Annotated in this window: 53 protein-coding genes (2 of these 53 cut by a window edge); 46 read left to right on the top strand and 7 right to left on the bottom strand. The window is 40.2% G+C overall.

What is annotated here, in order from left to right:
• From DVR12_RS17300 to DVR12_RS17315, 4 genes are all read left to right on the top strand, one after another.
• A protein-coding gene (locus DVR12_RS17300; RefSeq protein WP_233522417.1) for a M56 family metallopeptidase crosses the window boundary here: on the top strand, nt 1-1,322 show its 3' portion. The gene continues 262 nt to the left of window position 1, outside the view; the window shows 1,322 of its 1,584 coding nt (coding positions 263-1,584); the start codon falls outside the window, past its left edge; it ends in the stop codon at nt 1,320-1,322.
• Nucleotides 1,323-1,435: 113 nt separating this feature from the next.
• Nucleotides 1,436-1,891: a redoxin domain-containing protein gene (locus DVR12_RS17305; RefSeq protein WP_116977044.1), complete on the top strand. Its 456-nt coding sequence runs from the start codon at nt 1,436-1,438 to the stop codon at nt 1,889-1,891.
• 1 nt (nt 1,892) lies between these two features.
• Complete coding sequence (locus DVR12_RS17310) at nt 1,893-2,402, top strand: DsbA family protein (protein ID WP_116977045.1); 510 nt, start codon at nt 1,893-1,895, stop codon at nt 2,400-2,402.
• 122 nt (nt 2,403-2,524) lie between these two features.
• Entirely contained in the window at nt 2,525-3,874 is a 1,350-nt protein-coding gene (locus DVR12_RS17315; RefSeq protein WP_116977046.1) for a GH1 family beta-glucosidase, read from the top strand.
• Between the two features lie 32 nt (nt 3,875-3,906).
• Here the strand turns inward: DVR12_RS17315 and DVR12_RS17320 are convergent, their stop codons facing one another.
• Nucleotides 3,907-4,677 (bottom strand): hypothetical protein, encoded by a 771-nt coding sequence (locus tag DVR12_RS17320; RefSeq protein WP_116977047.1) that lies wholly within the window; start codon nt 4,675-4,677, stop codon nt 3,907-3,909.
• Nucleotides 4,678-4,936: 259 nt separating this feature from the next.
• Here DVR12_RS17320 and DVR12_RS17325 point away from each other — a divergent pair, with 259 nt between their 5' ends.
• Complete coding sequence (locus tag DVR12_RS17325; RefSeq protein WP_116977048.1) at nt 4,937-5,611, top strand: hypothetical protein; 675 nt, start codon at nt 4,937-4,939, stop codon at nt 5,609-5,611.
• 44 nt (nt 5,612-5,655) lie between these two features.
• Here DVR12_RS17325 and DVR12_RS17330 read toward each other — a convergent pair whose 3' ends face one another.
• Both DVR12_RS17330 and DVR12_RS17335 read right to left on the bottom strand, forming a co-directional pair.
• Entirely contained in the window at nt 5,656-6,885 is a 1,230-nt protein-coding gene (locus DVR12_RS17330) for a porin family protein (protein WP_116977049.1), read from the bottom strand.
• Between the two features lie 9 nt (nt 6,886-6,894).
• Nucleotides 6,895-8,211, bottom strand: a complete 1,317-nt coding sequence (locus DVR12_RS17335; RefSeq protein ID WP_116977050.1) for a DUF4270 family protein — start codon at nt 8,209-8,211, stop codon at nt 6,895-6,897.
• A gap of 247 nt (nt 8,212-8,458) precedes the next feature.
• Here DVR12_RS17335 and DVR12_RS17340 point away from each other — a divergent pair, with 247 nt between their 5' ends.
• The 4 genes from DVR12_RS17340 (at nt 8,459) to DVR12_RS17355 (ending at nt 11,944) form a co-directional block, all read left to right on the top strand.
• Nucleotides 8,459-9,457 (top strand): Kelch repeat-containing protein, encoded by a 999-nt coding sequence (locus DVR12_RS17340; protein WP_158563293.1) that lies wholly within the window; start codon nt 8,459-8,461, stop codon nt 9,455-9,457.
• Nucleotides 9,450-9,785 (top strand): DUF4907 domain-containing protein, encoded by a 336-nt coding sequence (locus DVR12_RS17345; RefSeq protein ID WP_158563294.1) that lies wholly within the window; start codon nt 9,450-9,452, stop codon nt 9,783-9,785. Before DVR12_RS17340 ends, DVR12_RS17345 begins: the two co-directional genes overlap by 8 nt.
• 384 nt (nt 9,786-10,169) lie before the next feature.
• Nucleotides 10,170-11,222 (top strand): sensor histidine kinase, encoded by a 1,053-nt coding sequence (locus DVR12_RS17350; protein ID WP_158563295.1) that lies wholly within the window; start codon nt 10,170-10,172, stop codon nt 11,220-11,222.
• On the top strand, nt 11,219-11,944 hold the full coding sequence (locus DVR12_RS17355) for a LytR/AlgR family response regulator transcription factor (protein ID WP_116977054.1): 726 nt from the start codon (nt 11,219-11,221) through the stop codon (nt 11,942-11,944). The genes DVR12_RS17350 and DVR12_RS17355 overlap by 4 nt, the downstream gene beginning before the upstream one ends.
• A 551-nt stretch (nt 11,945-12,495) precedes the next feature.
• Here DVR12_RS17355 and DVR12_RS17360 read toward each other — a convergent pair.
• Entirely contained in the window at nt 12,496-13,293 is a 798-nt protein-coding gene (locus DVR12_RS17360) for a class I SAM-dependent methyltransferase (protein ID WP_158563296.1), read from the bottom strand.
• Between the two features lie 252 nt (nt 13,294-13,545).
• Here DVR12_RS17360 and DVR12_RS17365 point away from each other — a divergent pair, with 252 nt between their 5' ends.
• Entirely contained in the window at nt 13,546-14,670 is a 1,125-nt protein-coding gene (locus DVR12_RS17365) for a cysteine desulfurase family protein (protein WP_116977157.1), read from the top strand.
• Between the two features lie 208 nt (nt 14,671-14,878).
• Here the strand turns inward: DVR12_RS17365 and glmM are convergent, their stop codons facing one another.
• Nucleotides 14,879-16,261, bottom strand: a complete 1,383-nt coding sequence (gene glmM / locus DVR12_RS17370; protein WP_116977056.1) for a phosphoglucosamine mutase — start codon at nt 16,259-16,261, stop codon at nt 14,879-14,881.
• A gap of 162 nt (nt 16,262-16,423) precedes the next feature.
• Here glmM and DVR12_RS17375 point away from each other — a divergent pair, with 162 nt between their 5' ends.
• The 30 genes from DVR12_RS17375 to DVR12_RS17520 all read left to right on the top strand — a co-directional run bounded on the left by DVR12_RS17375 (nt 16,424) and on the right by DVR12_RS17520 (nt 47,715).
• On the top strand, nt 16,424-18,445 hold the full coding sequence (locus tag DVR12_RS17375; RefSeq protein ID WP_116977057.1) for an LTA synthase family protein: 2,022 nt from the start codon (nt 16,424-16,426) through the stop codon (nt 18,443-18,445).
• Nucleotides 18,446-18,463: 18 nt separating this feature from the next.
• Nucleotides 18,464-19,207 carry a class I SAM-dependent methyltransferase gene (locus DVR12_RS17380; protein WP_116977058.1) on the top strand — a complete coding sequence of 248 codons (744 nt, stop codon included), beginning with the start codon at nt 18,464-18,466 and terminating at the stop codon, nt 19,205-19,207.
• Nucleotides 19,208-19,209: 2 nt separating this feature from the next.
• Nucleotides 19,210-19,788, top strand: coding sequence for a phosphatase PAP2 family protein (locus DVR12_RS17385; RefSeq protein WP_116977059.1), 579 nt, complete (start codon nt 19,210-19,212; stop codon nt 19,786-19,788).
• Nucleotides 19,785-20,516 (top strand): ZIP family metal transporter, encoded by a 732-nt coding sequence (locus tag DVR12_RS17390; RefSeq protein ID WP_116977060.1) that lies wholly within the window; start codon nt 19,785-19,787, stop codon nt 20,514-20,516. The genes DVR12_RS17385 and DVR12_RS17390 overlap by 4 nt, the downstream gene beginning before the upstream one ends.
• Nucleotides 20,517-20,539: 23 nt before the next feature.
• The gene (locus tag DVR12_RS17395) at nt 20,540-21,832 is read left to right on the top strand and encodes a hemolysin family protein (protein WP_116977061.1); all 1,293 of its coding nucleotides are present in this window, start codon (nt 20,540-20,542) and stop codon (nt 21,830-21,832) included.
• A 148-nt stretch (nt 21,833-21,980) separates the two neighbouring features.
• Complete coding sequence (locus DVR12_RS17400; protein WP_116977062.1) at nt 21,981-23,516, top strand: HAL/PAL/TAL family ammonia-lyase; 1,536 nt, start codon at nt 21,981-21,983, stop codon at nt 23,514-23,516.
• A gap of 76 nt (nt 23,517-23,592) precedes the next feature.
• Complete coding sequence (gene fabG / locus DVR12_RS17405; RefSeq protein WP_116977063.1) at nt 23,593-24,321, top strand: 3-oxoacyl-ACP reductase FabG; 729 nt, start codon at nt 23,593-23,595, stop codon at nt 24,319-24,321.
• Between the two features lie 64 nt (nt 24,322-24,385).
• Nucleotides 24,386-25,612 (top strand): beta-ketoacyl-[acyl-carrier-protein] synthase family protein, encoded by a 1,227-nt coding sequence (locus DVR12_RS17410; RefSeq protein WP_116977064.1) that lies wholly within the window; start codon nt 24,386-24,388, stop codon nt 25,610-25,612.
• Between the two features lie 103 nt (nt 25,613-25,715).
• The gene (locus DVR12_RS17415) at nt 25,716-25,973 is read left to right on the top strand and encodes a phosphopantetheine-binding protein (protein WP_116977065.1); all 258 of its coding nucleotides are present in this window, start codon (nt 25,716-25,718) and stop codon (nt 25,971-25,973) included.
• Nucleotides 25,973-26,848: an LpxL/LpxP family acyltransferase gene (locus DVR12_RS17420; protein ID WP_116977066.1), complete on the top strand. Its 876-nt coding sequence runs from the start codon at nt 25,973-25,975 to the stop codon at nt 26,846-26,848. Before DVR12_RS17415 ends, DVR12_RS17420 begins: the two co-directional genes overlap by 1 nt.
• A gap of 75 nt (nt 26,849-26,923) precedes the next feature.
• The gene (locus tag DVR12_RS17425) at nt 26,924-27,349 is read left to right on the top strand and encodes a 3-hydroxyacyl-ACP dehydratase (RefSeq protein ID WP_116977067.1); all 426 of its coding nucleotides are present in this window, start codon (nt 26,924-26,926) and stop codon (nt 27,347-27,349) included.
• A gap of 6 nt (nt 27,350-27,355) precedes the next feature.
• Entirely contained in the window at nt 27,356-28,105 is a 750-nt protein-coding gene (locus DVR12_RS17430; protein WP_116977068.1) for a hypothetical protein, read from the top strand.
• 7 nt (nt 28,106-28,112) lie between these two features.
• Nucleotides 28,113-28,532: an acyl-CoA thioesterase gene (locus DVR12_RS17435; RefSeq protein ID WP_116977069.1), complete on the top strand. Its 420-nt coding sequence runs from the start codon at nt 28,113-28,115 to the stop codon at nt 28,530-28,532.
• Nucleotides 28,533-28,542: 10 nt separating this feature from the next.
• The gene (locus DVR12_RS17440; protein WP_116977070.1) at nt 28,543-29,679 is read left to right on the top strand and encodes a beta-ketoacyl-[acyl-carrier-protein] synthase family protein; all 1,137 of its coding nucleotides are present in this window, start codon (nt 28,543-28,545) and stop codon (nt 29,677-29,679) included.
• A gap of 36 nt (nt 29,680-29,715) precedes the next feature.
• Nucleotides 29,716-30,777, top strand: coding sequence for a methyltransferase (locus DVR12_RS17445; RefSeq protein ID WP_233522418.1), 1,062 nt, complete (start codon nt 29,716-29,718; stop codon nt 30,775-30,777).
• A gap of 197 nt (nt 30,778-30,974) precedes the next feature.
• On the top strand, nt 30,975-32,231 hold the full coding sequence (locus tag DVR12_RS17450; protein WP_116977072.1) for an NAD(P)/FAD-dependent oxidoreductase: 1,257 nt from the start codon (nt 30,975-30,977) through the stop codon (nt 32,229-32,231).
• Nucleotides 32,224-32,847 (top strand): hypothetical protein, encoded by a 624-nt coding sequence (locus tag DVR12_RS17455; protein ID WP_116977073.1) that lies wholly within the window; start codon nt 32,224-32,226, stop codon nt 32,845-32,847. Before DVR12_RS17450 ends, DVR12_RS17455 begins: the two co-directional genes overlap by 8 nt.
• 22 nt (nt 32,848-32,869) lie before the next feature.
• A complete protein-coding gene (locus DVR12_RS17460) occupies nt 32,870-33,136 on the top strand; it encodes a phosphopantetheine-binding protein (RefSeq protein WP_116977074.1) in 267 nt (88 codons plus the stop codon).
• The gene (locus DVR12_RS17465) at nt 33,133-34,326 is read left to right on the top strand and encodes a beta-ketoacyl-[acyl-carrier-protein] synthase family protein (protein ID WP_116977075.1); all 1,194 of its coding nucleotides are present in this window, start codon (nt 33,133-33,135) and stop codon (nt 34,324-34,326) included. The genes DVR12_RS17460 and DVR12_RS17465 overlap by 4 nt, the downstream gene beginning before the upstream one ends.
• A 17-nt stretch (nt 34,327-34,343) precedes the next feature.
• On the top strand, nt 34,344-35,411 hold the full coding sequence (locus DVR12_RS17470) for a beta-ketoacyl synthase N-terminal-like domain-containing protein (protein WP_116977076.1): 1,068 nt from the start codon (nt 34,344-34,346) through the stop codon (nt 35,409-35,411).
• A complete protein-coding gene (locus tag DVR12_RS17475; protein WP_116977077.1) occupies nt 35,401-36,180 on the top strand; it encodes a polysaccharide deacetylase family protein in 780 nt (259 codons plus the stop codon). Before DVR12_RS17470 ends, DVR12_RS17475 begins: the two co-directional genes overlap by 11 nt.
• A complete protein-coding gene (locus tag DVR12_RS17480; protein ID WP_116977078.1) occupies nt 36,173-36,802 on the top strand; it encodes an outer membrane lipoprotein carrier protein LolA in 630 nt (209 codons plus the stop codon). Before DVR12_RS17475 ends, DVR12_RS17480 begins: the two co-directional genes overlap by 8 nt.
• On the top strand, nt 36,765-37,403 hold the full coding sequence (locus DVR12_RS17485) for a hypothetical protein (protein WP_158563297.1): 639 nt from the start codon (nt 36,765-36,767) through the stop codon (nt 37,401-37,403). Before DVR12_RS17480 ends, DVR12_RS17485 begins: the two co-directional genes overlap by 38 nt.
• Before the next feature lie 2 nt (nt 37,404-37,405).
• A complete protein-coding gene (locus tag DVR12_RS17490; RefSeq protein WP_116977080.1) occupies nt 37,406-37,768 on the top strand; it encodes a hotdog family protein in 363 nt (120 codons plus the stop codon).
• The gene (locus tag DVR12_RS17495; protein WP_116977081.1) at nt 37,769-38,956 is read left to right on the top strand and encodes a DUF2062 domain-containing protein; all 1,188 of its coding nucleotides are present in this window, start codon (nt 37,769-37,771) and stop codon (nt 38,954-38,956) included. It begins immediately after the preceding gene.
• A 7-nt stretch (nt 38,957-38,963) separates the two neighbouring features.
• Complete coding sequence (locus tag DVR12_RS17500; RefSeq protein WP_116977082.1) at nt 38,964-42,839, top strand: trifunctional MMPL family transporter/lysophospholipid acyltransferase/class I SAM-dependent methyltransferase; 3,876 nt, start codon at nt 38,964-38,966, stop codon at nt 42,837-42,839.
• Nucleotides 42,826-44,346 (top strand): phytoene desaturase family protein, encoded by a 1,521-nt coding sequence (locus DVR12_RS17505; protein ID WP_116977083.1) that lies wholly within the window; start codon nt 42,826-42,828, stop codon nt 44,344-44,346. The genes DVR12_RS17500 and DVR12_RS17505 overlap by 14 nt, the downstream gene beginning before the upstream one ends.
• Complete coding sequence (locus tag DVR12_RS17510) at nt 44,343-46,028, top strand: C45 family autoproteolytic acyltransferase/hydolase (RefSeq protein WP_233522419.1); 1,686 nt, start codon at nt 44,343-44,345, stop codon at nt 46,026-46,028. Before DVR12_RS17505 ends, DVR12_RS17510 begins: the two co-directional genes overlap by 4 nt.
• Nucleotides 46,028-46,405, top strand: a complete 378-nt coding sequence (locus tag DVR12_RS17515) for a holo-ACP synthase (protein ID WP_116977084.1) — start codon at nt 46,028-46,030, stop codon at nt 46,403-46,405. The genes DVR12_RS17510 and DVR12_RS17515 overlap by 1 nt, the downstream gene beginning before the upstream one ends.
• Nucleotides 46,406-46,422: 17 nt before the next feature.
• Entirely contained in the window at nt 46,423-47,715 is a 1,293-nt protein-coding gene (locus DVR12_RS17520; RefSeq protein WP_116977085.1) for a phenylacetate--CoA ligase family protein, read from the top strand.
• On the opposite strand, the gene DVR12_RS17525 is transcribed toward DVR12_RS17520, so the two are convergent.
• Entirely contained in the window at nt 47,712-48,200 is a 489-nt protein-coding gene (locus tag DVR12_RS17525; protein ID WP_116977159.1) for a DUF6702 family protein, read from the bottom strand. The genes DVR12_RS17520 and DVR12_RS17525 overlap by 4 nt on opposite strands.
• 68 nt (nt 48,201-48,268) lie before the next feature.
• Between DVR12_RS17525 and DVR12_RS17530 the strand changes: the two genes are divergently transcribed.
• The 3 genes from DVR12_RS17530 to DVR12_RS17540 all read left to right on the top strand — a co-directional run bounded on the left by DVR12_RS17530 (nt 48,269) and on the right by DVR12_RS17540 (nt 52,103).
• Nucleotides 48,269-48,850 carry a HupE/UreJ family protein gene (locus DVR12_RS17530; protein ID WP_116977086.1) on the top strand — a complete coding sequence of 194 codons (582 nt, stop codon included), beginning with the start codon at nt 48,269-48,271 and terminating at the stop codon, nt 48,848-48,850.
• A gap of 48 nt (nt 48,851-48,898) precedes the next feature.
• Nucleotides 48,899-51,220 (top strand): M1 family metallopeptidase, encoded by a 2,322-nt coding sequence (locus tag DVR12_RS17535; RefSeq protein WP_116977160.1) that lies wholly within the window; start codon nt 48,899-48,901, stop codon nt 51,218-51,220.
• A 70-nt stretch (nt 51,221-51,290) separates the two neighbouring features.
• A complete protein-coding gene (locus DVR12_RS17540) occupies nt 51,291-52,103 on the top strand; it encodes an alpha/beta hydrolase (protein WP_116977087.1) in 813 nt (270 codons plus the stop codon).
• Between the two features lie 61 nt (nt 52,104-52,164).
• Here the strand turns inward: DVR12_RS17540 and DVR12_RS17545 are convergent, their stop codons facing one another.
• The gene (locus DVR12_RS17545; RefSeq protein WP_116977088.1) at nt 52,165-52,494 is read right to left on the bottom strand and encodes a hypothetical protein; all 330 of its coding nucleotides are present in this window, start codon (nt 52,492-52,494) and stop codon (nt 52,165-52,167) included.
• A gap of 325 nt (nt 52,495-52,819) precedes the next feature.
• On the opposite strand from DVR12_RS17545, the gene DVR12_RS17550 reads away from it, so the two are divergent.
• The 3 genes in view from DVR12_RS17550 to DVR12_RS17560 are tightly spaced (at most 43 nt apart) and all read left to right on the top strand, a layout consistent with a single transcriptional unit that may run on beyond the window.
• Nucleotides 52,820-55,045, top strand: coding sequence for a hypothetical protein (locus DVR12_RS17550; protein WP_147323476.1), 2,226 nt, complete (start codon nt 52,820-52,822; stop codon nt 55,043-55,045).
• 3 nt (nt 55,046-55,048) lie between these two features.
• Nucleotides 55,049-56,152: a hypothetical protein gene (locus DVR12_RS17555; protein WP_116977090.1), complete on the top strand. Its 1,104-nt coding sequence runs from the start codon at nt 55,049-55,051 to the stop codon at nt 56,150-56,152.
• A gap of 43 nt (nt 56,153-56,195) precedes the next feature.
• Nucleotides 56,196-57,671, top strand: partial view of a DUF5977 domain-containing protein gene (locus DVR12_RS17560; protein ID WP_116977091.1) — the 5' end (the start) only. Its footprint extends 5,010 nt past the window's final position; 1,476 of the gene's 6,486 nt are visible here — the first part of the coding sequence; it begins with the start codon at nt 56,196-56,198; its stop codon lies beyond the right edge, outside the window.

The raw sequence follows: 57,671 nt of genomic DNA on the forward strand, positions 1-57,671 counted from the left end.
CCTGGATGCTGCTGGTGTATATATTTTGGATAGGGGTAGTGGTAATGGGCTTTAAAATGGCAATACAACTTTATTCGCTAAGGCGCATTCACAGACAATCAAAAACAGGAAAACTTGGGGAAACAACCGTTCAGATTTTAAAAGAAGCTATCAACCCATTTTCTTTCTTCCATCATATTTATATCAATCCAACTCTTCATCAACCTGAAGAATTACAATCCATCATCTTTCATGAATCAGTACACGTGAAGCAATGGCATACACTTGATGTATTAATAGGAGAAATCAATAATGTTTTCTACTGGTTTAATCCTGGTGCCTGGTTAATGAAATCTGCTATACGCGAAAACCTGGAGTTTATTACCGACAGGTATTTACTCCAACAAGGTGTAGATAAAGTGTCTTACCAATATAACTTAATAAAAGTAAGTGGGATCCCAACTGCGACGGCCATCGCAAACAATTTTAATTTCTCACACCTAAAAAACAGGATTTTTATGATGAACAGTAAGCGATCTTCACGTTATCACCTGGTGAGGTACCTCGTGTTAGGTTCTTTAGCTGGCGGATTGGTTCTATTACTAAATTATAGCAGGGCATCTTCAATTACCTCCTACAATTTTGTTCCGGAACCAATAAAGAATTCAATCACCTTATTCACTCCGGCAAAAGATACCGCAACACCTGCGCCAACGATTAAAGTAACAACAACACCTCAGGCTAATAAAGCGAATGATATTGTAATTAAGTCTGTAACGATATCAGAAGTAATGCCTCCATTGTATCTGCTTGATGGGAAACGCATCTCTAAAGAAGAATTGGATAACGTAGACCCAAACAGAATTAAGTCGGTAAATGTGATAAAAGCGGAGGACCAAATGAAGCCTTACATTAAACAATTCGGAGATGAAGCAAAAGGTGGGATAATTGATGTTGTGATATTAAAAGATGGAGAAGCAAGACCGGAGTTACCTAAAGGTACTATTGCCGTAACAATGAGAGGAGTGGCCAACGATCAGACAAAGGTCGTAGTTGGTGGGGGCAGCCCTGAAACCTCTCTAAGAAATCTGGTTGGCAAGAGATTACTTTTAATAGATGGTCAGCTTGCTACTAAAGAGGCAATAGATTATTTCGATTCACATCCCGAAAAAATAGAATCAGTTAACGTAGTGAAATCTGAAAATGCTGTAGCTATTTATGGTTCGGCTGCTAAAGAAGGTATTGTGTTTTTAGCAACCAAGGCAGCGAATAATACGATAACTGTTGAAGGTCGTGCACAAATGGAGACAAAAGATACATTACGAATCAAAGTTAAAGGATAAACGCGAGCAATATAACCATACAAAAAGCCACGGTCCCGCCACCGTGGTATTTTTGTTTCTATGAAACTTTATTACACCTCTGCTGTTATATAAGTCCATCAACCTTTCCACTTATGTTACAAAAAGGAGATAAAGCACCTGATTTTACTTTAAGCGCAACACCCGAACGCAGTGTTACACTTAGTAATCTGAGAGGCAAAAATGTGATACTCGCATTTTATCCGGCAGACTGGAGCCCAGTTTGCAGCGATCAAATGACTCTTTACAACGAGATGTTAAAATATTTCGAAAAATATAATGCCGAGTTGCTTGGTATCTCTGTAGATGGTGCCTGGTGTCATAAGGCTTTTGCCAAAGTCAGGCAGCTTAATTTCGATCTGCTTTCAGACTTTGAACCCAAAGGAGAGGTTTCCAGGCTGTATGGGGTATACGATAATGGAATTAGCCAGCGTGCCCTGTTTGTTATAGACGCCAATGGGATCATTCAGTGGAGTTACTTATCACCTATTGGCGAAAATCCGGGTGCCGATGGTATTATTAAAGCATTGGAAGACATAAAATCTAACTGATATGGCTACTCTTACTCCTGCTGTGAGTTCACAGGATCATACCTTAGGCCCCAAAGATGCTGCTATTGAGATAGTTGAATATGGAGATTTTCAATGCCCCTTTTGCAGGGAAGCCTACTATATCATTAAGCAATGGCTAGATGAATATGAAAATCGTTTCAGGTTTGTATTTCGGCATTTTCCTTTAACCGAGGCTCATGAATATGCACTGGATGCCGCCTTAAGCGCGGAAGCAGCAGGCAGACAAAATCGTTTCTGGGATATGCACGATGCTATTTATGATGATCAGCCGGCCTTAAATGATGGGCTACTGGTAAGATTGGCCAAAACCCTGGATCTGGATTTGCATAAATTCAGTGAAGATGTGGAAGATAAAAGCTTACTTATCCGGGTAAATGACGATTTTGAAAGTGGTGTCCGAAGTGGGGTAAACGGCACTCCCACCTTTTTTGTTAACGGGAAGCGCTATAATGGCGATTATAAAGATATACCATCCATGTTTCCCAGATAATCATCAAATTCTCATATCTCCAATATATAATGCTTTTTTAACAATCCACTTAAGGCATTTCACAAAAAACTGTCGTAAACTGCAATCGTTTTGCGGAATTTTCCAATAAATGGGGCTTGCAAATGATTACACGCAAAGATTTTGGTGATGATTTCCTTTGGGGAGTTACCATTTCTGCTTTTCAAAATGAGGGGGCCTTCGATGCTGAAGGTAAAGGACTTTCTATCTGGGATACTTTTTCTGGCCGAAAAGGAAAGATTAAAGATAGCAGCCATGCTCAGATTGCTACAGACTTCTACAACAGATATACACAGGATATATTATTAGCTAAATTATTAGGGTTCACTGTTTTTAGGTTTTCACTTGCCTGGTCTCGTATTTTACCTAATGGTACGGGTACCGTAAATCAGGCAGGTATTGACTTCTATAATAATGTAATAGATGCCTGCCTTGAAGTTGGCTTAGAACCTTATGTTACACTCTATCATTGGGATTTACCCGATGCTCTTGAAAAAAAGGGGGGATGGAGTCACAGGGGTGTCGTATTTGCCTTTGAAGAATACGCAAGAGTATGCGCCAGGGAATTTGGGAGTAAAGTAAAGCACTGGATTGTTTTAAATGAACCCTTCGGATTCACAGCTCTGGGATATATGCTTGGAGTACATGCACCGGGCAAATTTGGACTATCCTGGTTTTTACCGGCAGTACATCATGCCTTGTTGGCCCAGGCTGCTGCTGCCAGAGTATTAAGGGAAGACGTAAAAGGAGCCGTAATTGGAACTGCTTTATCCTGTTCCCAGATTATCCCGAATAGCAATAGCGAAGCTGATCTGAAGGCCGCCCGGCGCGCAGATGCGTTGTTTAACCGTTTATTTCTCGAACCAACGTTGGGAATGGGTTATCCGACAGCGGATTTTCCTTTGTTGAAACGCATTGAAAGAAGATATGCCTTGTGGCGCGATTGGGATAACCTCGCATTTGATTTCGATTTTATTGGGGTACAAAATTATTTCCCACTTGTTGTTAAGTACAATTACTTCATGCCTGTTGTACGAATAGCAGAGGTTAAGGCAAAACACCGCCAGGTGCCGGTAACGGGGCTTGGATGGGAAATTAATGGCCATGGCTTATATGAAATATTAAAACAGTTTGCAGCGTATCCATCCATTAAACGATTGATTGTTACCGAAGGAGGGGCTGCATTTACTGATACACTTTCAGAGGGGCAGGTATTGGATCATGAAAGAATTTCCTATTATCAGGAATACCTCCAGGGTGTATTAAAAGCAAGACAGGAAGGAATTCCGGTAGATGGCTATTTCGCCTGGACGCTCACCGATAACTTTGAATGGGCAGAAGGATATCGCGCCCGTTTTGGATTAGTGTATGTAGATTTTCAAACCCAGCAGAGAATTATCAAGTCTTCCGGTTATTGGTTCCGAGAGTTTCTGGGAGAAGAAAAGAACGGTTGACCATTGTAGCTAATCAACCGTTCTGAATTATCTTATTGTTTAAAGTAATCATCGGCAGTCCGCACTTTCTCTACCCAACAGCCAGAAGATGGCATTAGTACATATTCACTTAGCCCTACTTTCTTTTTACCAGGTGCCCAGTCATAGGTATATCCCAACCTTGTCCATGGATAATGATAATCAAAGGAGGTTGAAAGATACCGATAGTAAGCATAAATGATATAGTTATTAAACCAGGAGGAATAATCCTGAGGTGCATTAACAATTAGCGGAGCGCCTGTTGTGGTGGTTGTAATATCCGGATTGCCGGCAGGACGATATAATCTTACAGCTTTTACCCACATCTCAGCAATATGTGTATTACTCTTACTGTAATGAGGCGGTAGCCCCAGCATTTCACTGATACGATTAATGGTATCTGTATCTGAATGGAGGTCCGACATTATTCTTCTCTTCATTTGCTCTGGTATGAAAAGCCATGATTCTCCCCATGTATTGGTGATAGAATCACCTTCCGGATAACTGGATGGGTATTTCATGAAGGTGGCCATTAATACATAGGTTTGTCCGTTGATTATCTTCCACTTCAATAGTTGATTGCTTGAAATTATTGGTTGTAATGTATCAATAATTTCGCTGCTGTCTGAAACCATTGCATCATCAATTGCAGCTAAGTATCGTTGATACAGATCCACAACAGGTGTGGGGGTAACATGGTCGTCATGATCTTTACTACAGCTGGTAATAATAAGTGAAATAGCTATAAATACTGTAAGTAGGGGTTGTAAATGTTTTTTGCTCATAGTGGTTTTCAAATTAGTTTTTGTGAAAAATCACCACAAAGTATTTTTAATAAAGGAGTAGAGTATTGACCTTTATGTTCACTTTTTTATAAATTCATTCATTTTATTCATTTGATAATAGGAATCCTAATTAATGATGATAAAAACAGCTTTTAATGGCCATGATGGCGAAAGCATATCAGTATAAAATTTTTTGTTTAATTGATAAAAACTATTGTAAATTGACTGATTATAGTTAACCAATTTAATGTACTGTAGTATGAAAAAACTGTTTTTATCCCTTTTCCTAAGTTTATCATTATTTGTAGTAAAAGCCCAAATAGTGGGCAATATTGATACAATTAAGCTCATAAAAACCTATGACAACAGAATTACAACAGCTTTGGCTATGTCAAATTACCGGTCCGGTTTTGTTTTTCAAACAAATGGCTCAATGAACATGGGATTAGTTGGGGCACGTGCTTCTGGCTTCAGATTCCGTTGGCTGGCACGTGAAGGCCCTATTGATTATACAGCCACTGTAGATTCTATCCAGGTAATGGCATTAGATTATGACGGAAACCTGCATGTTAAAAAATCAATAACTATAGGCATAGGACAAGATACCGGCAGAATGGGTTCAAATAAGTATGCTTTGATGGTGGGAGGAGCTATGAGCGCCAGACAAGTAAAGGTAACCCAGAAAGCTCCCTGGCCCGATTATGTATTTCATAGCAGTTATGTCTTGCCACCCTTACAGGAGCTGGAGCAGTTTATTATAGAAAACAAACATCTTCCGGAAATACCTTCTGAGAAAGAGGTTAAAGCCGAAGGCCAGGATCTTGGAGAAATGAACAGGCTATTACTGAAAAAAGTGGAAGAGCTAACACTTTATATTATTCAGCTAAACAAGCGAGTCGACGAACAAGAAAAAATTATAAATGCACGTAAATAAAAAGATGGGCTGACCTTTTGGTCAGCCCATCTTTTAAACCATAATTATTGTGCGAGTCGCTTAAAGAACCAGATATCTCTTAAACTAAAGTGAAATACTGCATTAACATAAGTTTCTCTTATTAATGCACCACCGTTGGAGCCACGTTGTCCGCCTTCCAGCCCCAGGTAGTAACGCAACTGACCATTTCTGCTAGGCAAGGATACGCCTAAAGTGCCCGAAATATCTACCAGTTGGGTACTTCCAATTACCAAAGGAGATTTATTATAACTGAATCCAGCCTGTAACACCATCCCTTCGTATGCAAGATTATAGTATTTCTTTTTGATAGCGTATTCTATACCGGTAGCATATCTTTCACCGTCCTGATAACTATAAGTTGCTCCTTTCTCATTCAATGAATTCCATTGCTGACGACGATAATCTGCTACCCAGGTAAATGTTCCGTTGGAAAGTGAAATACCTGTACCGATTTCTGTTGGAAGAGTAAAGGACGACGGATCTTGATCCTTGTTGTATAAAATTGTGCCATCCTGGGTGGTAATATTCAGTTTTTCCTGGATTTTAAGATTGGTTTTGAATCTGTAAGTAGCTCCGATACCCAGCTGCCAATTATCACTTAGTTTGCCTTCATATTGCGCACCTGCAGTAAAGTTAGGATTAAATGCATACTTATTATATTGTGTTTGTACCGAATCGGAACCAATGTATTTAGTCACATTTAACGGACCGAATAAGAAGGCAGTAGACACCCCAACAGAAAAATTCTTATTGATCTGAAACCCGTTTGAAATATAGGCTCTGTTCAATCCGCCGGTACCAGTAGTGGTGGCAGTTACCGGAGCGCCGGTGCCAGACATAAATTGCTGGTTGGTTATTTTGTAGTCTATACTACTGAATGGCGTAACCCCTGCGCTTACTCCCCAGAATTTGGCAGCTTTAAACCCAACTGCAAGGCGTTTGAAATTCACATCTCCTGCGTTTTCTGAAATATTTGTTCCCAGGTAGGATATTTGTTGTGCTCTTATAGAAATGTCGAACATAAAGTTCTGCGGTGGTAGGGCACTATAGGAGGCAGGGTTCAGTTCATTCAGGTAACCACTGTGTCTGCGGCCAATACCGGCGCTTCCCATACCAAAGTTCCGGCTGTAATCCCTCGTTTCTAAATCACCAATCCCATAAGCTGAATAAATGGAATTTAGTCCATGTTGTGCCTTTGCTGTTAGGCTGCTTAAGCCAAGCAACAACAGACCACTATATATTTTAATGCGCATGAGATGATATTATTTGTACAGCAAGTAGTAGAGCTGAATTTTAAGTTTGTTGTTTGGATTACGTTGATCTCCAATTACCAATCTGTCTAATGTTGTTTGTACGTCTTTAGAGCTAGGTGTCAGCATCAGTCCTCTTGAATAGTAATCGGTAACCGTTTGTTGTTTGGTAACGTAGCTGGTGATCTCGAAGGTATAGCCTGTATTTTTATTGTATAGATTATCCATGGTTAACTGACCATAGCTAAGTGTATCCGTAACGTTATTCAGGTTATCGGCCTGGCACAGGGCTAATCTTGGTGGCAGCCTGTCGCTGGCATAGCTGCCGGCGATAGGTTGAATGTATAGGTATACTTTCATGATTTTGAAGAACTGCCCCATAAAACTTAATGTTTTTATATAGGGAATATCCAAACGTATGGCCGATCCGGTTAGTGGTTGTGCATAAGCCTGATTGTTGGTAGATTCTGAAGGCAACCTGGTGGTATTACCTTCCAGCGCGGCGAGTGGAGTACCGGTTTGGTCGGCAGTTACCTGGTTGAATTGCAGGTTACTGTTCTGCATTTTGAAATCAACATACTTCACTGTGGTAATAGCCTCGTTAACATGGTAGTACAATCTTACAAACAAGCTGCTGTCGGCGGCAATGAATCCCATTACCGAGGTACTTTTAACGGTATTGCGTACGTTCAGTCCTTTGAAGAATTCGAGGAAAGCACTCGGATCAGTGATATCTGGACTTTTATCTCTCAGCATATTAAAAAATTGCTGACCCAGCTGATCAGACAGAGGCACTGATAAGGTTTTATCGGTATGCGGCCAGATGATACCATTAAAACTACCAATAGGAGAAGTTTCCGTAGAAAAGCTACTGCTATTGTATAGGTAATAGAAGTTTTTGGCAGTCTGAATAGTGCTGGTAACCCTGTAAATATTGAATGATTGTTCCTGCATCGAATCGCCGGCTATATAACCGTTAGGGCGTAGGAATAGGCGTATGGAATCGTATTGTGCGCCATACTGAGGAATATCAGTACTAACAGGTTGGGCTATCTGAAAATAGCTTTGAATGGCAGTAGTGCCGAAATACTGGTCTGCTTTTTTTCCTGTTAGTAGTACACCAGTGCCAGATGTAGGAATAGAATCCTGTTTCACCGTATTTACCTGTACGGTGAGCGTATCGGAGAGTATATAGTCGGTTTGTTGATTATTGTCGATAATATTATTGTAGGAGAAACCTGTTTTCTCACAAGAGGCAAATAGCAGCACTATTATAGCACCGAGGCCATATAGTTGTCTGACAATTAATTGATACAAGGTACGGTTCATGGTGCGCAATTTTAGACAGGTTAGGTACTTTCAGTTGGTTTAATATGCCAATTGCCAAAATTTATCGATGAACGAACTGATATAAGGGTTATAGTCTGAATCGTGTAGATTACCGCGTTAGTGGTCAAAGAAACCAACTGGCAGATAAAAAAAGGGTATCCGTCCTTTAAATTAAGGAGAACAGCTATTTCTTGTTTGACGGAATGCTGCTACTGATAATTTTGGCTGCAGTAAAAAGAACATGCTAATGCGTTATTTAAAAGGTTATAGTTTATTATTGATAGCTTCCCTGGTGGCTTGCTCAAAGAGTTCTACCACCACTACCTATGTAGGGAATTGGGTTAAACGTTCAGAGTTCGAAGGGGTAGCAAGAAGCGGCGCCGCTTCTTTCGTAATCGATAATAAAGCCTATGTTGGTACAGGGTACGACGGAGAAAACCGGTTGCAAGACTTCTGGGCATACGATGTTGACCTTAACCAGTGGACTCAGAAAGCTCCCTTTATCGGTAGTGCCAGAAATGGTGCAGTAGGTATGACTATAGGTTCTAAAGGATATGTTGGAACAGGTTATGATGGCAGAGATAAATTAAAGGACTTCTACGAATACGATGCAACTACCAATAGCTGGGCTCAGAAGGCCGACTTTGCAGGTACCGCACGTTATGGTGCAGTTGGTTTTGGCTTGAAAAATAATTTGGGATATATTTCTACCGGTTATGATGGTAACTGGTTGAAGGATAACTGGGAATACAACCCGGCAACTAATTCATGGCAACAGGCGCAAAGCCTTACCAGTGGAAAAAGAACAGATGCTTCTGTGTTTGTAATCGGCAACAGGGCATATGTTTGTATGGGTACCGCCAATTCCACTTTTGTCAACGATTTCTATGTATTTGATGGCGATTCAAAAAACTGGACTCAGCTTAACTATATAGATAATGTTAGCGATAGTAGCTTCGATGATTCATACAACTTCAAAGGTAGCGGAGCTGCTTCATTTGCTATGAATGGAAAGGGTTACATCGTTTCCGGAACTAAAGGAAGTTTGTCTACCGCCGTATGGGAATACGATCCTAATACCGATCGCTGGACTCAGAAAACAGATTTTGAAGGAGCAGCCCGTACTGGTGCTTGTGGCTTTAGTATTAAAGAAAGAGGATTTGTTGTATTAGGTGTTTCTAACAACATGCCGTTAGATGATATGCGCGAATTCCATCCATTTGAGGAATATAACAAGAATGACTAAACGAAATATTTTCATAGCTGTAATTGCCCTGGTGATTTGTGCAGGTGGATTTTATTATCGATCAGTTAAACAGAAAGCTGATGATATGTTGCAGGTTGAAGCAGTTGCTTTTTCTGTAAATGGAGGGTGGGGATATAAAGTTGTGGTAGATGGACGTACGTATATCTATCAGGATGTTATTCCGGGAATCCAGGGAAATCAGGTATTTAAATCACAGGAAGATGCGCTGAAAGTTGGGCAACGGGTAGTATATAAATTAGTACATCACCAATTGCCGGCTATCACAGAACAGGAATTGATCGCTATGCAGATCAATGATATAAAATAAAGCTATTGTCTGTAAGCTAATAGCCATAGTATAAATTGTTAGAGTACCTAATCTGGCAATTTTGTACTATGGCTTTAGGCATTTTAATCCAATTTTAAGGATAAAATTAAATTTAACAATCCCTTAGAGAGGATTAACAAACTTTAACACAAGGCTAACCCTAACTGCTGTAAGTTTATCGCATTAAATAATGTGATGCTGCATTTAAAAAAAATTATCAGAAGTCGTCCCTTTCTTATTTCACTACACTTGCTCGGATGGGCATGCTTTCTATTTTTCCCTTTCTTCATATATCGTATCCAGATTTTACATACTGGATTTTTTATAAAGGAATTAATTGATAATCTATTTCTTATTGGTGTCTTCTATCTGAATATTTATGTATTGATACCAAAGTTTTTTAATAGGAATAAGATTATCACCTATTTCAGTACGATCATCGGCGTACTGATTTTTATTACGTTACAACAAGCCGCTTTAAATTATTACTTCTTTCATAGTAATAAGTATCGTCCTCCTTTTATGACAATCAGGATGGACAGAAAAAATACTGACTCATTAGTAACAGAAGAGCGGTTTCCTCCGTTTCATATGCGTAGGCTTTATATGGCAAGAAATATGAATGCCCGTACAGCTATGCCAATACCAGGTCAGGATAAAATGGTACCAGCCGGGCAACTTGAAGCCCTTCCAACTTTAGAACCGGCTCCAGTACCAACGTTCTTTGAGTATATGCTCTTTCCCGAAATTTTAAGGCGATCGGGAATGTTTGCGCTCTTGATGCTCTTTATGAGTGGATTTATTAAGATAGCACTGGAATGGTTTAAGAGTGAAAAGCAGCGGGAGGAGCTGAAAGTAGAGAAATTAAATGCTGAGTTAAAATTTTTAAAGTCTCAGATTAATCCTCACTTCCTTTTTAACTGTCTAAATACCATCTATTCATTAGCGCATAAACAATCAGTGCAAACAGAACATGCGATTTTGAAGCTATCCACGATTATGAGGTATATGATTTATGAGTCGAACGAGGATAAGGTACTGTTATCGCAGGAGCTGAAATATTTGCACGATTATATTGAAATACAACGACTTCGGTTGCCAAAAGATATCACAATAGATTATCAGGTGAATGGAGATCCCGGAGCCCAGCGCATAGAACCTATGTTGTTGGTGCCATTTGTAGAAAATGCCTTCAAGCACGGCATAAGCTATACGGAACCGGCATTCATTGAGATTAATATCGACATTACTGCCGACGAACTATGCCTTAAAGTAAGAAACAGTCATTTTAAAGAAAGAGTTTCTGAAAGAGGAGGAATAGGCTTACAAAACGTGTTGAAACGATTGGATATGTTATATAACGACGAACATATTATTAACATACAAGAGACGGAAAACCAATTTATTGTTGATCTTAAAATTGTGTTGAAAAAATGATCAGGTGTATTGCCGTAGATGACGAGCCGCTGGCATTGGAAATCATGGAAGATTATATCCGTAAGGTGCCTTTCCTTACCCTGGCCGGCAAATTTGAGAACGCGGCAACAGCTTTGAGCTTTATTCAGAACGAACCGGTAGATCTGGTGTTCCTGGATATTAAAATGCCCGATATAACCGGCATCCAGTTCCTCAAATCATTGAAGTATCCGCCTATGGTAGTTTTTACTACCGCCTATGGAGAGTATGCCCTCGATGGTTTTAACCTGGATGTAGTGGATTATCTGCTTAAACCGGTTCCATTTGAGCGTTTTCTGAAAGCTGCTGCAAAAGCTAACGAAAACTGGTCGGCCCTCCAGCAAAAAAGTCTTCCTGCTGCTGCTATTCCTATGGAAGATGCATGGGTAAACGACTATATTTTTATTAAAACAGAATATAAGATCATTAAGATCAATCTGGAAGATATTCTATTCATCGAAGCATTGAAAGATTATACGAAGATTTATACACATAATTTGCCTGTGCTTACTTTGCGCAGCCTGAAATCATTTGAAACCCGCCTGCCGGCCGATAAGTTCATCAGAGTACATCGTTCATACCTGGTATCTCTGAATAAGATCAATAGTGTGGAGAAAAATACAGTGATGATTGCCAATCAGTCTATCCCGATCTCAGATGGATACAGAGACAGGTTTTATGATGTGATTAATAAATATTCCTGATATAGGGGTGCTTTTACGGTAGGTAGGGCAGGAGTAAGCCCAATGTTATTAAGTTGATAGAGATGGGTTCTGATTTTATTGTCTTTAAGTGATTGATAAATTTCCTTTACCGTAGGTTGGGCAGGGGTAAACCCTGCCCCTACAGGGCTTCAGCACATTACAGTTTCTATATTGTAGATTTATTTCTTTAAAGAATTGAAATTAGTAGATTGACATTTAACATGAAATATTACTACCAGATGAAAATATAGTTTCGATGAAATCCTGTAGGGGCGGGGCTTGCCCCTGCCCAACCTACGGTAAAGGAACCAAGTCCTTTAAATCGAATTCAATTCGATCAACTTCCTTCCTCTTAACTTAATAGTATTGGGCTTGCCCCCGCCCTGCCTATGGCAGCAAAAGTTTTGAAAACAAACGGAAGTCCGAATTTATAGAAACAGGAACTTAACGTAATAGTATTGGAGCAAGCCCCACCGCTACGTTCAAGAAGTGTCTTAACACATAAGAAACAGATAACTATCGAAAATAAAATTCCTTCAATCTATATTACCCTACTTCGACAATACATAAAAAATCTCTGTAGGATACATTCTCTGCCACTTATTTTTTGGATGGTAATTGATATTTGAAGAAAGAATTTTAGATAGATATTTATCAATCCAAATATACCAGCCAAATTTATAAATAGGATTTCCTAAGAACTTTTCTGTTTTTCTTACAAGAAAGGAGGTCATTGTAAAAAAGTGATTTTTCTTAACCACTTTAAAACCAATAGTACTCAGATTCTTTTTAAAATATTGGTAAGGAATGCCTCTTTCCCATTTTGTAAGCCCCTGGCGAGGTTCTCTCCAGTCACCCATACTATTAACAGGCTCTTTCAGCAGTAGAAATCCACCTGGTTCGAGGCAACGATGCATTTCTGTAAGCACATGCTTTACATTAGGAATATGATGTAGTGTATCAAAACAGATAATTAAATCGAAATGATCATCCGGAAAATCGATGGTGCCATCTACATTTGGCTTCTGATAAATAACTTTTACATCACCAATAACATCGGAAACCAGTTTGTCTGATGGTTCGAGGATGTAGAGGCTTTCTATCTGAGAGGCAATAGGCATAAATTCATGCCCATAGGCAGAACCAATACCTAATACTTTTTTATATTTTTTTTGGGGCAGATATTTGAATCCATAAAGTTTATTAACTCTATGGTAGCCATATGCATAGTTTTCATGGTCAGATACGAGTCCGGCATAGCCTTCCTTTTCGTCGTTATACCATTGCTTGATTTCATCCAGGGTAAAATTATCTCCGTGTAACACTTCCCCTGAAAAATACTGCTCCATAAAATTGGGTTTAGGACAAGATATAAAAAAATAGTTTAGGTTAAAGATATTGAGAATGTATATATAAAAGTCGTAATTCCATTGGTAGATTAGTTGATTTCTGATCATTTTTTGCCGCTCAAACAGCCTCTAATCAGTTTATCACTGGGGTTTTGCTTCTTTGTGAGAAACTTTGGCCTGCATCTTTTTTTTTCGGAACTTTGCTGCCCAACCACCATTATTATTTATTCTTTTATCAAAAACCACCAGAAATTGGAAAGAATATATTTCGACAATGCGGCTACAACAGCGCTAGACCCTGCGGTATTAGAAGCGATGCTGCCTTTTATGACTGAAAAGTTTGGAAATCCATCTTCTATCTATTCGTATGGCCGGGAATCCAGGCTGGGTATAGAAAATGCCCGTAAAACCGTGGCGAAGATCCTGAATGCGCATCCGGGAGAAATCTTTTTTACCTCAGGAGGTACTGAAAGCAGCAATACTGCTATTAATGCAGCTATCAAAGATCTGGGCTGCAAACACATTATCTCTTCATCGATTGAGCACCATGCTACGCTGCACACAGTTGAGCATCTTCATCACGATGGGGTAAAGCTTTCTTTTGTGAACATTCTCCCTGATGGACATATAGATATGACTCATCTGCGTGAATTGCTGTCTCAATCTGCCGAGAAGTGCCTGGTAACATTGATGCATGCCAATAACGAAATCGGTAACCTGATCGATTTGCATGCTGTTGGAACTTTATGCCGTGAATTTGATGCAATCTTCCATTCCGACACTGTTCAAACAGTAGGACACTATCCTTTCGACCTTCGTAACACACCTGTCGATTTCATTACAGGTGCCGGACATAAGTTCCATGGTCCTAAAGGTGTGGGTATCCTTTATATTAATGAAAATGTTAAAATAAAGCCTTTTATCCAGGGTGGAAGCCAGGAGCGCAACATGCGTGCTGGTACTGAAAACCTGTATGGAATTGTAGGTTTTGCCAAAGCATTGGAAATTGCAACTACTGAACATGAAGCTCACAGTTCTCATATTAATAATTTGAGAATGTATATGGCTGAAGAATTGCAGAAAGTTATTCCAGGTGTTGTGTTTAATGGCGATTTATACGGACGCAGCCTTTACACTGTTTTAAATGTAGGCTTCCCTAAATCTGAGAAAAGTGAAATGATCCTCTTTAATCTGGATATCAACGGTATTTGTGCTTCTGGTGGTAGTGCGTGTACATCCGGTGCGAATGCAGGATCACACGTAATTCGCGCCTTCAACAATAACCCCGATCTGATAGCCGTACGCTTCTCTTTCAGTAAAAACAATACCAGGGAAGAAGTGGATCGCGTAATTGAGAAATTGAAAGATTTGGTGTAGCTCGCGGGCTCGCTTGTTTCTCGCAAAGAGGCAGAGATTAATATTAAGTAACATAAAGATTATTTAAGATAAAAAAGGATCGAAGCGAATTTTAAGAATTATTGAAAGGTTATTGAAACCAATCGAAAATTCTTAAAATTCGCTTCGATCCTTTTTATCTTAATATTAATCTCTGCCTCTTTGCGAGAAACAAACGAGCAACGCGAGTTTAATGCATGAATTCTTTAATATCCTGCATGATTCTTTTAGCAATATTATCAGCAGTAGTTTCATTCTGACTTTCTGCATAAATACGGATAATTGGCTCTGTATTGGAAGTACGCAGATGTACCCAATCCTTGTCGAATTCGATTTTCAGACCATCTTCCGTATTAATAGGCTGATTTTTGTATTTGGTCCTGATCTTTTCGAAGATGGTTTTAACATCAACTCCTTTATCCAGTTCAATTTTATTTTTGGAGATAAAATAGTCAGGATAACTGTTGCGTAACGCTTTAATACTTTTTTTGCTATGTGCCAGATGGCTGAGGAAAAGGCCAATACCAATGAGTGCATCTCTTCCGTAATGCAGGTCTGGTACAATAATGCCACCATTACCTTCGCCGCCGATAACAGCATTGGTATCTTTCATCTTTCTTACAACATTCACCTCTCCAACCGCAGAAGGATTGTATTCTCCGCCATGTTTCAGCGTTACATCCTTCAGTGCCTGGGTAGACGACATATTGGAAACAGTATTACCCGCTTTTTTACTAAGTACATAGTCGGCTACGGCAACCAGGGTGTATTCTTCTCCAAACATGCTACCATCTTCACAAACAAAACAAAGACGGTCTACATCCGGATCAACGGCAATTCCTAAATCAGCATTTGATTTATTCACTTCGTTGGATAAAGCTGTAAGGTTTTCCGGTAATGGTTCCGGATTGTGACTGAATTTACCGGTAACTTCTCCGAAGAGGACTTCTACATCCTGTACTCCCAGTGCATTCAGCAACGGAGGTACAAACAGCGCTCCCGTAGAATTTACAGCATCTACCACCACTTTGAAGTTGCGGGCTTTAATAGCTTCCACATCTACTAAAGGATAATTAACAATCAGGTCGATATGTTTTTGCAGATAAGAATCATCTACAGAATAATTTCCCAATTTGTTAACATCGGCAAAGTTGAACTCTTCTTTTTCTGCGATTTCGAGCAATTGGGCTCCATCTTCGCCAGAAATAAATTCACCTTTGCTGTTGAGCAGTTTAAGTGCATTCCACTCTTTAGGGTTATGGCTGGCGGTAAGAATAATTCCTCCTGCCGCATTTTCCATGGTTACCGCTAATTCTACAGTTGGAGTAGTGCTAAGCCCCAGGTCTACAACATCAAAACCCAGTCCTACCAACGTAGATACCACCAGGTTTTTAATCATTTCACCAGAAATACGGCCATCACGACCTATAACTACTTTCCGGTTTTCGGTTTGTTGACCAAGCCAGGTGCCATAAGCAGCGGTGAATTTTACTACGTCTAACGGCGAAAGTCCTTCACCCGGCTTGCCGCCAATGGTTCCGCGTATACCGGAAATCGATTTGATCAGTGCCACAAGATTCAATTTTAAGGAAGGCAAATATAAAAAAATCCACTTCAGAATTCCTAATTATGAAAAGATGACGAATGGGCGGGCCTATCCCCCTATTTTTAGTTTTACCCATTCAGTTTTCACTATATTTGCAGCTACGCTTTTCAAAAAACAGCTATACGTTACATGCAATACTCCTGGAAGAATATACCCCGGTATATTCGTTATGTGTTTGTTCAAACGCTTTACCTCTTCCTATTGATGGTGATGTTTAGGGCCATTTTTTACTTCTTCTTTTTTAAAACTACCGTAACCAACCATACAGCAATAGTAAAAGCCTGGAATTTTGGACTACGTTTTGATCTGCGTCTCACCCTCTATCTGATGGTGCCTTTATTACTCCTGGCCTTTATTAGCCGCAATAATTTCTTTACTTCCAGGCCTATACGCCGGGGAGTTACAATTTACCTCTCTATAATATATATAGTATTGCTATGGCTTTATGTGGTAGATCTGGGGCATTATGCTTATCTGGGCCAACGCCTCGATCCCTCCATTCTCCGGTTCTTTGCTAAAGGTGAAAGGGCGGATAATGCCAGAATGGTTTGGCAAAGCTACCCTGTTCTCAGAGGCTCTGTTGGTATTATCATTTTTCTGTATCTGCTATATCTTCTCCAAAGGGCTACCTGGAGAAAGTTTGCCGCCCAACAACCTACCTATCTCCGTAACTGGCCATTTGTAGGATACGTTGTAACCATGATATTGCTTTTTGCTGCCGGTATCTATGGAAATGTTGCCTATTTCCCACTTCGCTGGAGCCAGGCCATGTTTACCCGTGATAATGGAATCACCAGTCTGGGGCTGAACCCAGTCCTGTATTTTATCAGCAATTTCAGCGTAGATAGCGATACTTTCGATACAAAATCTACCCAAAATTATTATCCGGCAATCTCCGAATATCTGCGGGTCGACTCGCCGGATGTTAATAAACTCAATTATATCCGGGATGTACCTGCAGATTCTGCAAAGCCAAAATTAAATGTGGTATTGGTAATGCTTGAATCTACCGGGGCAGCAGTTACCAGTATGTATGGTAATCCTATGCAAGCTACTCCTAATATGCAGCGACTGGCAGATAGCGGAATTCTTTTTAAAAACTTTTACGTTCCTGCCATTAGTACTGCCAAAACAGTATTTGCGGTACATACCGGACTTCCTGATATAACAAGTGTGAAAACTGCCAGCCGTCACCCTAAGATGCTGGATCAGCGTATTGTAATGGACCAGTTTAAAGGCTATGAAAAATTGTACCTTTTGGGAGGAAATACCAACTGGGCAAATATTCGTGCTGTTTTTACCAACAATATTGAAGGCATCCGGATTTATGAAGAAGGAATGTATAAATCTGGCAAAGCCGATGTTTGGGGTGTATCAGATTATGATCTGATTACAGAAGCCAGTGAGATCTTCAAAAAAGAAAATGATACCAGAAAACCATTTATAGCATTTCTGCAATTGGCCGATAATCATCCTCCCTATACTACTACCAGTGGAGCGGGCGATTTTAAGAAAGTAACAGAGAAAGACCTGGATATGAAGAAGTTTAAAGAATCCGGGTTTGTATCTGTAGATCAGTTCAATGCTTTGCGGTATGAAGATTATAACGTGGGTCACCTGATCGATCTGGCAAGGAAGAATGGGTATCTGGATAACACAATTTTTGTATTTTTTGGAGATCATAATTGCGTATTGGATCCTTATCATTTTATGCCGTTACCGGAATATGAACTGGCAACAGGGGGAGTGCATGTTACCGCTTTTATGTATAGTCCAAAACATATTGCTCCGGAGGTAATTGATTATCCGGTAAGTTTGCTGGATGTTTATCCTACAGTTGCAGGAATGGTAGGCATGCCATATAAAAATTATACCTTAGGTGTGAATATGTTTGATACAACCAGGGGCAACGATAGATATGTATTTATCCAATATATCCGTAATCAGATGCCATATTACGCGATTATGGGGCCTAGATATCTGTATGAGGTGAACTATAGAACACATGCAAAAGCACTGTATGATCTGAAAGCGGATCCAATGAAAGATGTAAGTGCACAATTGCCAGATACAGCAAGGAGTCTCGATAGTCTTGCCAATGGTTTCTATGAAAGTACCCGGTATTTAATGTTTAATAATAAAAAGCAATAAGCACTACTGTTTATTACTATGGAAATAGATAAAAACTGGTTTCAGGATTGGTTCAACTCACCTTATTATCAGTTGTTGTATAATAAGAGAGATGAAAAGGAAGCGGCAGCATTTATTGATAAGCTGCTGGCATTTCTACATCCGGTTGCCGGTGCCACTATGCTGGATGTAGCCTGTGGGCGCGGCCGGCATGCAAGATACTTGGCCAGTAAAGGCTATGAGGTAACAGGAATTGATTTGTCTATAGAAAGCATCAATGCCGCCAGGAAGTTCGAAAATGATCATCTGAGCTTTTTTCAACACGATATGCGTTTGCCATTCCGGGTTAATTTCTTTGATATTGTATTCAATTTCTTTACCAGCTTTGGATATTTTGAATCGAAAAGAGATAATGACAATGCGCTGCGTACTTTAAAAAATGCACTGAAGCCAGGTGGTAAACTGGTATTGGATTATCTCAATAGCCGGTATGTCGAATCGCATTTGGTTGCACACGAGATCCTGGAAAAGGAAGGAGTAGTGTTTGATATACATCGCGCATTGGTAAATAAAAAATTCCAGAAACAGATCAATATTCTGGATCAGACAAAAATGCGTCGTTTAGTATTTACAGAAAGTGTAAATGCATTTACCAAACAGGATTTTGAAGAAATGTTTGCAAAACAGGGACTTCAAATCAATGAAATATTTGGTGATTACCATTTCAACAGCTTTGATGAAGAACGTTCACCCCGTTTAATCATTGTTGCTACAAAATTATAATCATGCTGGAAGCAATTTTAAAAGAAGATTTAAGATTATTTCTCCATATCAACGGGCAGTGGTACAATAGCGTATTTGATGTTATTTTCCCTTTTCTGCGTGAACCTATGGTCTGGGCTCCACTGTATTTATTTCTGGCTTTGTTTGTGACCATAAACTATGGCTGGAAGGGAGTATTCTGGATTGCATTTTTTCTTATATGTTTTGCATTGGCAGATCAAAGCAGCTTATTTTTGAAAAGCGCGGTAGGTAGAATCAGGCCCTGCAGGGATCCAATCATTTCCCATTATACACGTGTTCTGGTGGTATATTGCCCGCGTAGTGGCAGCTTTACCTCTAACCACGCCGCTAACCATTTCGCTTTAGCTACTTTTTGTTTCATAACTTTAAAGTCATCATTCCACCGCTACACCTGGCTCTTCTTCCTTTGGGCAGCGCTTATAGGTTATGCACAGATATATGTTGGAGTGCATTATCCATTAGACGTGGTAGGTGGAGCAGTTGTAGGGGCACTGATTGGAATGTTGGCAGGTAGCTTTTTTCAGCGCCGTATTAGATTGGAGCAGCAATTGGTATCATGAATTGGACATATCTCATATTGATTTTAGTGGCTACTATTACTGGTGGGGTAATTCCCATGACAGTAAGAAGAGTCAGTGAAAATTTCTCTATTTACCTCCTTGCCTTTACAGGTGCATTTCTGTTTGGTGTAGTGATTATGCACTTATTGCCTGAAGTTTATCATGAACTGGGGCATCAGGCAGGGGTATATATTGTACTCGGATTTTTTCTGCAGGTGTTTCTGCAACAATTATCTCACGGTATGGAACATGGACATACACATATACCGGGAGAACATCATCATCATATTGCTGTAACACCGCTGTTACTGGGGCTTTCTATCCATGCTTTTATGGAAGGGTTGCCATTGGGGTTTCACTATGAAGATCAATCTGCCTTGCCATCTTTAATGGTGGGGATTGCAGCACATAAAATTCCTGAAGCATTAACTTTGATGACGGTAATGATCCATGCCAACAAACCTAAAGCATCATTATGGCGTATACTGATGGGGTTTGCACTGGTTACTCCTTTTGCCGCTATTCTGGCAGGTTGGCTTGGAGAAAGGTTTGTAGTTGTACAACATTACTTATTGTACGTTGTAGCTTTAGTAGTAGGGGCTTTCCTACATATTTCCACAACAATTTTTTATGAAAGTGGCACCAAACACCACGAATTAAGTAAGAAAAAAGTACTGGCAATAGCGATAGGTTTACTTTTGGCTTTTCTAACACTGATATTTGAATAATTTGTTATTTTTAGGCTCTGTATATGGAAGTCGTCATTATCCTCATCCTTATTTTGTTGAATGGCTTGTTTTCGATGTCTGAGATTGCGTTGGTCTCGGCACGCAAGATCCGGTTAGAAAACCAGGCCAATAAAGGGGATGAAAAAGCAAAAGCCGCATTAAAGCTGGCTAATAATCCGGACACTTTTCTTTCTACCGTTCAAATCGGTATTACACTTATCGGTATCTTAACCGGTATCTATTCCGGGGAAAGCATCAAACAGGATGTTGTTACCTGGCTGAATCAATTTCCTGCCTTACAACCTTATAGCGGCCCAATCGCAACTACTATCATTGTAGTAGTGATCACCTATTTTTCTATGGTGTTGGGAGAACTGGTTCCTAAAAAATTAGGAATGGCCAAGCCTGAAACCATCGCCAAAATAATGGCAAAACCTATGCATCTCCTATCCAGATTTGCCTGGCCATTTATCTGGTTATTATCTACCTCTGCTAACCTCCTTGTTAAAATATTTAATATAAAATTAGCCGATACACACGTTACTGAAGAAGAAATAAAGGCTATTATTAACGAAGGAACAACTACCGGTGCTATTGAAGAAACCGAACAGGAAATTATTGAAAGAGTATTTCATCTGGGTGATAGAAATATCACCTCGTTGATGACTTACCGTAACGATATTACCTGGTTAGATATAAATGATACTTTATCGGATAGCCAGGAAAATATAAATGATAGTCTGCATTCCGTATATCCGGTTTGTGATGGGCAAATAGATGCTATTAAAGGTTTAATTACCATCAAAGATCTTTACAGGGCTGCTGGTAAATCAGTTCCACTGGCAGATATTATGCGCAAGCCCTTATTTGTGCCAGAGAATAATTCGGCCTATCAGGTACTGGAGAAGTTCAAGGAAACTCACTTACATGCTGCATTTATTGTAGACGAGTATGGAACTTTCCTGGGAATGATTACCTTAAATGATATCCTGGAAGCTATTGTAGGTGATATTCCGGAAACAGCAGAACCAGATGATTATGAAATGGTGCTGAGAGAAGACGGAACCTGGCTGGTAGATGCACAAATATCATTTTATGAGTTCCTGGAAGAATTCGACAGGGAAGATTGGATGAGTGAATTTGAACAGGAGTTTGATACATTGGCAGGATTTATATTACATCATTTGGAGCATATTCCGCAAACAGGTGAGAAATTCACCTGGCGTGCTTTTACATTCGAGATTGTAGATATGGATGCACACCGGATAGATAAGGTACTGGTTACACCACCGCCAACTGAAACAACTGAAGAGTAGAAACTGGCCCCCTGTAAATTTCCGTATAATCCGTATACGTAGTTCTCCGTATTTCAACCGGATGACCTATCATTTATTTGGATAAATCCAGCTTTATACTAATTTTGAGCACTTTTTTACATATACAAATAATATAATTTAAGATAAAATGGTTGCAATCGGAAGTAAGTCGCTGTCTTTGAATAAAGTGGCCAACATCCTTGTTGGAGGACGAGAATTGACCCTGGATACCGCTGCATTACAACAAGTTGAAGCTAGTTATTTGTTCCTCAAATCTTTTTCTGCTAAAAAACTGATTTATGGCATTAACACCGGTTTTGGCCCAATGGCTCAATACCGGATTAGTGATAAAGATACTTTTCAACTTCAGTATAACCTGATACGTAGTCATAGCTCCGGATCAGGTAAAATTATGTCGCCTCTACACACCAAGGCCTTAATGATTGCTCGTCTGAGCAGCTTTATGCAGGCACATTCAGGAGTACATCCTGAAGTGGTGGAGCTGTTGAAGGATCTGATCAATAAAAACGTTTACCCGGTTGTTTTCGAACATGGTGGAGTAGGTGCCAGCGGCGATCTGGTACAATTGGCACATTTAGCGCTGGTACTGATCGGAGAAGGGGAAGTTTGGTATGAAGGAAGCTATCAGCCTACTGCTGAAGTTTTCGCAAAATTGAACCTGAAACCTATAGGTATACACGTTCGCGAGGGATTAGCCATAATTAATGGTACTTCAGCCATGACTGGTGTGGGATTGGTAAACTTACTTGAAGGAAAGCAATTATTAGGTTGGTCTATTGTTTTATCAGCTATGATCAATGAAATAGTTGAAGCATTCGACGACCATTTATCTGCTGAACTGAATGTGGTTAAAAGGCATGAAGGACAACAACAGGTAGCTGCAAAAATGCGCGAAATTCTGAAGGGTAGCAGAATGGTGCGCCACCGTCCTGAGCACCTGTACAAAGAACTGGAAGAAGAAATTTTTAAAGATAAAGTGCAGGAGTATTACTCCTTAAGATGCGTGCCTCAAATTTTAGGCCCGGTTTATGACACTCTGCAACAAGCCGAAAGAATTGTAGTAGGAGAACTTAACTCAGTAAGTGATAATCCGGTAGTAGATCATCACCTGGGTAATGTGTTCCATGGAGGCAACTTCCATGGCGACTATGTGTCTTTGGAGATGGATAAGATCAAGATTGCGATAACCAAACTATCTATGTTGGCTGAGCGTCAGTTGAATTATTTGCTGAATGATAAATTGAACCACAAATTCCCGCCATTTATGAACCTGGGTAAGTTGGGCTTCAATTTTGGAATGCAGGGAGTGCAGTTTACAGCTACATCTACTGTGGCAGAAAACCAAACTTTATCATACCCAATGTATGTTCACAGTATTCCTAATAACAATGATAATCAGGATATTGTGAGTATGGGTTGCAATGCAGCTATTCTTACAAGCAAGGTAATTGAGAATACTTTCCAGGTATTGGCCATACAATTAATGACTGTTTTACAGGCAGTTGATTACCTGAACTGTGAAGACAGGCTGGCTGATTTTTCGAAAAAGGTATATCAGGAAGTAAGATTGATTTTCCCTAAATTTATTGAAGACAGTCCGAGATATAAAGATTTGCAGAAGATTAAGGAGTACCTGGTGAAGAATATGCCTTTGCAATTTTAACCTGGGAGCTATCGGAAATAATAATTATAAATTAGCCTTGTAGAGCCATTATTCGTCATTAGTAATTTGTATTTTCATGAAGTGTGCATTAGTAACAGGTGGGTCCAGAGGTATTGGGAGAGCAGTATGTATTAAAATGGCATCAGCCGGTTACCACGTGCTGATTAATTATAAAGGAAATGAAGCAGCTGCCAGGGAGACTTTGGAGGCTGTTCAGGCAGCGGGTAGTACTGGTGAATTGCTGGCATTCAATGTTGGTGATGCAGCAGAAGTGCAGCAGGTGCTTGGAGGATGGGTAGAGCAGCATAAAGAGGATCAGATTGAAGTACTGGTAAATAATGCCGGGATCCGGGAAGATTCCCTTATGTTCTGGATGAATGAAGGACAATGGTCTAATGTATTGAATATCAGTTTAAATGGTTTCTTTAATGTAACCAAGCAGGTGATCAATAGTATGTTGATGAAGCGGTATGGTCGAATAATTAATATGGTTTCCCTATCAGGAATTAAAGGATTACCTGGTCAGACAAATTATTCTGCTGCCAAAGCTGGAGTAATAGGTGCTACTAAAGCGTTAGCCCAGGAAGTTGCCAAACGGGGTGTTACTGTTAATGCCATCGCCCCGGGATTTATTCGTACAGACATGACTGCCGAACTGAATGAGAAGGAATTGGCGGCACAGGTACCAATGAACCGGTTCGGAACTCCTGAAGAAGTAGCAGAAACTGTTGCTTTTCTTGCATCTAAAGGTGCAGGTTATATTACCGGAGAGGTTATTAACATAAATGGTGGGTTACACACCTAAGAGAGAAAAGACGCTGTAGAATTACGAACAATAGTGCATACGTGGGCCGAAAAGCTAACTGTTTATGAATAGAGTAGTGATCACTGGAATGGGAATTTATTCCTGCATTGGTAGCAATATGCAGGAAGTAAAGGATTCATTATATCAGGGTAAATCGGGTATTGTATTAGATCCTGAACGGAAAGAATTTGGCTACCGTTCGGGATTAACAGGTTATGTAAAACGACCTGAATTAAAAGGAGTACTAGACAGACGTGCCAGGTTGATGATGCCTGAACAGGCTGAATTTGCATATATGGCTACCAGTGAGGCACTCGCTCAGGCAGGAATAACGCCTGAGTATATAGATTCTATGCCTATTGGGTTATTATACGGTAATGATAGTTGTGCTAAACCAACAGTAGAAGCCAACGACATTATGCGGGCCAAGAAAGATACTATGCTGGTAGGTTCGGGATCTGTTTTTCAGACAATGAACTCCACTGTGAACATGAATCTGGCCACAATTTTTAAACTGAGAGGTGTAAACTTTACCGTTAGTGCTGCGTGTGCCAGTGGGTCGCATGCTATCGGACTGGGATATATGTTTATCAGGAATGGTATGCAGGATGCTATCATTTGTGGTGGTGCCCAGGAGATAAATGTTTATTCTATGGGCAATTTCGATGCAATTGCCGCTTTTTCCGTAAGAGAAAATGAACCAGCCAAAGCATCCCGGCCGTTTGATCGCGACAGGGACGGACTCGTACCAAGCGGAGGTGCCGCTACCGTTATCCTGGAAAGCCTGGAATCGGCACAGCGCAGAGGGGCTACCATTTTAGGGGAAGTTTTGGGGTATGGGTTCTCTTCAAATGGGGCGCATATCTCTAATCCAACGGTCGACGGGCCTGTAAGGTCATTACAAATTGCATTAAAGGATGCCGGCTTAAACCCCGGCGATATTGAGTATATTAACGCCCATGCCACATCCACTGCCGCAGGTGATGCCAGTGAAGCAAAAGCCATACATGAAGTTTTTGGGGCTTCAAAACCATATGTTAGTTCAACAAAATCTATGACCGGGCACGAATGTTGGATGGCTGGTGCCAGCGAAATTGTTTATTCTATGCTAATGATGCAAAATGGATTTATAGCGCCAAATATCAACTTAGAGAATCCGGATGAGGATAGTGCCAAGCTTAATATAGTAACCGAGACAATTGACAAAAATTTTAATGTATTTTTGTCAAATTCCTTCGGATTTGGAGGTACAAACTCCTCGCTCATCGTTAGAGGGTGGAACGGGAAATAAATATTTTTTAACTTTGACCCCTAATCAGGATTGGTACACCTTGAAAAACAGTTTTCGTCTATATTAATTTAATAACCAAGCCTATATCTGATTTTACACTTTTATGGATATCAATAATATAATAGCTGTCACAAATAAGTTTCTGGTAGAGGAGTTTGAAGCAAACCCCGAAGCAATTACACCTGAAGCAAACATGAAGTCTACCCTGGATCTGGATAGTCTGGATTATATAGATATGGTGGTAGTAATTGAAGATAACTTTGGATTCAAGGTTAATCCGGAAGATTTTCAGGCCATTGTTACATTCCAGGATTTCTATGGCTACGTTGCCAGTCGTGTTCAACAAAAAGAATTGGTGTAATGCCGTCCTGGCAAGGAAAATCTAAGGGAAGTAAGTTTGGATATAGTTGTTTTGTTTTCCTGCTAAAACATGGGGGAGTAAAGCCTGCATATCTGTTATTAAGGTTTGTGGCTTGTTATTACTTCCTATTTTCCTGGAGTTCCTCTAAACCAATCTATCGCTATTTCCGGACTAAAATCGGCTTTACCCGCTGGCAAGCCTTACTGAACCTGTATCGCAACTACTATATCTTTGGCCAGACGTTAATAGATAAGGTGGCAGTAATGGCCGATTTACCTGATAATTTCACATTTGAGTTTGAAGGCGAACATTTCCTCCGGGAAATGGTGGCAGGAAAAAAGGGTGGAATCCTGCTCAGCGCCCACCTGGGTAACTGGGAAGTAGCCGGTCACCTGTTCAAACGTCTCCAGACCAGAGTGAATATTGTCATGTTTGATGGAGAACATCAACGGATTAAGGATTATCTGGCCGGCGTCACCGGCGATCGCAATATGAATATTATTGTAATTAAGGATGATCTGTCGCATATTTATGCCATAAACGAAGCATTAAGCAAGCAGGAACTGGTTTGTATGCATGCCGACCGTTTTTTACCTGGTAACAAAACTATTACAACCGAATTTCTGAAGCAGGAAGCACGTTTCCCTGTAGGACCATTTATGCTGGCCGCAACATTCAGGGTACCAGTATCTGTAGTTTTCGCATTTAAAGAATCATCAACCCATTATCATTTTTTTGCTACAGAACCACGTGAATACCATGGGCGGAAAAATAACGGAGTTAATAATGCACTCAACGATTTTGTGCAGGCTGTGGAGCAGAAAGTGCAGCGTTATCCGGTTCAATGGTTCAATTATTACGATTTTTGGGAATAATACGTGTTTTTACTGTTAATAATTTCGTATAATTCAATTTATTTCGTGTTTCATTTTTATTAATAATTTGTGCAGATGTTTATTCATTCAGACGATATTACGGCTTATATCCCACAACGCCCGCCAATTGTAATGATCAACGGAATCAAAGAAGTGGAGGGCCCGATTACCCGTACAGGCTTTTTTATTGCCCCTGACAATGTTTTTGTAGAGGATGGTAAGTTGGCTGCTCCCGGCCTGATGGAAAATATTGCACAAACCGCAGCAGCCCGCATTGGCTATATTGCCAGACAACAGAATGCTCCCGTGCCTCTGGGATTTATCGGTGCTGTGAAAGATCTTGAAATATTTGAATTACCCGCCGTTGGTGAAACAATTGAAACCACCACCGAAATAGGTGGAGAAGTATTCAATGCCACTATGGTGCTCGGAAAAGTGATGCTTAATGGAAAAGTTTTGGCGCAATGTGAAATGAAAATCTTTGCAAATCCTCAAATATAATTCCTTATGAGTTACAGGTCATTTATTGTACTTCCCTTGCTGGTATGTTTTCTGGCCATCAATTCCCAGGCACAGACACTAAAGAATTTTCTCGATAATAAAGATTCTTCATTTACCTGGTTAGGGATAGATTTTACACAAGCCCGTTTAATTGGTGATGCAGGTGCCAACTTAGACGATATTATTCCCCGTCATTTTGCCGGTATCAATCAGGTAGTGGTAAATGAACCTAAAAAGTATGATATCGCAGGAGCTTTCCACCACAATAATTTTAATTCAGACATTTCCCTGGTTAATAAACGTAATGAATCTGTAAATAAAGAAACCTTTAAATCAGATAACACCAGCGATTTCACCAGACTAACCAATGATGATATTATCCGCCAGGTAAAATCATACGATTTTGCAGGAAAGAAGGGAATTGGTATCATGATGTTCGTTGAAGCCATGAATAAAACAGGAAAACAGCTCTCTGCTTATGTTACTTTCGTTGATATGGGTAAAAAGAATGTTTTGCTGACTGAAAGGATGACTGCTAAAACTGGTATGGGTTGGGGATTTCGTAACTTCTGGGCATTACCTGTAAGTTATGTTCTGAACCATTTTGATTCTGATTATAACAAAATCAAGGAAAAATATGCCAACGCCCAGGATCCTGAAGAAGAAAAACCAGTAGCTCCGGCTGCAAAAAAGGATACCAAAACCGGCGTAGCAGTTAAGGAAGAAACTAAAAAACAGCCTAAAAAGAAGGGGTAGAAAGAATATGTCGATTACAGCACGTACCGAAATACTAATAAGATTTAATGAAGCAGATCCGCTGGGAATAGTATGGCACGGGCATTATGTGCAGTATTTCGAAGATGGAAGAGAAGCATTTGGTGAAAAATACGGGTTACGATACCTCGATATTTTCGCTGAAGGATATACTGTTCCTGTAGTAAATATACAATGCGACTACAAGCGATCTTTACGCTATGGCGATAAGGTAGTAGTGGAAACGAGGTATGTGGACGACATGGCGGCAAAAATTAAATTTGAATATACGCTCACTAATCCGGCTACGGGTGAAGTAGTGGCCAAAGGTTCTTCTGTTCAGGTTTTTCTGGATAAAGAAACCTCCACACTTCAACTAATCACTCCACCCTTTTTTACTGAGTGGAAAAAGCGTAATGGATTAATTTAACTGAGGGAATATGCAAGTCTTTGTAGTAGCAGATAATATTGTGAGTCCACTCGGAAATACAACCCGGGAAAACTTTGACAAGGTATTGCAGGGTAGCAGTGGAATTACAAGACATGAAAATACTACGTTTGCAGATGCTCCATTTTTTGGTGCTTTAATGGCACCGGGCCAACTGGATGATTATATAGCTCCCTATAACCTGGCTGGTTACACTCGCTTCGAGAAAATGGTAATAGTGTCTGTAGCTTCGGTACTGGAACAAACCGGCATTAGCCTGTCTGATTCCCGTACCGGATTTATTGTGTCTACTACCAAAGGAAATATAGAGTTACTGGAACAACATTACGGGAATAAGATACCGTTACCGGAAATGCAACTCTCCCATACTGCAAAAAAAATAGGTAAATATTTCAATGCAGTAAATGACCCAATCGTGATCAGTAGTGCCTGTATATCCGGACTAGTGGCTGTTTTAACAGGCAGGCGTCTGATAGCTTCAGGGAGATATGATCATGTGGTAGTTACAGGGGCTGATGCATTTACCCGTTTTGTTTTATCCGGGTTTCAATCTTTTCAGGCTGTCAGCGCCCAACCATGCCAACCATTTGATACTAATCGCAGCGGGGTTACATTGGGGGAAGGTGCTGCCACCATTTTACTTAGTAAGGATTCCACCAACGCCACTTTTTTAGTAGGAGACGGTGGAATTAGTAATGATGCCAACCATATATCAGGACCTTCCCGTACAGGAATGGAACTGGCTAATGTAATGCAGCAGGCAATAGAAAGAAGTGGTCTGACTCCTGGCGAAATAGATTTTGTATCGGCCCATGGTACTGCCACTTTGTATAACGATGAAATGGAAGCAAAAGCATTGCATCATGCTGGTTTAGCAACCGTACCAGTGAATAGTTTAAAAGGTTACTATGGCCATACTTTAGGGGCTGCAGGGCTTATCGAGGCCATAATAAGCATGCAGGCCGCAAAAGCTGGAGTAATTTTACCTACAAAAGGTTTTGAAACCTTGGGGGTATCTATGCCTGTGAAGGTAGCAAACCAATTGCAAAACAAAGAATGCCGCCATTTCCTGAAAACAGTTTCGGGCTTCGGCGGATGTAATGCAGCCATGGTTTTTACCAACATATAATAATAACAGTAAATCCAAAAAATAAAATCGATCCTCGTGTTTAATAAAGAAACAAAAACAGCGCTGGAAGCACAAGAAGCAGCATTACGCCTGGCTTTTGCTCCGGTGGCATTTCAGGCAACCAGGGCATTGCGCGATATGGGTATACTAACAGCCATTAGTAATAGTCGTTCGGCCGGTACCACGATTGAAGACATAATGGAGAAAACCAACTTAAATCGTTATGCCGTAAGAGTACTGCTGGAAGCAGGTTTGGGGATGGAATTAATCATCGTTAACAATAAACGATACACACTTACCAAAACCGGTTACTTTATTTTACACGATCGCCTTACTCGTATCAATATGGATTTTTCTCAGGACATCTGCTACAAAGGTATGAATCACCTGCAGGAAAGCCTGAGAGACGGTAAACCAGCCGGATTAAGAGAATTAGGACCCTGGGATACCATTTATCCGGGCTTGTCATTGCTACCTCCTGAAATTGGTAAAAGCTGGTTCGATTTCGACCACTATTACTCCGATCTGGCTACTCCGGCAGCATTGAATATTGTATTTGAACATAAACCCAAAAAATTACTCGATATTGGCGGTAACACCGGAAAATGGGCTTTAGCTTGTACAGCTAAGGATCCTGATGTAGAAATCACTATATTCGATTTACCCGGACAAGCCGGTATTGCACAGCAGAAACTGAAAGAAGCGGGGGTCGACCATCGTGTGAATTTCCATATTGCTAACATCCTGCATGAAGAAGTGCCTTTCCCTGAAGGGTTCGACGCTATCTGGATGAGCCAGTTCCTGGATTGTTTTTCAGAATCAGAAATAGTTTCCATCTTAAAACGTTGCAGAGAAGCACTAAATGACGGCGGAACCATCTATATTCTTGAACCATTCTGGGATAGACAACAATTCAAGTCTGCAGCTTTTTGCCTTCAGCAAACATCGCTCTATTTTACAGCGATGGCTAATGGTAACAGTCAGATGTATCATTCAGAAGATTTCCTGCAATGCATTGATGATGCAGGGTTGAAAGTAGTTTCTACCAACGACCGGATGGGGATTAACTATACATTACTACAATGTCAGAAGAAATAAATTTGCTCGCAAAGTGGCAAAGCAGCAAAGACGCAAAGAGTTTTGTTTTTAATATCGATTAATAGGATTTTTGTACATTAATAACATAATCTCTAATGTAATCATAAAAAACTTTGCTTCTTTGCTACTTTGCTGCTTTGCGAGAAATAAACACAAATCATAAATCCCAAATCAATAATTCAAAATCTTCTTCCCTTATGAAAACAGAACAAGTTGATGTTTTAGTAATTGGTGCTGGCCCGGCAGGTACAGTAGCTGCGTCTATTATTCATCAGGCAGGGTATAAAGTGATGGTAGTAGAAAAGATGCGTTTCCCTCGTTTTGTTATAGGCGAAAGCTTGCTTCCGCGTAGTATGGAAGCACTGGAAGAAGCGGGTTTTATTGATGCAATTAAAGAAAAAGGTTTTCAACAGAAATACGGAGCAAAATTCGTCAAGGATGATGCTATTTGTGACTTTACATTTAAAGAGCAATTTACTCCCGGCTGGACCTGGACCTGGCAGGTGACCCGTGCAGATTTTGATAAAGCATTGGCCGATTGTCTCGAATCTAAAGGGGTACCTATTCATTACGAAACTACTGTAACCAATATAGAATTTAATGGTAGTGATTCTATCACTACTGTAGAAGACAAAGATGGTAATACCTCGCAGATTGCTGCACGTTTCATCGTAGATGGAAGTGGCTATGGCAGGGTAATTCCTCGTTTGTTTAATCTGGAGCGTAATTCCAACCTTCAGCCGCGTAAGGCTTTATTTGCCCATACTGTGGATGAACGCCGCTCTATGGCTGATGAACCTAACCGTATTACCGCTGTAGTACATAAAAAAGGGGTATGGATCTGGATTATTCCTTTCTCTACCGGTGTTACTTCTCTGGGTTTTGTGGGTGACCCTGAATTTTTTGAACAATATCCGGGAACCGACGAAGAAAAGTATAGAGCATTGCTGGAAGCAGAACCTTATACCAGAGAGAGATTCAGGGATGTGGAGTTGGTATTTGAGCCACGTATTCTGCAATCCTGGTCAGCAACTACCGACAAATTTTATGGAGATGGGTTTGTATTGACAGGAAATGTGACAGAATTTTTAGATCCAATTTTCTCTTCTGGCGTAACTTTGGCTTGTGTATCTGCTCAAACCGCCGCTAAATTGGTGATCAAAAAACTGAAAGGCGAGGCAGTTGATTGGGAAACCGAGTATATGCAACCAACTATGCAGGGTGTAAATACTTTCCGCTCATATGTAATGGCCTGGTATGAAGGAACTTTGGATACTATTTTCTTCAGAAAAGATCCTGATCAGCTGATAAAGGAGCAAATATGTTCTGTACTGGCAGGATATGTGTGGGATATGAGTAATCCGTTTGTGAATAACCACGAAAATGCGCTTAAACGCCTGGCCAGAACAATTGAATTAACAGATAAATTAAATAGTAGCTCTCATATTGAATAGTGAATTGGCACATATTACTGGTAGCGTCATTATATCACAAAATAAGGTGTATAAGGACGGTGAACTGATTTGGGAACATGATCCGAAGGCGGAAATCAGTGTTTTTATGCGTGCTGCTTACGACCAGTTTTCGGGGCAGTATCCCAAATTTCACAAAATGGATGCGCTGAGCAAACTTGGTTGGCTGGCAGCCGAAGTATTAGTGAAAGACAGCGATATTGCTACCTGTAAGCCGGAGGAAGTTGGATTACTGTTATCAAATCGCAGTAGTAGCCTGGATACCGATGTTCGTTACTTTGAAACGGTAAAGGAATTTGCCAGTCCGGCACTTTTCGTTTACACATTGCCCAATATAGTAATGGGCGAGATTTCAATCCGGCATGGTTTTAAAGGAGAGAATACTTTCTTTGTATCTGATTCATTTGATGCTGATCTGATGAGCAACTATGCATCTCAACTTATGGCAACTACCTCATTGAAAAGATGTCTGGTGGGATGGGTAGAGGTTATGGAGCAACAATACGAGGTCACAATGTTTCTTATAGGCGATAAAGCACACGGTTTGGCACAACCGTTAACAGCAAAGGCTTTAACGTCTTTATATCATAATAAATAGTTTAAATTTTAATCCAATTACAGTGGAACAGTTAATGAACGATCTGAAAGCGCAGATCATAGAGCAGTTAAATTTGCAGGAAGTAACCCCTGAAAACATTGGCAATGATCAACCACTGTTTTCAAAAGAAGGGTTAGGACTGGATTCTATTGATGCTCTTGAGTTGATCGTATTGTTACAGCAGCATTATAATATCAGAATCACCAATCCGGACGATGGACCTAAAATTTTCCACTCAGTTCGTTCAATGGCAGAATATATCTCTGCAAATCAAACTATACAAGCATGAGTGAAAAGGTGTGGATAGCAGGTGGAGGTGTCATAAGCGGAATAGGACTGAATTTACAGTCCTGTTTGCAATCATTCAGGGATAATAAACCTGGAATGACCGCTATGCAATACCTGTCGTCTGTTCATCGTGCTACTTTTCCCGTAGCCGAGGTAAAGGCAGATAATGCAACATTGGCAGATCTGGCAAGGATGCCTGAAGACATTAGTCGAACGGCTCTTCTGAGCATGATAGCTGCACGTGAAGCATGGGAGTCTTCCGGCCTTGGCGATATTTCCCAATATCGTGTTGCTTTTGTTTCAGGTAATACTGTTGGGGGGATGGATAAAACAGAAGATTTTTTTACAGAATATCTTAAGAATCCTTCTGGTGGCCGCTTACGTCAGGTTGTGCATCACGAATGCGGTAGTATCACCGAACTGGTGGCCGATATGTTAGGAGTCCGTCATCATCTCGCAACTATAAGTACTGCCTGTTCTTCCGGTGCTAATGCACTGATGTATGGCTCACGCCTTATCAAAAGTAACCAGGTAGATGTTGTAATTGCCGGCGGAACCGACGCGCTTACCCGTTTTACACTCAATGGATTTAATACATTAATGATCCTGGATCAGCAAGCCTGCCGGCCATTTGATGAAACCCGTACAGGGCTTAATCTGGGCGAAGGTGCTGGTTATGTTGTAATGGTTTCAGATAGCCTTGCGGCTCAGATTCAACCCTGGTGCAGACTAAGCGGGTTTGGAAATGCCAATGATGCTTATCACCAGACTGCTTCCTCTCCCGATGGAACCGGAAACTATCTGGCAATGAAAGCTGCTCTTGATAGAAGTGGATTGCAACCGCAACAAATAGGATATATTAATCTGCATGGAACCGGAACTCAGAATAATGATGTGGCAGAAGGATTGGCTATCGATAAATTATTTGCCCCTTCATTCCCATTGGTGAGTTCAACGAAATCCTTTACCGGCCACACTTTAGGAGCCAGCGGAGGAATTGAGGCAGTGTTTTCAGCATTGTCTGTAAAAGAAGGGATAGTATACCCAAATGCAAGATTTATGCATCAAATGAAGGAAATTCCTTTTGCTCCTGAAACTCAGTTTAGCACAGGTCATAATTTCCAGCATGTGATGTCAAATTCTTTTGGGTTTGGTGGTAATTGTTCCAGTCTGATTTTTTCAAAAGCTTAAAAACAACAGCAATATTCATGAATATTTATATTAATGGTACCGGTTGTGTTTCTCCGCAGCTTACTGCGCAAGGTGGCCCTTTGCTTGGTACGCTGAAAGAATACGAACAGGTTCGCCTGGCTGTTGTTGATCCGGATTATAAACAGTGGATAGATCTCAAACAGATTCGCAGAATGAGCCGCATTGTGAAAATGGGCGTTGCTGCTGCTAATCTTAGCCTCGAATCTGCCGGTCTTTCAACTCCCGATGCTATTATCACAGGAACTGCCTACGGATGCTTAGACGATACCGGCGTGTTTCTGACCAAAATGGTAAATCAGCAGGAAGAAATGCTTACTCCAACTGCTTTTATTCAAAGTACCCATAATACCGTAGCCGGACAGATTGCATTACTCCTGCAATGCCATGGCTATAACAATACATTTGTACACCGGGGATTTTCATTTGAAAATGCATTGGTTGATGCTATCTTAATTCTAGGTGAAGGAAGCGCTGAAAATATTTTGGTTGGAGGGATGGATGAAATTACCAATCATAGCCATCAAATTTTATCGCGGTTTGGCATCTATAAAAAAGCTCCAGTAAAAACAATGGATCTTTTAAATAGTCCTGAACCCGGAACCATTGCTGGTGAAGGTGCGGCATTTCTAACCCTGAGCAATACCAAAGGTCCTGGATGCACCACTATGCTAACAGGAGTTTCTACCTTGTATAAACCACTTTGGGAAGGTGAAGTAATTGGTCATATCGTTAAGTTCCTTGAAAGTAATAACTGTACACCAGAAGATATAGATTTATTGGTGACAGGCAGAAACGGAGATATAGACCAGGATGAAATGTATGAAGAAGTTGCAGCGGCCTTATTTCCGGATCATCCGGAAGCCTGCTTTAAACACCTGTGTGGCGAATATCCTACTGCCACTGCATTTGGAACATGGATGGCGAACGCGTTGATCGCTGAGCAAACAGTTCCTGAAGCAGCAATGTTTTACGGAAATCCACCTGAAAAAATTAATAAAATACTCTTATACAACCACCATCAGGGAACTCACCATTCCTTTATTTTACTGAGCCATGTTGAATAACCGGATCGTAAATATCATTGTTATTTTCAGTTTATTACTGATCCTGTTCCTTCATAAAGGAATGGGATATAACATTGCAATATGGTGGTATGCCGTACCAATACTCGTGTTTTTGCCTCTTACTATTCGAGGGGCAATGAATGTTGGCTCTGGATATTTTATGAAAGTTATTTGCAAAGCCACTACTTCCGAAAAGGTAGTGGCTTTATCGTTTGATGATGGCCCTCTTCCCACTTACACTCCCGTAATACTGGATGTATTAAAGATGGAAAAAGTGGCAGCTGCATTCTTTTGCATAGGTAAACATATTACTGGTAACGAACACTTACTGCAACGCATCTACGCCGAAGGACATGCAATAGGCAACCATACTTATTCCCATGCCTTCTGGTTTGATATGAAACTCTCTGGTAGTATGCTGAAAGATATGCAGCAGATGGATGTTATGACCACTACAGCTACAGGCCTGCAACCACGCTTGTTTCGTCCGCCCTACGGGGTTACAAACCCTAATCTGGCAAGGGCTGTAAAAGCCGGTGGCTATATCCCGGTAGGATGGAATATCAGATCATTGGATACAGTTGCCAAAAACCAGGACGAATTATTAAATAGGGTAGTGTCTCAGTTACAACCAGGGGCCGTAATCCTTTTGCATGATACCTGCCAGATAACGGCTGAAATATTACCTACACTCATTAACCGTATTCGGGAACAGGGTTATAGGTTTGAAAGAATTGATAAAATGTTAAATCTGCCAGCTTATGTATAAATGGCTTTTAGTGATCTTAAGTGTTATAGGAACAAGCGTTAAAGCCCAGTCGGGCTTTAAACCGGTAGCAGACATCAATCCACTTAAACAACAGTTTGCAAAAGCTGCTCAGCAAACTCAAAGTATCCAGTGCGACTTTGTGCAGGAAAAAAATCTGAGCATGCTTTCAGATAAAATTACTTCCAAAGGTAAATTCTGGTTTAAGAAAGATAATAAAGTAAGAATGGAATATCAACAACCTTCTTATTATCTGCTGGTAATAAACGGAAAAGATATTCGTATTAAAGATTCCCAAAAAGAAAATAAAGTATCCGGGAAAAGCAATAAACTGTTTGAACAGATTAATAAAATAACGGTCGACTGTGTGAGAGGTACGGTATTGGACAATTCAGATTTTCGCACCAAAGCTTCTGAGAATGCACAATACTATAAGCTGGAACTTGAACCGGTGAATAAAACCTTGAAAGACTACTTCAATACAATAATATTGTTGGTAGACAAACTCGATTATTCTGTATCCAAAATTACTATGGCAGAAGCATCCGGCGACGATACTTCCATCAGCTTTTTACATAAACAACTGAATGCAAACATTCCTGATGAAGTATTTTCTGTTAAGTAGCATAATCGGACTGGTGAGCTTGAGCAGTTGTAGTAACGTTTATAAGAAACTACAAACTACCAGCACTGATGTAAAATGTATAGAACAATTTAGTCCGCATTTTACATCTACCCTCTATAGCACCCAGGTAGATATTCTCAAGCATCATTTAAGTGGATTACTGTTCTTTAAACAGATGCCTGATAGCAGTACCAGAGTTGTATTTTCGAATGAAATGGGATTTAAATTTTTTGATTTTGAATTTTCAAAAGATGGAAAATTTACCAAACATTATCTTTTAGATAAAATGGATAAACCCGCAGTTGTAAAAACACTGGAACAGGATTTTGCCCTGGTGTTATTAAAACCTGATTTACAACAGGCGCATACTGCAACTGATAATCATTACAACTATGTAGTTGTACCCACTGCAAAAGGCAATAACTACTATATTACGGATACTGCCTGTACCAGTCTTATCAGAATAGAGAAATCATCGAAACGCCGGCCAGCTGTAACAGTATGGATGACAGAATATAACAACGGAACACCAGATTCTATCAGGATAAGACACGAACATTTTAAATTTAATATTTCACTACATAAAGTAGTAAAGCAATAAATATGTTAGCAGGAAATTTTTATACCGTTACCGCACAACAGCAGGATGCCGGACAAATTAGTACCACCATCGAACTAAATGCCAGTCATCCTATTTTCGGAGGCCACTTTCCGGAGCAACCAGTAGTACCTGGTGTATGCATGATGCAAACCATTACCGAAGTACTGGCTACTGCATTACAGAAACCTGTAAAGCTGCAGAAAGCTACCCAGATGAAATTCCTGACCATGATTGATCCGGTAAAACAACCCCAGGTAGATGTGACGGTATCCTATAAGGAAGAAGCGGAAGGGCTTTGGAAAGTAACAGCTTCTCTGAAGCGCGACGATAAAACATTCATGAAATTTCAGGGGCTTTTCAACTAAGTGAGCAATACACCTACACATAACGAAATATTTGAGCGTCATGGTGCTGCCGTATTAATCCCTACATATAACAATGAGGGTACATTGGCTGCTGTGATTAAAGACGCTTTGTCGTATACTCACCATGTTATTGTGGTGAACGATGGAGCTACAGATTCTACACCTGAAATCCTGGATCAGTTTCCAGGCATTCAGCTGGTATCGTATAATCCAAACAGAGGTAAAGGAATTGCATTGCGCAGAGGATTTACCTATGCCCGGGATAAAGGCTACAGCTATGTGATCACTATGGATGCCGATGGTCAGCATTTTGCTGATGATTTGCCAAATATGCTGCAACAAATAGTTGAAAAGCCAGATACCCTTATCATTGGAGCAAGAAACCTGCATCAGGAGAATATGCCCGGAAAAAATACATTTGCCAACAAGTTTTCTAACTTCTGGTTCTATGTAAATACCGGCCTGAAAGCTCCCGATACTCAATCGGGTTATCGCGTATATCCGTTGGAGTTGATAAAGAAAATTCCTTTCGTTTGCACCAAGTACGAATTTGAAGTAGAAGTACTGGTGCGTAGTGCATGGAGAGGAATTAAGGTTGACTGGACACCGGTTAAAGTCTATTATCCACCTGCAGAAGAAAGGGTTTCACACTTTAAGCCATTCAGAGATTTTTCAAGAATAAGTGTGCTGAATACTGTATTGGTTTTAGTAACGCTTTTATATATTAAACCCCGCGATGTATTGCGTTTTCTTTTAAAAAAAGAAAACTGGAAAAAGATGTGGCGGGAAGAAGTGATAAATGCCAATGAATCTAATGCCCGTAAAGCCACTGCTATAGGCTTTGGAGTATTCATGGGCATTGTTCCTATTTGGGGGTTTCAACTATTGGTGGCCATGTTGGTATCAATCAAATTCAAATTGAATAAAGCATTGGTATTTTTGGCAGCTCATATCAGTACACCACCATTAACACCTTTTATCATATTTGCCAGCTTTATTACCGGTAAGATCTGGATGGGGCAATCGTCGAGAGATCTATTATTTTCCAACGGCTTTAATTTTGCTACCATACGCGATAATATGCTGCAGTATGTTGTAGGAAGTATCACATTAGCTATTGGAGCAGGATTAGTAGCCGGAATTGTTAGCTGGGTTTTACTGGCATCATTCAGGAGAAAGAGAAATTAATTTTAAAATGGGTAGTTTTTTTGTATCGATTTACAACTTTTTTGAGAAGCATAAAATAGCGCTGTGGTGCTGTACCATCGCCTGTTTTCTGCTGGCAGGATATTTTGCTGCACAAATAAAGCTGGAAGAAGACATCACAAAAATTCTACCGCAAGATAAAAAGCTGGATAAACTACAACAGGTATTTCAGGATTCACGATTTGCAGATAAACTGGTAGTTACCATTTCTCAGAAAGATACTACCGCTGCAGCTGATCCTGATAGTCTTACTGCCTATGCCGCCAATTTTGCAGCAGTTACCAGTACACAGCTTTCTCCTTATATCAAGAGTATTCAAGCCCAGGCCGAAGATAGCGCCATCATGGGATTAATGCAGGTAATCCAGCAACACCTGCCAATATTCCTGGAAGCAAATGATTACAAAAAGATAGATTCTCTGCTCGAAAAAGCAATCCTGCAACAATCATTACAATACGACTATAATACACTGATCTCACCGGCCGGATTGGTTCTGAAAAAAATGATTCAGGCAGATCCTGTTGGTATTTCATGGATAGGCATCAAAAAACTTCAGCATCTGCAATATGATGAGCAGTTCGAGCTATATGATAATTACATTATCACCAAAGATCATAAGCATGTAATGATCTTTATCACTCCTGCTAATCCTCCGGGCGCTACAAAAATAAATGCCCAATTTTTAACTCAATTAGATCATATTAAAGATAGCCTGGATGCCCGGCATCCGGATATCTATGCAACCTACTTCGGCGGTACAGCTGTTTCTGCAGGTAATGCTACCCAGCTACGCCAGGATACCATGCTCACACAGGGCATTACAATTGTATTGCTCATAACCCTTATCGCTTTATTCTTCAGAAAAAAAAGAGCTCCGGTATTGGTAATGCTACCTGTGGTATTTGGTGCATTATTTTCATTGGCCTGCATTTATATCATTAAAGGGCATATAGCTGTAATGGCTTTAGGAGCCGGAGCAGTAGTATTGGGAATTGCTGTTAACTATTCTTTGCACGTATTTAATCATTACAGGCATACCCCCGATATCAGAGAGGTAATACGCGATTTGGCAACACCTATGACATTAGGTAGCTTCACCACAGTTGGCGGATTTTTATGCCTACAGTTTGTAAAATCACCAATGTTGCAGGATGTAGGGTTATTTGCTGCAATGAGCCTTGTAGGAGCCGCCCTCTTTTCCCTGATCTTTCTACCTCACTGGATCGTAATCGGAAAACAACCGCATACAGAACATGAACATTCAGATAACTGGCTGGATAGATTTTCTAACCTGAAACCTGAAAAGAATAAGTGGCTGGTAGGTGGCATTGTTGTGTTAACTATAGTTTTCTTTTTCACTGCACAGAATGTAAGCTTCGAGAGTGATATGATGCGCATGAACTTCATGCGACCAGAATTACAGGCGGCCGAAAAACATTTAAATACAGTAAATAACTATACAGCTCAAACTGTTTATGTTGTTTCTGATGGTAACAATCTTGAAACAGCACTGGAGAACGGTGAGAAACTGATCCCGGTTTTAAAGCAATTACAGGAGCAGGGTGCTGTAAAGAAATATGCAGGTGTACAGGCTTTATTACTATCAGAAAAGGAACAACGCGAACGCATTCAACGCTGGCAAGCCTACTGGACACCAGAAAAGAAACAGCAGCTACTAGATTATCTGAGAAGTACCGGTGCAGGCATGGGCTTTAGTGCAAAGGCTTTCGACCCTTTTCAGCAACTACTTAATAAAAATTTTGAACCTCTTTCTGAAACTGATACCCAGATATTACAGCAAGGAAATATTGGCGACTTTATCATTCAAAAGAAAAATAATACTTCGCTGGTAACCTTACTGAAAGTAGATCCGGCTCACAAACAAGCCATTTATGCCGCCCTTGATCAGCTCCCGGGTACTACGGTGCTGGATAAGCAATATGCAGCCAACAGATTGGTTGAAGTGATCAGAGATGAATTTAACAGCATCGCCTGGATGACTTCTCTGCTGGTATTCACTGCCCTGTTGCTATCCTACGGTCGTATAGAACTGGCATTGATTACGTTTATTCCTATGGCCCTGAGCTGGGTATGGATACTCGGAATAATGGGAATGTTTGGGATTTCCTTCAATATTGTAAATATCATTTTATCTACCTTCATTTTTGGTTTGGGAGATGATTATAGCATCTTCACCATGGATGGTTTGCTTCAGGAATATAAGACAGGTAAGAAAACGTTGTCTTCCTATAAATCCTCCATCTTCCTTTCCGCTATTACCACCATGTTGGGATTGGGTGTATTGATCTTTGCAAAACATCCGTCTCTCAAGTCAATAGCCCTCATTTCAATTATCGGCATTGGTACCGTTGTATTGATTTCGCAGGTAATGATCCCGGTATTGTTCAATTTACTTATTACCAACCGTGTAAAGAAAGGGTATGCACCATGGACCCTCAAGGGATGGTGTTTTTCAGTATTCTCATTTACTTACTTTACACTGGGTTGCCTGATAATGACAGTCATAGGCTGGGTACTTATTAAGGGCAAAGTGATAGGTAAAGACAGGGGAAAAACACTTTATCATAAAATATTATCGGCCTATACCCGTAGTGTTATCTATATAATGGGAAATGTTAAGAAGCGGATTATTAATCCACTTAACGAGCAACTGGATAAACCTGCTGTAATTATCAGTAACCATCAGTCCTTTCTTGATATTCTCGTTTCTACTATGCTTAATCCTAAAGTGATTCTGCTAACCAATCACTGGGTTTGGCGCTCACCGGTTTTCGGAGCAGTAGTAAGAATGGCTGATTATTATCCGGTAGCTGATGGTGCTGAAGGAGCAATAGATAAACTCCGTTCAATGGTGGAACAGGGATATTCGATCGTTGTATATCCTGAAGGTACCAGATCGCCCGATCCTGTAATTAAAAGATTCCATAAAGGAGCATTCTATATAGCCGAAGAATTGAACCTGGATGTTCTTCCTATCGTAATTCATGGTACCGCCTATACGATGTCGAAAGGTGATTTTCTGCTGAAAGATGGTACAATTACCGTTAAATATTTGCCTCGTATTAGTCAGTCTGCCACAGAGTGGGGAACAAATTACAGTGCAAGAACAAAGAATATTAGCAGATACTTCAGAGAGGAATATGAAAAAATGCGTGAAGAGATTGAAGTACCAACCTACTTCCGCGAGCAACTGAAATATAATTATATCTATAAAGGGCCAATACTCGAGTGGTACATGCGTATTAAAACGCGTCTGGAAGGCAACTACGAACTATTTAATAAGCTTCTTCCAAAAGAAGGCAAAATAATGGATATCGGTTGCGGTTACGGCTTTATGGATTATATGCTCTCCTGGAGCGCCCCTGGGCGTGAAATCACCGGAGTAGATTATGACGAAGACAAGATTGCAACCGCGAATTGGTGCTTCAAAAAGCCGGCAACACTGCAATTCATGGCAGGTGATGCTACCGAATTAACTCATCAAACTTACGATTCCTATATTCTTAGTGATGTGCTGCATTATCTTTCCTCTGAAGAACAGGAAGAATTGCTGAAACATTGTATTGAATACCTGTCGCAAGATGGTGTTATCATCCTGCGAGACGGAGACAAAGACAGAAAAGAAAGGCACGAAGGTACCAGACTCACAGAATTCTTTTCAACCAAAGTGATTGGATTCAATAAAACTAAAGATCGGCAGTTATCATTTTTTTCTGCATCCCGTTTGCGAGATCTTGTAAACAAATATGGTGCAGTAGCTGAGGAAATTGATAATACACGCTTCACTTCAAACGTAATATTTGTTATTAAAAAAGTTACCCTGAAAAATTATGCACAACTATGATGTAATCATTATAGGTAGTGGTCTTGGAGGTCTGGTATGCGGTGCAATTCTCAGTCAGCACGGCTATCGGGTATGCATATATGAAAAGAACCGCCAGATTGGTGGTTGCCTTCAAACCTATTCTCGCAGCAAAGTAATCTTTGATTCCGGAGTACACTACATCGGTGGACTCGCGGAAGGTGAGAATCTTTTTAAAGTATTTAAGTACCTCGGTATTTATGATGAACTAAAGCTGAAACGTATGGATATGGCCGGATTTGATCATATTCAGTTTGAAGGCGACCCTACAGTTTATCGTTTGGCCCAGGGAGAAGAGAATTTTATCAATACACTACTGCAACAATTCCCGGAGGAAGAAGAAGCCCTGCGTACCTATTGTAATAAAATAAAAGAAGTATGCAGCAAGTTCCCTTTATATAATCTGCGCACCGGTAATTATGAAGAGAAGCAGAGTGTATTGCATATCAATACCGCTGAATATCTGCGTAGTATCACTCAAAATGAAAAACTAAGACAGGTATTGGCCGGCAATAATCTTTTATATGCCGGGATTGCGGAAAAGACACCATTTTACGTTCATGCGCTGGTGCTTAACAGTTATATGAACAGTTCCTGGAAATGCGTAGATGGTGGATCTCAGATTGGGAAGTTGTTATCAAGGAAAATCATAGCCAATGGAGGCAGCATCGTGCGAAACATGGCGGTAACTTCAATACAGGGAGTGGGAGAGCAGGTAGATCATATTGTGCTGCAAGACGGAACTACGGCAAAAGCAACACAATATATATCCAACCTGCATCCGGTGCAAACGCTGGCCATCACCCAAAGTGATGTGGTAAGGAATGCCTATCGTAACAGAATGCAGGGATTACCAAATTCTGTAGGTGCTTTTGTGTTGAACGTTGCGTTAAAACCCGGATCTTTCCCATATCTGAACCATAACTATTATTATCATGCTACCGATAATGCCTGGGCCGGAATTACATATGAAGAGGCAAACTGGCCACAGACCTATGCAATATATGTTTCTGCCAGTTCAAGAAATTCTGAGTATGCCGAAGCGCTGTCGGTAATGACTTATATGAAGTATGAAGATGTTGCACCTTGGCAACATACTTTTAATACAGATACTCATTCGAGTAGCCGGGGAGATGATTATGAGCAGTTTAAGAACTCAAAGGCGGAACAACTTATTGCAGCAGTGGAGCAAAAATTCCCGGGATTCGGTGAGGCTATTCTTTCTTACAATGTGGCTACTCCATTGTCGTATCGCGATTACCTGGGAACCTCCGACGGGAGTATGTATGGTATAATCAAAAGCTGTGACGACCCGTTAAGAACCATGGTTTCTGCCCGCACTAAGCTGTCTAATTTGTATCTTACTGGTCAAAATCTGAACTTGCATGGAATTTTAGGGGTAACTATCAGTAGTATTATTACTTCTGCTGAGTTACTGGGAATGGAATATCTGGTAGAAAAAATTAATCAATCAACTGTTGTAAAGTGAAAACAAAGAAAAGAAGTGGTTGGAGAAAATTAGGCCGTATCCTCTTATTCATTTTAGGAGGTTTTTTGCTACTAATAGTAGGGCTATGCATTTACCTGGTTGCTGTTAGTAATATGGAGCTTCCTAAGGTGGCCGATCAGAGCGCCCTTAATTTACAACGTAAGAATATCGACAGTACTTGTTATACTATCGGAAACAACTGGTTCAGGAAGAGTAATAGTGGTTTGTATGAAATGTATGTTGAAGGAACTCCTTTTGAAAGAGGGGTCATCAATGGCAAATTATCCGGAGAATTAATTCGTAGCCAGGAAGATATTTTTGTTGCTCAGTTTAGCAAGATGGTGCCTTCTACCACCTATCTGCACTTTCTTAAATATTTCATAGGGTGGTTCAACAGAGATCTTCCTGATCATGTGCAGGACGAGTTTAAACAGGAAATCTATGGCGAATCATTTTCAGCTTCACCCAACTACGACTATATAGGTACCAACTACGCAAGGTTAATGAATTATCATGCTGCCCATGATATTGGACATGCATTACAGGGTATGATGCTGGTGGGTTGTACTTCCTTTGGTACCTGGAATACAGATTCTGCAGATAGCTCACTAATCATAGGCCGCAATTTCGACTTCTACATGGGAGATGATTTTGCCAGAGATAAAATGGTGGTATTTTATAACCCAAGTGCAGGTCATAAATTCATGTTTGTAACCTGGGGTGGATTTACCGGAGTTGTTTCAGGTATGAATGAAGAAGGATTAACAGTTACCATTAATGCTGCTAAAACCAGTGTGCCTACCGGAGCTGCAACTCCTGTTTCATTAGTAGCAAGAGAAATCCTGCAATACGCAAAGAATATAGATGAGGCAACTAAAATTGCTAAGTCGAGAAAGATGTTTGTATCCGAATCATTTTTGGTAGGTTCTGCAAATGATAATAAAGCTGTGGTGATAGAGAAAACACCGGAAGGAATGGATATCTATGATCCTAAAGAAAATTTTATCACCTGCACGAATCATTTTCAGGGCCCTGAGTTAGGAAAATTGTCCTCTAATCTGCAACAGGTTAATGAAAGTGCTTCCAGCTACCGCTATGAGAGATTAAGAGAATTGCTGAAAGAAAAAAGTCCTAACACCCCACAGAAAACAGTAGAAATACTCAGAGATCGTGGTGGTTTGCATAATGAAGATATCGGATTGGGTAACGAAAAAGCCATCAATCAGCTTATTGCACATCATGCTATTGTATTTGAGCCTAAGAAGCGTATGGTTTGGGTTTCTACAAGTCCATGGCAATTAGGTCAGTTTGTTGCATATGATTTAAAGAAAGTTTTTGAGATGAAAGGTTTGGAAACAGATCACGAAATCTACGACAGTGCTCAAACTATTGCTGCTGATACTTTTCTGTTAACAAAGGCCTACCAGGATTTTAATACGTACCGTCAACTGCGCGATCAGATGAAAGATGGGAAAGAGGTGGATCCGGATGCCTTAATTGCGGCTAATCCACAATATTACCATAGTTATGTATTGGCGGGAGATTATACATTTAAGAAGAAAAATTATTCTGCTGCCAAAAAATACTACGAAACGGCATTAACAAAAGTAATAGCAACAAAAGGAGAAGAGAATCATATCAGGAAGCAGCTGGAATTATGTAATACTAAATCCGGGAAGTAATGATCTTAGGAATTGGAACAGATATCACTGATGTGTCTCGGGTTGCCGCTAAACTGGCTAAGGGAGAAGGTTTCAGGAATCTTGTATTTACACCTTTTGAAATCAGTTATTGCGAAAAACAGGCAGTTCCTGCCCAAAGCTATGCTGCCCGTTTTGCTGCAAAAGAGGCATTCTTAAAAGCCCTCGGAACAGGTTGGGGAAACGGAGGTGTAAATTTTGATGAAATTGAGGTGAGGAATGATGAGGCAGGGCAACCTTCTATTTTACTGATAGGAAATGCTACCAATAAGTATGAAGAGCGTGGAATCAAGAAAATCTGGCTTTCATTATCTCACGAACAACATGCTGCAATAGCAATGGTTGTATTGGAAGGTTAATTTTTAACACAAACAACATGTATATACCAGATATAGAATTACAGTCGAAAGCTGCTATTCGCGCCTACCAGGAAAAGGAAGTACTTCGCTTGCTTGGCTATTTAAGAGAGTTTTCTCCTTTCTATAAATCATGGTTCAAAAAGCATGAGATAGAGGCAGATAAAGTACAATCGCTCGATGCCTTATCGTTGATTCCGCCTGTTACTAAAGAAGACCTGCAACAACATAACTGGGAGTTTTTATGTGTTGATAAAAGCAGGATTGCTGAATATACTACCACCAGCGGTACCTTAGGCCGGCCTGTGATTATTCCATTAACTGAAAAGGATTTACAACGCCTGACTTATAACGAATATATTTCTTTCAGCTGTGCCGAAGGAAAAGACAGTGATATTTTTCAGCTGATGCTTACGCTCGACCGGCAGTTTATGGCAGGTATGGCTTATTACAACGGTATCAGAAAGTTGGGTGCCGGTGTTTTAAGGGTGGGCCCGGGAGTTCCAGGCATGCAATGGGAAAATATTCAACGTATTCAGCCTACTACTATTGTAGGTGTTCCCAGCTTTATCGTTAAACTGATTGCTTATGCCAAAGAGCATAACATCGATATAAACAGTACCAGCGTTAAGAAAGCTGTGTGCATAGGTGAAAATATCCGCAATACTGATTTTTCATTAAATGTATTGGGGAAGAAGATCACGGAACAATGGAACATTAAGCTGTTCTCGACCTATGCTTCAACTGAAATGCAAACAGCTTTTACAGAATGTAAAGCAGGCCATGGTGGGCATCATCATCCTGAATTACTGTATGTTGAGTTGTTGGATGAAAACGATCGGCCGGTTGGACCTGGAGTAGCGGGTGAAGTAACAATAACAACACTTGGAGTAGAAGGAATGCCGCTACTGCGTTATAAAACAGGTGATATATGTGAATACCATGAAACTGTTTGTGAATGCGGCCGCCACACGCTTCGGCTGTCGCCCGTTATTGGGCGTCGCAAGCAAATGATCAAGTACAAGGGCACTACTTTATATCCGCCAGCCTTGTTCGATTTGCTGAATGATATGGAAGATGTGAAGGAGTTTGTGGTTGAAGTATTTTCCAATGAATTGGGTACAGATGAAATTCTTTTACACCTCTGGCCAAAAGAAGAATCAGAGGAAATGGACAGAAAGATTAAGTCGTACCTGCAAGCGAAGCTGAGAGTAATTCCGCAGGTCAGGTATACTTCACAACAGGATATTATGCGGATGCAGTTTCCGGAGAGCAGTCGTAAGCCTGTAAAGTTTCTGGATAACCGTAATTAGAACTTAAAATTGGCCAGGGTAGCAGGATTATCTAGCTTGCTGCTCTTTCTTTCTCCATTTACCATTACATGGATCATGTTGATCTGCGTAGGATGCTTTTCATATAGCAGACTATTTTTTACCTGGATGTTTTTGGGAACGGGTACTTTTTCTGCTTCGAGGAAGCTCCATACAGCATCTTCTTCTACCTTATAGCCCAGATAATGCAACTTCACGGGTTTACCATCGAGGGTAATCACCAGGTGTTGAGATAGGTAGGTAGCTATATAATCATCCACTTGCTTACGATTGGCGGGTTTGGTGATATCGAAGTTGGTTTTAAATTGCGCTTTCAGGGTATTTTCCAGATCGTCGGTAAAGATCCGGCAGCTTACCTGTAGTTCCTGTTTGCTGGCATCATGCGCAATTTCAGTTACACTCACATAAAAGGGATGCATTAAAGTAATCCATAATGTCATCCACCATTTACATAATAATACCCCCACTTGACAAAAAATTTTAAAAATTAATTTTTTACTTCCTATAATTACCAAATTTATAGATAAGTAGGGAAATGGACGCGTTGTATTTTGAGTTGGGATGGCAACATATTGTAAATTGGGCCGCCTATGACCACATTTTATTTGTAATTGCATTAAGCGCTATTTATCTGTTGAAGGATTGGAGGAAGGTTTTAATATTGGTTACAGCATTTACTATTGGGCATTCGATCACGCTGGCTTTGAGTGTGTTAAACATTATTCGTATACCTGGTGAGATAATTGAGTTTTTAATTCCTGTAACTATTTGTATTACAGCGTTATCTAATATTCTCCGTAAAACAGAACAACCGCAAAACCTGCAACTAAATTACTTTTACGCCCTGTTTTTTGGGTTGATTCATGGATTAGGGTTTTCCAACTACCTTAAAAGCTTGTTGGGAACCCAGGCTTCTCTTGTGCAGCCACTCTTGAGTTTCAACATCGGATTGGAAGTAGGGCAGATTGTGATAGTGCTTTGCATTCTTTTATTTTCATCTGTAATAGTTAAAGTGGGCAATATAAAACGAAAGGATTGGACCATGTTCCTTTCGTCGGCAACTTTTGGAGCCGCTTTTATTATGGTCCTTGAGGGAGTAAGAGGATTTTTAGAATAATCCTGACCCTAACCAGAATCTGACAACAAAAATTTTTTAATGCTGATTATGAGAAAGAATCTTTACCTGACCGGTATGTTGTGTTGCAGTATTTTAGCATTGCGCGCACAGCAAAATCCGGGTTCCAACCACGGAAATCGGTTCGAGCAGTTGGGTACCATGTTACAAACACCCAATATGTACCGCTCGGCTTCCGGAGCTCCAGGGCCTAAATACTGGCAGCAACGGGCCGATTATGAAATCGATGCACAGCTCGACGATGAAAAGCAAAAACTGACGGGTGCTGAAACTATTACCTATTTCAACAACTCTCCCGATCCATTAACATATATCTGGCTGCAGCTGGATGAAAACGAGCACGATCCGAAAAGTGATAATCAGCTGTTCAATGAAAGTAAGATCACAGATAAAATGACCATGGCAGGATTGAAAGGTATTTTACCTCCAAATCCTGAACTGGGAGTTAAGATCGTAAAAGTTACCGACGAAGCAGGAAAGGCTTTGCCATATACTATCAATCAGACCATGATGAGAATTGATCTGCCTAAGACTCTCATGCCTGGAGAAAAATATAAATTCAAAGTTTCCTGGTGGTACAATTTGTCTAACCGGATGGTAGAAGGTGGTCGTGGTGGCTACGAGTTTTTCCCGGAAGATAAAAACTACTTGTATACAATAACGCAATGGTATCCACGCCTGGCTGTATATTCTGATTTCCAGGGATGGCAAAACAAGCAATTTACCGGTCGTGGTGAATTTGCTCTCACCTTTGGTAATTTCAAAGTGAAAATGACAGTGCCTGCAGATCACGTAGTTGGTGGTACCGGTGAATGTCAGAATTACAAAGACATGCTCACACCTGCACAATATCAACGTTGGCAGAAAGCCCAAATCAGCAAGGAACCAATTGAAGTAGTAACTCTGGATGAGGCTAAAAATGCAATGAAGGGAAAAGTTGCTGCTACTAAAACATGGGTATTTGAAGCACAGAATGTACGCGATTTTGCGATGGTTTCCTCTCGTCGCCTCGTTTGGGATGCAATGGCTGCTAATGTTGAAGGTAATAAGGTAATGGCTATGTCGTACTATGGCCAGGAAGCATATCCGCTTTATCGCCGTTATTCTACCAAGGCGGTAGCACATACTATCAAATCATATTCCAAGCATACCATCCCGTATCCTTATCCTGTAGCTATTTCAGTTGAAGCGGCAAATGGAATGGAGTATCCGATGATCTGTTTCAACTATGGGCGTGCCGATAAGGATGGAACCTATTCAGAAGCTACCAAAAACGGTATGTTAGGTGTAATCATCCACGAAGTAGGGCATAACTTCTTCCCAATGATCGTGAACTCAGATGAGCGTCAGTGGTCCTGGATGGATGAAGGCTTAAATACATTCTGTCAGTTTATGGCGGAGCAGGAGTGGGATAGCAATTTCCCATCCTCCCGTGGTCCGGCTCATAAGATTGTAGATTATATGAAGATGCCTAAAGATCAATTGGAGCCTATTATGACTAATTCTGAGAATATTATTCAGTTTGGGCCTAATGCGTATGCAAAACCGGCAACTGCACTGAATATTCTTCGTGAAACTATAATGGGGCGTGAACTTTTCGATTTTGCATTCAGGGAATATGCTCGTCGCTGGGCTTTTAAACATCCTACACCGGCCGATTTCTTCAGAACAATGGAAGATGCTTCAGCGGTAGACCTTGATTGGTTCTGGCGTGGTTGGTTCTTCACTACCGAACCTGTAGATATTTCTCTTGATAGCGTAAAATGGTATAGATTCAATGGTGATCCATCTGCTTCTAAACAACTGGCAAAAGAAACCTACGAAAAAGGAATGGACCATGTAGCTCGCCAACGTAATAAGGCAGCAGGAATGAAGTATGTAGTAGATGAAGATACCAGCTTGCAGGACTTTTACAGCAAATGGAATCGTTTTGAAGTAAGCCAGGAAGATAAAGCTGCTTATGAACAATTTTACAACGGATTAACTCCGGCGGAAAAAGCGCTTTACGATAGTAAAAAGAATTTTTATGAACTTACCTTCTCTAATAAAGGTGGACTGGTAATGCCTGTTATTATTGAATGGACGTTTACAGATGGTACTAAAGAAACCGACCGTATTTCGGCCTATATCTGGCGTAAGAACGAAAATGAGGTAACTAAGGTATTTGCGAAAGATAAGCAGGTAGCCTCCATCAAACTTGATCCGTTACGTGAAACAGCGGATATCGACGAAAGTAATAATATGTGGCCAAGAGAGGCTTCTCCCAGCAGGTTTGAATTGTTTAAAGGAGCTACGGGAGTAAGAGGTGCTTCAACCGGAGATAATCCAATGAAGAAAGCAAGTTCGAAATAAACTTACTATTTCATATTTTGTGGGCGGCTATCAGACAGATAGCCGCCTTCTTATTTAAATTCCATTTGAAATGAAATTAGTCATTCGTCTTCTATTATGTTTGTTTCTTGTGAAGTCGGCCAATGCGGCTACAGTAGATACACTTGATATTCGTAGCGCAAAAATGAAGCGTAGCTACAAATGCGTAGTAATAACACCAGATACTTATAAAAGCAATACCCGCCGTTATCCTGTAGTTTATTTACTGCATGGATATAGTGGAAATTATGCCAATTGGATCAGCAAAACTCCGGAGTTGAAAGATATGGTAGATGCTTATCAGTGTATCGTTGTTTGCCCTGATGGAGCTTTTGGTAGCTGGTATTTCGACAGCCCAATAGATAGTGCTTGGCGTTTTGAGACTTATGTAGGTAAGGAAATTCCTGAGTATATCGACCAACATTATCAAACTATTGCTGATCGTAAAGGCAGGGCTATTGCCGGTTTAAGTATGGGAGGACATGGTGCATTGTGGTTGGCTACCCGGCATAGCGAAACATTTGGTGCAGCCGGAAGTATGAGTGGAGGAGTTGATTTCCGCCCATTCCCTAAAAATTGGGATTTGGCAAAGCGTTTGGGAGAACCGGGCCCGGATGGCAGTAACTGGACTAACTGGACAGTTATCAACGAGGTAAATAAATTGAAGCCTGGTAGACTTTCTATTATTGTTGATTGTGGAGTGAAGGACTTTTTTATTGATGTTAATCGCCAGTTACATCAACGTTTACTCGATCTGGGTATCGATCACGATTATACAGAACGCCCTGGACAACATAACTGGGATTATTGGACGAATGCTGTTAAATATCAGATGTTATTCTTCAATCAGTTTTTCAATAAATAGGTATATAGATATATTGATGGGTGAGATTTTTCACCCATCAATATACAGTTAGTTTTCCTTTCTATTTCTTCTTTAACTCCAGACTTGTACACGCTTCTTTAATTACAGTAATATTCCCTTCCCAGCTTTGGCTGCTACAGGAAGCCTTGTAGCTATATACTCCGGGAGTAAGATCAAATGTTGCGGTGTTAGTTGCCCCACAATCGGGTAGTTCAGGGTATGTATTGGTGATAGTATGTGTAACACCGTTTATCGTAACAGCAATGGGGCCACAACCTAAATTCTGGCTTATCCAGAACATAGCCTGAGTAGGTTCTACATAGTCCTTGTCATTCTTTATACATCCCAATGCAAAACATGACAGCGAAAACAATAAAAATCTTTTGCTCATGAAAAAGGGGTGAAAGTGAAGGAAATGGTTACAAGACAAATTTGAGGTATTTTTGTGGTTCTGAGAAATTTATTAAATCGAGTAGGAAATGAAGCTTGTATAAATTTTTAGGATGTTGATCTAAAAAGATGATTGTTTTTATTAAAAATAATATATACATTTACGATAGTCTTTGAGAGTGCAATCTTAAAGTTTGTTTTTGCCCAAGTTAAATCCTATACCAAATGAAACTATTGAATTTGTTTATCCGAGCTACTTTGCATGCGCAGTAAAATTTCCCTGTCAATTTATTGAAGATTTTTTCTGGTCATGTAATCGTGTTCCTTTGAAGCTTATATTTTTATTGTTGCTTGTTACCCTAATATCCGGCGTTTCCGTGTTTGCTCAGGTATTGTCGTTAGGTAGTAAAAATGCTACGGATACGGGTTATTTATACTTATATAACGGCTCCAAAATTCGATCAAGAATTCCGATTGCCTTATATTCTAAATCTGATTCGGTAGATGTTATTGCCGTACGGGCACCTGTACGCAAAATTCAACCTGCTCCAACGCCAGTGCATACACCGTTTCTGGTGATACATGGTAATGTTATGTACGATTATTTCTATCAATCAAATATTGATACCCCATATGTAGAAAAAGATATTCAACAACATACAGTTCAGACAAATCTGAGTATCACTGTCAGAAACAGATATCCCCTCAGAGTGGCTTTTAGTACGCAACAAGGGAATTCGGCGTTGTTTAGAAATTTGACAGGTGCCAGATTATCCTATAACAACAATGATTTTAAAAACCAGTTAATTTTAAATGCAAGAAATTGGGTCATTGGAAATGTAAAACAGCAAAGGCTAATAGATTCGCTTAAAAATCTCGCCGATAGTTTGCAAAGAGAAATTCATTTCTTAAAATATTCATACGGAAATACTCCCTACCTGCAAAGACTTGTGGAAGCAAGAGAATTGGCATTTAAACTAAGACTGGATTCTATTGCAGGAAAATATAAAGGAAAGGTTTCTACCGACTCGTTGTATAAAAAAATCATGGTTGATAAAGAGTTAGAGCTGAAGAGGATTGATTCAATGCAACTTGTGCTGGATAAGTTAAAGAAAAGCTATCAATTGGTAATAGATAAACAAAACAGAATAAAATCTGGCCTACTTGATGCATTACAACATAGCAGAAATAATAAAGAGTTATCAGATGCTCTGGAAAGATTAAACCTGCCTGATACTGTTTTGCCGAAAGGATTTAAGACGTTATTGGCCATACGAAGTTTTGGAATAGGCAGAACGATAGCAGATTATTCTGAGCTAACAGCAAAGAATATAAGTATTTCAGGTGTTCAGATTGAGTATAACCCTTCTTATTACCTGGCTGTTGCAACAGGAACTGTCGACTATCAGTTCAGAAATTTTATTGTAAAAGAGAAAAGAAATCCACAATACTTGAGCCTGATAAGAGGTGGGGTTGGAATGAAAGAATCTAATCACCTTTATTTTACTTACTACACGGGTAAGAAACAGTTATATGGCGGTAATGCAGTAGTTGACACAGGTGCGGTTGCTGATAACCATCTGATGGGGATTGCATTGGAAACGCAACTTAAACTGGGAGAACAAACTTTTCTTACTGGTGAAGTTGCCAGGTCATCTATGCCTTATAACAGCAGAAAAGTGCATGGTGAAAATAATTTGAGCAGTATGATGAACTTTTCCCGTCGCTCTAATGAAGCATATACAATTGGGTTTAATACTGTTATATCGAAGGTGTACACACGCTTATCTGCCATGTATAAACTGATGGGGAATGACTTTCAATCATTCAGCTTTTATACTACAGGTTCAAGACAGATCGCATGGAATATTCAGGGAGAGCAACCATTTTTTAAGCAAAAGATCCTATTGGCGGGTGCCATCAGGAAGAATGATTATGCTACTTTCTATACACCATCAAATTATCAGAGTAACACACTGTTTAAAAGTATTCAGTTAACCGTACGAGTACCAAAGTATCCAATTGTTAGCCTGGCTTATCAACCAACTTCTCAATTAATGAAATTAGGAGAAGGCGAATTCAGTGAACAGGTTTTTTATATGTTATCAGGTACCGCTACTTATACTTATACTTATAAAGGTATTATGATGAATAGCATGTTATCATATTCAAGATTTTACAACAGACAAACTGATACAGCTTTTGTGTATTTCAACAGTAAAAACCTGATGGCAGGACATACCCTGTTCCTGAAACGGTTTACAATTGCAGGCCAGGCATCTGCTGCGCTCACAGAAAATTATTCAGTACACGGACTTACAGGCGAAACTACCTGGAAAATGTTTGATTGGTTGGAAGTTGGGGGAGCACTGAAATATAATCATCAATCACAAACTAATAATATACAATGGGGCTATTGTGGCAATTCACGAATAAATGTCAAACGCATCGGAGAAATTGCAATTAGGGTAGATAAAAGCTACCTGCCAGGGCCTGAAAGAAAACTAGTTTCAAACAATACAGGAAGATTAACCTATACCAGGATATTTTAAACTATGAATCAAGTTAAATCCCTATTCGGCACTGTATTCCTAACAATGCTGATATCTATGAAATTAAGTGCGCAGGTAACAATGTCTGCACAGGTACCGGCTGCCGGTATTATACAGCAGTCACAGTTATGGAATATTGTAGTCAACAATATTTCAAATAAACAGGCAACTGTTACTATTATGATGCGGCTTATGGATGCTGACAATGGTCAACCTGTTTTTTCTGGAACGTCAAGACCCGTAGTATTAGGGGCAGGAGCAAAGCAGCTCCAGTTGAAAGATCTTAGTCCGATTAGTTATGAGTATCTATCCCCAATAGCAGATCGGCGCGAAAATGCATTATTGCCACCCGGTAAATTCCGTGTATGCTATAGCGTTGTTGTAATGGGAGATAAGTCTATGAGCCCTCAATCTGAAGACTGTATCAACTTTGTAGTAGAGCCTGTAGCTCCACCTCAATTGACTAGTCCTGCTAATACCAGTATTGTAGAACAACCATTGCCACATTTTACATGGATCCCCCCGGCTCCGCTCAACCTGTTTTCTGATTTGAACTATGATATAATATTGGTTCAATTGTTCGAAAATCAATCTCCGTTGGAAGCTGTGCAAACTAACATACCAATATACAGAACTTCTTCGTTGCGCCAGCCCTTTCTGAGTTATCCTGCTGGTGCTCCGGCACTTGATACTGGTGTAACATATGCCTGGATGATTACTGCAAATAATGGCCGGCAGTATGCTGCACAGACAGATGTATGGACTTTTAAAATGAAGTCTGTGGTGCAGGAAGCAACCGTTGATTTGACCGGATATATTGAATTAAGGAGAAGCAGTAATCAGATTATTAATTGTAGCAGGGCAGTAAAATGCAGTTATGTAAATGATGCAGGTGACGCTAAAGCTGCTTATCAGATTGTATCCTTAGATAAAACGAATGACGTGATCAAATATGGGAATGTGAATTTGAGTGAAGGAACTAATCTGATAGAATTACCATTAGATAAGGGACGGAAGTTGTCGGAAGGTAAATTATATGTTTTCCGTTTGTTTAGCAGCCGTAATGAAGTATGGGAGATGAAATTCATTTACCATTCAATACAGTAATCGAAATATAAAATATTGTTCCTATACCTTTAAATAGTATTTCATGATATTGGCTTTTGTAGCGCGTGGGAAGAAATGGATAGCATCATGTCTTTTGGCTATGCTGTACTTAGAGATATTGATCCCCGCAAATGTACAGGCGAAACCTATTTCAACTGGTTATCGAAACCCAGGCATTGTTAGAGTAAACCATTCACTTAGTCTTAAATCAACATTAGCAACTTCTGCCAATGTAAAAACAGCGATACCGGTTACCAGTGCAACTGCTGCCTCCACAGCTATAGCATTTGGAGGGCCTTCACAACCTGAAGTAGAAGCTTTTCACCCTGCCAGCGCAGATAATATGGTTGATTTATTTTCAGGGGATTTCTCTTATTCAATCCCATTATTGGATGTTGGTGGATACCCGGTTACCTTAGGTTATAACAGTGGAATTACCATGGATCAGGAAGCAAGTTGGGTAGGCCTGGGATGGAATATTAGTCCTGGTAGTGTAACACGTAATCTTCGTGGGCTACCTGATGACTTTGATGGTAAATCGGATTTTGTTACTAAAGAAACAACCACCAGGAAGAATAAAACTGTTGGCATTACAGGTGGTATGGATGTAGAAGTCGCAGGATTGCCTGCAAAACTGGGGCTTGGTGTTAAACTGGGGATTTTTCATAATACTTACAGAGGTTGGGGTACAGAATCCGGCATAAATGCTTCCTTAAGTGCTGGTAACAAATCGAAAGGTAGTATGACAGCTGGTTTGTCATTGGATAATAATTCTCAGACAGGAATTACTATCTCTCCTTCTTTGTCTTATTCTTTCCAGGATAAAGACCATGGAGAAAACCCGTATGGTGGAAGTGTAAGTCTTTCAACTGGTTATAATTCAAGGTCAGGGCTTACTTCTTTACAATTGTCTGGCGGCCTTTCAAAGTATAAAATGGATGATAAAAATGTGAAGAGAACTAGTGGAAGTGGGAGTTATAGTCATTCTAGCAGTATTTCCTTTGCTAATCCCGCTCATACTCCTACAATGAAAGTAGCCTATACCAATAAGATGTGGACAGTTACTCTAAAATATGGAGGAGCGGCAACTATTGTGCATCCAAACTTTTCATTATCGGGCTATATATCGGAACAATATATTGCTGAGAAAGATAAGAGAATAACATTGCCTGCATACGGATATTTAAACTATCAGAATGCTAATGGCAACAACGGTGCATTACTAGATTTCAATAGGGAAAAAGATATTCCATACAGAGATGAGCCTGCTGTTCCTACAATTGCAGTGCCTTCTTATACATATGATGTATTTTCCATGACAGGAGAAGGCATTGGTGGAAGTTTCAGAGCTTACAGAAATGATATAGGCTATGTTTACGACCATGAAATGACTTCAAGGGATGCATCTACAGCTTTAAGCGTCGATTTTGGTGTAGGGTTTATAGCACATACTGGTGTCGATTTATTTGCTACCCGTGCTTACACTAAATCTTCACTTTGGGAATCGAAAAACTATTTG

Source organism: Chitinophaga silvatica, from assembly GCF_003419895.1.
GTDB lineage: Bacteria > Bacteroidota > Bacteroidia > Chitinophagales > Chitinophagaceae > Chitinophaga > Chitinophaga silvatica.

Bases quoted from the DNA above. Each gene is read 5' to 3' on its own strand.
- DVR12_RS17375 (WP_116977057.1), top strand. From the start codon at position 16,424: ATGCAATACTCCTGGAAGAATATACCCCGGTATATTCGTTATGTGTTT.
- DVR12_RS17505 (WP_116977083.1), top strand. From the start codon at position 42,826: ATGCACAACTATGATGTAATCATTATAGGTAGTGGTCTTGGAGGTCTG.
- DVR12_RS17440 (WP_116977070.1), top strand. From the start codon at position 28,543: ATGCAAGTCTTTGTAGTAGCAGATAATATTGTGAGTCCACTCGGAAAT.
- DVR12_RS17435 (WP_116977069.1), top strand. From the start codon at position 28,113: ATGTCGATTACAGCACGTACCGAAATACTAATAAGATTTAATGAAGCA.
- DVR12_RS17490 (WP_116977080.1), top strand. From the start codon at position 37,406: ATGTTAGCAGGAAATTTTTATACCGTTACCGCACAACAGCAGGATGCC.
- DVR12_RS17340 (WP_158563293.1), top strand. From the start codon at position 8,459: ATGCGTTATTTAAAAGGTTATAGTTTATTATTGATAGCTTCCCTGGTG.
- DVR12_RS17305 (WP_116977044.1), top strand. From the start codon at position 1,436: ATGTTACAAAAAGGAGATAAAGCACCTGATTTTACTTTAAGCGCAACA.
- DVR12_RS17395 (WP_116977061.1), top strand. From the start codon at position 20,540: ATGGAAGTCGTCATTATCCTCATCCTTATTTTGTTGAATGGCTTGTTT.
- DVR12_RS17530 (WP_116977086.1), top strand. From the start codon at position 48,269: ATGGACGCGTTGTATTTTGAGTTGGGATGGCAACATATTGTAAATTGG.
- DVR12_RS17430 (WP_116977068.1), top strand. From the start codon at position 27,356: ATGAGTTACAGGTCATTTATTGTACTTCCCTTGCTGGTATGTTTTCTG.
- DVR12_RS17515 (WP_116977084.1), top strand. From the start codon at position 46,028: ATGATCTTAGGAATTGGAACAGATATCACTGATGTGTCTCGGGTTGCC.
- DVR12_RS17390 (WP_116977060.1), top strand. From the start codon at position 19,785: ATGAATTGGACATATCTCATATTGATTTTAGTGGCTACTATTACTGGT.
- DVR12_RS17330 (WP_116977049.1), bottom strand. From the start codon at position 6,885: ATGCGCATTAAAATATATAGTGGTCTGTTGTTGCTTGGCTTAAGCAGC.
- DVR12_RS17345 (WP_158563294.1), top strand. From the start codon at position 9,450: ATGACTAAACGAAATATTTTCATAGCTGTAATTGCCCTGGTGATTTGT.
- DVR12_RS17335 (WP_116977050.1), bottom strand. From the start codon at position 8,211: ATGAACCGTACCTTGTATCAATTAATTGTCAGACAACTATATGGCCTC.
- DVR12_RS17420 (WP_116977066.1), top strand. From the start codon at position 25,973: ATGCCGTCCTGGCAAGGAAAATCTAAGGGAAGTAAGTTTGGATATAGT.
- DVR12_RS17410 (WP_116977064.1), top strand. From the start codon at position 24,386: ATGAATAGAGTAGTGATCACTGGAATGGGAATTTATTCCTGCATTGGT.
- DVR12_RS17535 (WP_116977160.1), top strand. From the start codon at position 48,899: ATGAGAAAGAATCTTTACCTGACCGGTATGTTGTGTTGCAGTATTTTA.
- DVR12_RS17310 (WP_116977045.1), top strand. From the start codon at position 1,893: ATGGCTACTCTTACTCCTGCTGTGAGTTCACAGGATCATACCTTAGGC.
- DVR12_RS17355 (WP_116977054.1), top strand. From the start codon at position 11,219: ATGATCAGGTGTATTGCCGTAGATGACGAGCCGCTGGCATTGGAAATC.
- DVR12_RS17450 (WP_116977072.1), top strand. From the start codon at position 30,975: ATGAAAACAGAACAAGTTGATGTTTTAGTAATTGGTGCTGGCCCGGCA.
- DVR12_RS17415 (WP_116977065.1), top strand. From the start codon at position 25,716: ATGGATATCAATAATATAATAGCTGTCACAAATAAGTTTCTGGTAGAG.
- DVR12_RS17520 (WP_116977085.1), top strand. From the start codon at position 46,423: ATGTATATACCAGATATAGAATTACAGTCGAAAGCTGCTATTCGCGCC.
- DVR12_RS17555 (WP_116977090.1), top strand. From the start codon at position 55,049: ATGAATCAAGTTAAATCCCTATTCGGCACTGTATTCCTAACAATGCTG.
- DVR12_RS17315 (WP_116977046.1), top strand. From the start codon at position 2,525: ATGATTACACGCAAAGATTTTGGTGATGATTTCCTTTGGGGAGTTACC.
- DVR12_RS17480 (WP_116977078.1), top strand. From the start codon at position 36,173: ATGTATAAATGGCTTTTAGTGATCTTAAGTGTTATAGGAACAAGCGTT.
- DVR12_RS17465 (WP_116977075.1), top strand. From the start codon at position 33,133: ATGAGTGAAAAGGTGTGGATAGCAGGTGGAGGTGTCATAAGCGGAATA.
- DVR12_RS17320 (WP_116977047.1), bottom strand. From the start codon at position 4,677: ATGAGCAAAAAACATTTACAACCCCTACTTACAGTATTTATAGCTATT.
- fabG (WP_116977063.1), top strand. From the start codon at position 23,593: ATGAAGTGTGCATTAGTAACAGGTGGGTCCAGAGGTATTGGGAGAGCA.
- DVR12_RS17485 (WP_158563297.1), top strand. From the start codon at position 36,765: ATGCAAACATTCCTGATGAAGTATTTTCTGTTAAGTAGCATAATCGGA.
- DVR12_RS17545 (WP_116977088.1), bottom strand. From the start codon at position 52,494: ATGAGCAAAAGATTTTTATTGTTTTCGCTGTCATGTTTTGCATTGGGA.
- DVR12_RS17385 (WP_116977059.1), top strand. From the start codon at position 19,210: ATGCTGGAAGCAATTTTAAAAGAAGATTTAAGATTATTTCTCCATATC.
- DVR12_RS17380 (WP_116977058.1), top strand. From the start codon at position 18,464: ATGGAAATAGATAAAAACTGGTTTCAGGATTGGTTCAACTCACCTTAT.
- DVR12_RS17540 (WP_116977087.1), top strand. From the start codon at position 51,291: ATGAAATTAGTCATTCGTCTTCTATTATGTTTGTTTCTTGTGAAGTCG.
- DVR12_RS17360 (WP_158563296.1), bottom strand. From the start codon at position 13,293: ATGGAGCAGTATTTTTCAGGGGAAGTGTTACACGGAGATAATTTTACC.
- DVR12_RS17425 (WP_116977067.1), top strand. From the start codon at position 26,924: ATGTTTATTCATTCAGACGATATTACGGCTTATATCCCACAACGCCCG.
- DVR12_RS17475 (WP_116977077.1), top strand. From the start codon at position 35,401: ATGTTGAATAACCGGATCGTAAATATCATTGTTATTTTCAGTTTATTA.
- DVR12_RS17500 (WP_116977082.1), top strand. From the start codon at position 38,964: ATGGGTAGTTTTTTTGTATCGATTTACAACTTTTTTGAGAAGCATAAA.
- DVR12_RS17325 (WP_116977048.1), top strand. From the start codon at position 4,937: ATGAAAAAACTGTTTTTATCCCTTTTCCTAAGTTTATCATTATTTGTA.
- DVR12_RS17470 (WP_116977076.1), top strand. From the start codon at position 34,344: ATGAATATTTATATTAATGGTACCGGTTGTGTTTCTCCGCAGCTTACT.
- DVR12_RS17400 (WP_116977062.1), top strand. From the start codon at position 21,981: ATGGTTGCAATCGGAAGTAAGTCGCTGTCTTTGAATAAAGTGGCCAAC.